Origin of the sequence: Deminuibacter soli (genome assembly GCF_003412455.1) — a bacterium.
In the GTDB taxonomy this organism is placed as follows: Bacteria; Bacteroidota; Bacteroidia; order Chitinophagales; family Chitinophagaceae; genus Deminuibacter; species Deminuibacter soli.
Genome location: NZ_QTJU01000011.1, coordinates 57672 through 115342, shown reverse-complemented (window position 1 = coordinate 115342; position 57671 = coordinate 57672). Strand labels below are relative to the sequence as shown.

The 57671-nt window shown below is 45.8% G+C and carries 50 protein-coding genes and 1 tRNA gene (1 of these 51 only partly in view); 28 read left to right on the top strand and 23 right to left on the bottom strand.

The window, feature by feature from the left end; all coding sequences use genetic code 11:
* The 5 genes from DXN05_RS21525 to DXN05_RS21505 form a co-directional block, all read right to left on the bottom strand.
* Positions 1-2176 carry the 5' portion of a carbohydrate-binding protein gene (locus DXN05_RS21525; RefSeq protein ID WP_116849361.1) on the bottom strand. Its footprint begins 1889 nt before the window's first position, so 2176 of the gene's 4065 nt are visible here — the first part of the coding sequence; the start codon lies at positions 2174-2176; its stop codon lies beyond the left edge, outside the window.
* Between the two features lie 369 nt (positions 2177-2545).
* Positions 2546-2926, bottom strand: a complete 381-nt coding sequence (locus DXN05_RS21520) for a winged helix-turn-helix transcriptional regulator (RefSeq protein WP_245975270.1) — start codon at positions 2924-2926, stop codon at positions 2546-2548.
* Between the two features lie 81 nt (positions 2927-3007).
* Entirely contained in the window at positions 3008-3790 is a 783-nt protein-coding gene (locus DXN05_RS21515) for a helix-turn-helix transcriptional regulator (RefSeq protein WP_211330119.1), read from the bottom strand.
* Positions 3791-3969: 179 nt separating this feature from the next.
* The gene (locus DXN05_RS21510) at positions 3970-4452 is read right to left on the bottom strand and encodes an antibiotic biosynthesis monooxygenase family protein (protein WP_147314028.1); all 483 of its coding nucleotides are present in this window, start codon (positions 4450-4452) and stop codon (positions 3970-3972) included.
* Between the two features lie 254 nt (positions 4453-4706).
* Entirely contained in the window at positions 4707-5345 is a 639-nt protein-coding gene (locus DXN05_RS21505) for an NAD(P)-dependent oxidoreductase (protein WP_116849359.1), read from the bottom strand.
* A gap of 115 nt (positions 5346-5460) precedes the next feature.
* Between DXN05_RS21505 and DXN05_RS21500 the strand changes: the two genes are divergently transcribed.
* The gene (locus tag DXN05_RS21500; RefSeq protein WP_116849358.1) at positions 5461-6120 is read left to right on the top strand and encodes a MarR family winged helix-turn-helix transcriptional regulator; all 660 of its coding nucleotides are present in this window, start codon (positions 5461-5463) and stop codon (positions 6118-6120) included.
* 178 nt (positions 6121-6298) lie between these two features.
* Here the strand turns inward: DXN05_RS21500 and DXN05_RS21495 are convergent, their stop codons facing one another.
* Both DXN05_RS21495 and DXN05_RS21490 read right to left on the bottom strand, forming a co-directional pair.
* Positions 6299-6859: an ester cyclase gene (locus DXN05_RS21495; protein ID WP_116849357.1), complete on the bottom strand. Its 561-nt coding sequence runs from the start codon at positions 6857-6859 to the stop codon at positions 6299-6301.
* A gap of 108 nt (positions 6860-6967) precedes the next feature.
* Positions 6968-7738 (bottom strand): helix-turn-helix domain-containing protein, encoded by a 771-nt coding sequence (locus DXN05_RS21490; RefSeq protein ID WP_116849356.1) that lies wholly within the window; start codon positions 7736-7738, stop codon positions 6968-6970.
* 273 nt (positions 7739-8011) lie between these two features.
* Here DXN05_RS21490 and DXN05_RS21485 point away from each other — a divergent pair, with 273 nt between their 5' ends.
* The 15 genes from DXN05_RS21485 to DXN05_RS21415 all read left to right on the top strand — a co-directional run bounded on the left by DXN05_RS21485 (position 8012) and on the right by DXN05_RS21415 (position 28559).
* A complete protein-coding gene (locus tag DXN05_RS21485; RefSeq protein WP_116849355.1) occupies positions 8012-8575 on the top strand; it encodes an RNA polymerase sigma-70 factor in 564 nt (187 codons plus the stop codon).
* Between the two features lie 7 nt (positions 8576-8582).
* Positions 8583-9581 carry a FecR family protein gene (locus DXN05_RS21480; RefSeq protein WP_116849354.1) on the top strand — a complete coding sequence of 333 codons (999 nt, stop codon included), beginning with the start codon at positions 8583-8585 and terminating at the stop codon, positions 9579-9581.
* Between the two features lie 3 nt (positions 9582-9584).
* Positions 9585-11492 (top strand): LA_2272 family surface repeat-containing protein, encoded by a 1908-nt coding sequence (locus tag DXN05_RS21475; RefSeq protein ID WP_116849353.1) that lies wholly within the window; start codon positions 9585-9587, stop codon positions 11490-11492.
* Positions 11493-11689: 197 nt separating this feature from the next.
* Positions 11690-13117 carry an alkaline phosphatase family protein gene (locus tag DXN05_RS21470; RefSeq protein WP_116849352.1) on the top strand — a complete coding sequence of 476 codons (1428 nt, stop codon included), beginning with the start codon at positions 11690-11692 and terminating at the stop codon, positions 13115-13117.
* 10 nt (positions 13118-13127) lie between these two features.
* The gene (locus DXN05_RS21465) at positions 13128-14249 is read left to right on the top strand and encodes a lysylphosphatidylglycerol synthase transmembrane domain-containing protein (RefSeq protein WP_116849351.1); all 1122 of its coding nucleotides are present in this window, start codon (positions 13128-13130) and stop codon (positions 14247-14249) included.
* A 104-nt stretch (positions 14250-14353) separates the two neighbouring features.
* Positions 14354-15547, top strand: coding sequence for an epoxide hydrolase family protein (locus tag DXN05_RS21460; RefSeq protein WP_116849350.1), 1194 nt, complete (start codon positions 14354-14356; stop codon positions 15545-15547).
* A 263-nt stretch (positions 15548-15810) separates the two neighbouring features.
* Positions 15811-16359 carry an RNA polymerase sigma-70 factor gene (locus DXN05_RS21455; RefSeq protein WP_116849349.1) on the top strand — a complete coding sequence of 183 codons (549 nt, stop codon included), beginning with the start codon at positions 15811-15813 and terminating at the stop codon, positions 16357-16359.
* 57 nt (positions 16360-16416) lie between these two features.
* Complete coding sequence (locus DXN05_RS21450; RefSeq protein WP_116849348.1) at positions 16417-17460, top strand: FecR family protein; 1044 nt, start codon at positions 16417-16419, stop codon at positions 17458-17460.
* Between the two features lie 89 nt (positions 17461-17549).
* Positions 17550-20645, top strand: coding sequence for a SusC/RagA family TonB-linked outer membrane protein (locus DXN05_RS21445; RefSeq protein ID WP_116849347.1), 3096 nt, complete (start codon positions 17550-17552; stop codon positions 20643-20645).
* Positions 20646-20662: 17 nt separating this feature from the next.
* Complete coding sequence (locus DXN05_RS21440) at positions 20663-22183, top strand: RagB/SusD family nutrient uptake outer membrane protein (protein ID WP_116849346.1); 1521 nt, start codon at positions 20663-20665, stop codon at positions 22181-22183.
* Positions 22184-22196: 13 nt separating this feature from the next.
* Positions 22197-23978: an amylo-alpha-1,6-glucosidase gene (locus tag DXN05_RS21435; RefSeq protein ID WP_158559390.1), complete on the top strand. Its 1782-nt coding sequence runs from the start codon at positions 22197-22199 to the stop codon at positions 23976-23978.
* A gap of 97 nt (positions 23979-24075) precedes the next feature.
* Complete coding sequence (locus tag DXN05_RS21430) at positions 24076-24672, top strand: SGNH/GDSL hydrolase family protein (RefSeq protein ID WP_158559388.1); 597 nt, start codon at positions 24076-24078, stop codon at positions 24670-24672.
* Between the two features lie 35 nt (positions 24673-24707).
* A complete protein-coding gene (locus DXN05_RS21425; RefSeq protein ID WP_116849343.1) occupies positions 24708-26075 on the top strand; it encodes a glycoside hydrolase family 27 protein in 1368 nt (455 codons plus the stop codon).
* 10 nt (positions 26076-26085) lie between these two features.
* Entirely contained in the window at positions 26086-27996 is a 1911-nt protein-coding gene (locus DXN05_RS21420) for an MGH1-like glycoside hydrolase domain-containing protein (RefSeq protein ID WP_158559386.1), read from the top strand.
* Positions 27997-28109: 113 nt separating this feature from the next.
* A complete protein-coding gene (locus tag DXN05_RS21415; protein WP_116849341.1) occupies positions 28110-28559 on the top strand; it encodes a cupin domain-containing protein in 450 nt (149 codons plus the stop codon).
* Between the two features lie 46 nt (positions 28560-28605).
* Here the strand turns inward: DXN05_RS21415 and DXN05_RS21410 are convergent, their stop codons facing one another.
* The 3 genes from DXN05_RS21410 to DXN05_RS24780 form a co-directional block, all read right to left on the bottom strand.
* Positions 28606-29181, bottom strand: a complete 576-nt coding sequence (locus tag DXN05_RS21410) for a Crp/Fnr family transcriptional regulator (RefSeq protein ID WP_147314026.1) — start codon at positions 29179-29181, stop codon at positions 28606-28608.
* Between the two features lie 255 nt (positions 29182-29436).
* Positions 29437-30312: a cupin-like domain-containing protein gene (locus DXN05_RS21405; protein WP_116849339.1), complete on the bottom strand. Its 876-nt coding sequence runs from the start codon at positions 30310-30312 to the stop codon at positions 29437-29439.
* A 156-nt stretch (positions 30313-30468) separates the two neighbouring features.
* Positions 30469-30642, bottom strand: coding sequence for a hypothetical protein (locus DXN05_RS24780; RefSeq protein WP_158559384.1), 174 nt, complete (start codon positions 30640-30642; stop codon positions 30469-30471).
* 104 nt (positions 30643-30746) lie between these two features.
* On the opposite strand from DXN05_RS24780, the gene DXN05_RS21400 reads away from it, so the two are divergent.
* Positions 30747-31028 (top strand): DUF427 domain-containing protein, encoded by a 282-nt coding sequence (locus DXN05_RS21400; protein WP_116849408.1) that lies wholly within the window; start codon positions 30747-30749, stop codon positions 31026-31028.
* Here DXN05_RS21400 and ygiD read toward each other — a convergent pair.
* Complete coding sequence (ygiD, locus tag DXN05_RS21395) at positions 31025-31861, bottom strand: 4,5-DOPA-extradiol-dioxygenase (protein WP_116849407.1); 837 nt, start codon at positions 31859-31861, stop codon at positions 31025-31027. The genes DXN05_RS21400 and ygiD overlap by 4 nt on opposite strands.
* Before the next feature lie 98 nt (positions 31862-31959).
* On the opposite strand from ygiD, the gene DXN05_RS21390 reads away from it, so the two are divergent.
* Positions 31960-32841, top strand: coding sequence for a DMT family transporter (locus DXN05_RS21390; protein ID WP_116849338.1), 882 nt, complete (start codon positions 31960-31962; stop codon positions 32839-32841).
* An 84-nt stretch (positions 32842-32925) separates the two neighbouring features.
* A tRNA-Pro gene (locus tag DXN05_RS21385) sits at positions 32926-32999 on the top strand.
* Between the two features lie 85 nt (positions 33000-33084).
* On the opposite strand, the gene DXN05_RS21380 is transcribed toward DXN05_RS21385, so the two are convergent.
* The 7 genes from DXN05_RS21380 to DXN05_RS21350 form a co-directional block, all read right to left on the bottom strand.
* Positions 33085-33783, bottom strand: a complete 699-nt coding sequence (locus DXN05_RS21380) for a hypothetical protein (RefSeq protein WP_116849337.1) — start codon at positions 33781-33783, stop codon at positions 33085-33087.
* Between the two features lie 210 nt (positions 33784-33993).
* Positions 33994-36399, bottom strand: coding sequence for a TonB-dependent siderophore receptor (locus DXN05_RS21375; protein WP_116849336.1), 2406 nt, complete (start codon positions 36397-36399; stop codon positions 33994-33996).
* A gap of 202 nt (positions 36400-36601) precedes the next feature.
* A complete protein-coding gene (gene abc-f, locus DXN05_RS21370) occupies positions 36602-38200 on the bottom strand; it encodes a ribosomal protection-like ABC-F family protein (RefSeq protein WP_116849335.1) in 1599 nt (532 codons plus the stop codon).
* 168 nt (positions 38201-38368) lie between these two features.
* Positions 38369-38896, bottom strand: a complete 528-nt coding sequence (locus tag DXN05_RS21365) for a DinB family protein (RefSeq protein WP_147314025.1) — start codon at positions 38894-38896, stop codon at positions 38369-38371.
* Between the two features lie 83 nt (positions 38897-38979).
* Positions 38980-39645, bottom strand: coding sequence for a DUF1579 domain-containing protein (locus tag DXN05_RS21360; protein WP_116849333.1), 666 nt, complete (start codon positions 39643-39645; stop codon positions 38980-38982).
* A 149-nt stretch (positions 39646-39794) separates the two neighbouring features.
* Positions 39795-40349, bottom strand: coding sequence for a sugar O-acetyltransferase (locus DXN05_RS21355; RefSeq protein WP_116849332.1), 555 nt, complete (start codon positions 40347-40349; stop codon positions 39795-39797).
* 138 nt (positions 40350-40487) lie between these two features.
* Complete coding sequence (locus DXN05_RS21350) at positions 40488-40976, bottom strand: SRPBCC family protein (protein ID WP_116849331.1); 489 nt, start codon at positions 40974-40976, stop codon at positions 40488-40490.
* A 214-nt stretch (positions 40977-41190) separates the two neighbouring features.
* On the opposite strand from DXN05_RS21350, the gene DXN05_RS21345 reads away from it, so the two are divergent.
* The 3 genes from DXN05_RS21345 (at position 41191) to DXN05_RS21335 (ending at position 46399) form a co-directional block, all read left to right on the top strand.
* Positions 41191-42456, top strand: a complete 1266-nt coding sequence (locus tag DXN05_RS21345; protein ID WP_116849330.1) for a helix-turn-helix domain-containing protein — start codon at positions 41191-41193, stop codon at positions 42454-42456.
* A gap of 143 nt (positions 42457-42599) precedes the next feature.
* Positions 42600-45470, top strand: coding sequence for a TonB-dependent receptor (locus tag DXN05_RS21340; protein ID WP_116849329.1), 2871 nt, complete (start codon positions 42600-42602; stop codon positions 45468-45470).
* A 119-nt stretch (positions 45471-45589) separates the two neighbouring features.
* Positions 45590-46399: a tyrosine-protein phosphatase gene (locus DXN05_RS21335; RefSeq protein WP_116849328.1), complete on the top strand. Its 810-nt coding sequence runs from the start codon at positions 45590-45592 to the stop codon at positions 46397-46399.
* 90 nt (positions 46400-46489) lie between these two features.
* Here DXN05_RS21335 and DXN05_RS21330 read toward each other — a convergent pair whose 3' ends face one another.
* Together DXN05_RS21330 and DXN05_RS21325 are read right to left on the bottom strand one after the other, a co-directional pair.
* Complete coding sequence (locus DXN05_RS21330; RefSeq protein ID WP_116849327.1) at positions 46490-47098, bottom strand: hypothetical protein; 609 nt, start codon at positions 47096-47098, stop codon at positions 46490-46492.
* Positions 47095-48030, bottom strand: a complete 936-nt coding sequence (locus DXN05_RS21325; protein WP_116849326.1) for a hypothetical protein — start codon at positions 48028-48030, stop codon at positions 47095-47097. Before DXN05_RS21325 ends, DXN05_RS21330 begins: the two co-directional genes overlap by 4 nt.
* A 77-nt stretch (positions 48031-48107) precedes the next feature.
* Between DXN05_RS21325 and DXN05_RS25095 the strand changes: the two genes are divergently transcribed.
* Together DXN05_RS25095 and DXN05_RS21315 are read left to right on the top strand one after the other, a co-directional pair.
* The gene (locus DXN05_RS25095; RefSeq protein ID WP_245975269.1) at positions 48108-48365 is read left to right on the top strand and encodes a hypothetical protein; all 258 of its coding nucleotides are present in this window, start codon (positions 48108-48110) and stop codon (positions 48363-48365) included.
* A 224-nt stretch (positions 48366-48589) separates the two neighbouring features.
* Positions 48590-49066: a hypothetical protein gene (locus tag DXN05_RS21315; protein ID WP_116849325.1), complete on the top strand. Its 477-nt coding sequence runs from the start codon at positions 48590-48592 to the stop codon at positions 49064-49066.
* A 60-nt stretch (positions 49067-49126) separates the two neighbouring features.
* Here the strand turns inward: DXN05_RS21315 and DXN05_RS21310 are convergent, their stop codons facing one another.
* Both DXN05_RS21310 and dusB read right to left on the bottom strand, forming a co-directional pair.
* Positions 49127-49771: a DsbA family protein gene (locus tag DXN05_RS21310; RefSeq protein WP_116849324.1), complete on the bottom strand. Its 645-nt coding sequence runs from the start codon at positions 49769-49771 to the stop codon at positions 49127-49129.
* A gap of 50 nt (positions 49772-49821) precedes the next feature.
* Positions 49822-50859: a tRNA dihydrouridine synthase DusB gene (gene dusB / locus DXN05_RS21305; protein WP_116849406.1), complete on the bottom strand. Its 1038-nt coding sequence runs from the start codon at positions 50857-50859 to the stop codon at positions 49822-49824.
* Between the two features lie 80 nt (positions 50860-50939).
* On the opposite strand from dusB, the gene DXN05_RS21300 reads away from it, so the two are divergent.
* From DXN05_RS21300 to DXN05_RS21290, 3 genes are all read left to right on the top strand, one after another.
* On the top strand, positions 50940-51296 hold the full coding sequence (locus DXN05_RS21300; RefSeq protein WP_116849323.1) for a cupin domain-containing protein: 357 nt from the start codon (positions 50940-50942) through the stop codon (positions 51294-51296).
* 307 nt (positions 51297-51603) lie between these two features.
* Positions 51604-52737 carry an acyltransferase family protein gene (locus DXN05_RS21295; RefSeq protein WP_116849322.1) on the top strand — a complete coding sequence of 378 codons (1134 nt, stop codon included), beginning with the start codon at positions 51604-51606 and terminating at the stop codon, positions 52735-52737.
* 91 nt (positions 52738-52828) lie between these two features.
* Positions 52829-55393, top strand: a complete 2565-nt coding sequence (locus DXN05_RS21290; RefSeq protein WP_116849321.1) for a family 20 glycosylhydrolase — start codon at positions 52829-52831, stop codon at positions 55391-55393.
* Between the two features lies 1 nt (position 55394).
* Here DXN05_RS21290 and DXN05_RS21285 read toward each other — a convergent pair whose 3' ends face one another.
* Positions 55395-56996, bottom strand: a complete 1602-nt coding sequence (locus DXN05_RS21285) for a PQQ-dependent sugar dehydrogenase (protein WP_116849320.1) — start codon at positions 56994-56996, stop codon at positions 55395-55397.
* Positions 56997-57027: 31 nt separating this feature from the next.
* On the opposite strand from DXN05_RS21285, the gene DXN05_RS21280 reads away from it, so the two are divergent.
* Positions 57028-57669, top strand: a complete 642-nt coding sequence (locus DXN05_RS21280; protein ID WP_116849319.1) for a hypothetical protein — start codon at positions 57028-57030, stop codon at positions 57667-57669.
* Positions 57670-57671: the final 2 nt, after the last annotated feature.

The window sequence follows — 57671 nt, the reverse complement described above, 5'->3', positions numbered from 1 at the left end:
CTGCTCCTTCACTTAAAAACAGCACACCATTTGCCGGACCAAACACGAAGTTGTTAAACAGCACTTCGTTAGAACAATTACCCAGCGTCAGGAAGTCCTGGCTGGAGTGGTTATAGGTGTACACGGGACCATTGTTATTGCTGGGCGCCGAGTTAGGCCAATTGCCCCATTCGTCGTCACCGCCTACAGCAAAAGCAATCGGGTTTACCTGTGCATTGGAAATCTGCCCGCCGGCTGATCCGCCGCCAACACGTATTACGCTTTTAAAGAACTGGCCTGTGATAAAATCGACATAGTGGTTATCACATTTATTGGTAAACAGGTCAATACCCTGGTATACGGCGCGCATGGCAATGTTTACGATATACACGTTAGCGCCGCTTGCGCGTATGGCATAGGGATAGGAGATGATATTGGCCGGGTAATTGGCTGCATAGGTTTGCTCAGGGTAGTTAATGGTTAGCCCGCGGATGCCGCTATTGGCTGCCAGCGTAATAAAGGGTGTACCGGTTGGTACGTTTTTATCTGCATGCGGCTCCAGTATGGCGCCCTGGCTCATGGGCAAAGCACTAATGTCGGAAGCACCTTTCAGCTCAACACCTGCAGGCACACTGAGATGCCCGTTGAATTCGTATTTGCCTGGTGGTAAAAACACAATGCCACCACCATCTGCCGCCGCTTTGTTTAGCGCAGCCTGTACAGCACTGGTGTTATCGGTTACCCCATCGTGGCGCGCATTGAAGGGTGCATCGGTAACCACATACAATGCCTTGCGGGCGGGCTGGTGTGTACCCTGTACAATGGAGGGAAATGCAGGCATGTGCGGTAAAGTTACCGGCACACTGTCAATGATACCCACAAAATCGGAATTGTTTTGTATAGACTTCGCATTCTTAAAGCGGTTGGCGGTAACCAATCCCCTTGATTTAGATTGCAACACGATCTGCGGTGCGGCATTGTTGAAATCACAATCAGAAGGCATAAACGTGCCGCCGCCTATATCCACTTTACCCGTGCCAATGGTACACTGTTGCATGATAATGCGCGCCAGGCAGGTGGAATCGGCCTTTACTGCGTTTTGTGAGCCGCTAATGGTACAGGTATGCAGTTGCAGTGTGCCATCGCTGTTACTGCCGCCGCCAATGGCCAAACCGTTGGTACAGCCGCTGGTTATTACACGGGAGAACAGCACACCAATGCCGCTGATACCTTCTGCATAAATGCCTGTTTCGCAGTTGGTGAGGTTAATGGCATAGTTCTGTGCATTGGGTACGGTGCCCGGACTTAAAACAGAGGGCGCAGCATGGTAACCGATATGGTAACCTTCGATGTCCATAAAGCTCGTATATGTCCAGTCGTTGCGGCGCATCACAAAACCAGTACCGTGCTGTTTGATCCATGATTCAAAACTGCTGCCTGCAGCCGGTGCATTGGGCAGGCCTGAACCAGACCAGTAGCCTGGCGCAAAATGGATGCTTTCAATATGACCTACATCAGCTATACCGTCTATTTCCACGCCACGTGACAACGGTGTGCCATAAAGCCCATTGATATTAGGCACCGATCCGCCAACAATACAAACCACACCGCTGTAAGCATTTACCAGTGTCACATTCCTGGTGGTATTGCCATTACTGGTATAGCTGAGCGCTGCGTTGCCATACCCGATAGCAGGTGGGTAGGGTGTAATGTTGTCCGGTGTTTGCTCCGGGTACCAGATTGCCAGGTCCATTACGGCTGCGGCGGAAGCAACGGAAATAAATGCTTCACTGGTTTCATTGCCCCTGCCGGCATAGGCCATCAGGATGGTGCCTTTCACCGGCTGGCCTTTTACAGGCTGCTGCCATTCGCCACGCAGGGTAACTCCTTTGGGAATACGCAGCCTGCCCTTGATTACATACTTGCCGGTGGGTACAAACAGGGTACCGCCCCCGATAAGCCCCAGCGAATCGAGGCGTTGCTGGAAAATGCCGGTAACATCGGTTGCCCCATCGCCGGTTGCACCATAATCGGCCACGGAATAGCCAATAACCGGTGCATCGCTGGTAGCAAAAGCAGGTTGAATCAGTCGCCATTTTTGTGCAATGGCGCAGGAAGTATGCGCCCCGAACAGTAACAGGATAAACAGAACTCGGTAAAAACGCCCGAAAGAGGGGGAGCGTAGCACTCGATTCATTTGAAAGGGGTTTTAGCTTGGTTAATTAAAATTGTAGTTTCCGGGGTGATCTTGTAAATCGTTGGTACGTTTTTAATGCGGTTTTTACATGGGGCGGGTTGAGTGATGTGCATATAAAACCGGGCATGCAAATTTGTGCGGGAATGATGTGTAAAAGCGATATATATCAACTAAAAAGTTGTATGAATTACCGAAAGCGGGCTACAAGCGCTGCGCACTTTGTGCAGCAAGTTTTAAGCGTGAAGCTTATTGGAAGGCGTTTATTGGGTGGAATAGAAGGAATTCTTTGGTATTAACACAGGGTTAATAGCCAACTTAAATATGCCAGGTGAGTTTTGAATAAGTATCGGGAATATTCCGGCAGCATAGTTAACTGCCTTTTAGATGGAAGAACTGTCCTTGAATTTTGGCCCATTTCTGCATTTTGTTTAGCACTGGTTGCAAATTGGTACCTGCTGGTGTCAGGCTGTATTCTACTGCGGGTAATGCTGTCTTAAGGACTTCCCGATTTACTATGCCCGTTTTTTCAAGATCTTTTAATTCTCTTATCAGCACTTTGGGCGTAATTCCGCTGGTTGCCCTTTCAAGTTCATTAAACCGCTTTTTCCCTTTCATCAATTCCAAAATTATCTGGATTTTCCATTTGCCAGCTATAACCCGCATTGTAAGTTGCAGCGATTCCAAGTTGTATTTTTCGACCATCGTACCCTTGTTGTAAGCCTGTTTTATGAATCGCTCTTTTTTTGCCATTATATTATCTCGGATGTGATGCTAATGGGCAACAAAATGCATAGACACGCTGAATACATAGCAGTGCAAGCTGCAGGGCGGCTACCAGTAAGCGGTTGACTTGTTTCGGAAAAAATCGCGCGGTGTTTGACCGGTAAAAAGCTTAAAATCCCTATTGAAATGCGGCTGGTCATAATACCCGTTATCCAGGGCAAGATCATAAAACGATACTGGCTCAACATACTGCTTAATAACCGCCTTTATTCTCACGATTGAAGAAAACTGTTTGGGTGTTGTACCCGCGAGCTTTCTGAATCTTTTCTCAAATGCGTCCTGACTGATATAAAGCTCATTGGAGAGTTCGCGTATATTAAGCCTGCCTCCGGCGGCATTTATTCTTTCAATAGCATTGTATATTAATTTGTCCACCTGGTAGCCCTGTAATCTTTCGATTAAATACTGTTCTATTAAACGAACTGCCTGGGCATTGTTGTGCGCATGCCATAATTGATCCTGAAGAGTTGATAATCTGCCTGCGCTATCGAAGTTTTCCATCGACAGGCTTAACTCAAAGTATTCATCCAACGGTTCTTTGAAAAAAGCTGCCGCCCCGGTCTCTTTAAATAAAACGATGATTGCCGTGGTGTTTTTTTGGTAATGAATAAATCGGACTGATTTCTGTATTCCCGAAAATGTCGTTGCGGGTAGTTGAGCCAGATAATTGTCGTGGACACTGCCAAATTCACCGCGTATGCGAAAAGCCAAAGAAAGCGCTGTGTCTGGCAGAATCTTATTTATCCTTTCTTCTTCACATTCAACCAAACGGTATCCCTTTATAAAAGGTCTTAAAGAAACAGCTGGTAAAAAGGTTTCTATTTTCATCATCTTTTTGGTTTTGCTGTGACCATGCCTCAAAGTACTTGTTACGGATACTCGTGTGTTATTGTTTTGAGTGCTGACATTTTCAACTACTGAACCCAGTCAAAGTGCCGGGACGGCATACTTCTAATTATCTTTTGATTTGTGCTGTTGTAAAAGTCGCGTCGCTGAAAACTACATTTCACTTAGTTGTCCAGTGTGTTGTATATGGATCTTTCCATTTTTATATTTAGTCTTTTAATAAATTCCTGCGGCTGGATATTCAAACGCTGAAATTCTCCCTGAACAGCATCTTTTGCCTTGCTTAATGCTTCCTTGTTTTCCCATATAGCAATAGTTATCAGTGTCATATTGCCTTGTTCATCCCTGGATTCAAATGCCTGCTGACTAATTAAGCCAGGCAATGTTTTGATGAACTTACCTACCGTCTTTGTTTGGCTGAGTAACTCATCGATAGAACCGGCAGGGATAAATAGTTTATCTATTAGCGCTACATTGCCGGCATCTTCTGAATGAATTTCTTTTGCTTCAATAGATTCCTTTTCGTCTTTCATTTTCGTCTCAGTTTTTGATTTTGATAAATGATTTGGATTAGCCTTTAAAACGGAAAGAGCCACCATAAACAGTGCGGTGAATAATATCCATTTCTTTGACATTTTTGATTTCATGTGTTGCATTTTTATAAATGCAAGTTGAAAATAATTCTAACCTAAACATTGTATAAAATCATTAGTTTTCAATAGCGCGATATAGGGACGAAGGAGGTTGCTGTTTGAGGCGCTCCACTATAGTTAACGCCAGGCTGTTGAGTTGTAACCTGGCTGGCATGTGAAGCCGGCCTCAGATCGAAACCGGGTTTCTTTTTTGCTTACGTAACAAAGAAAAGACAACAAGCAATTCAATTTGTAAACGTTACCGGATGTCAATATGCAATGTTTACGATGGAACCAAAAGTTTCCGGTGCATCAATTATTGTCAGCATAAAGTTTGCCAGGTCGGCTCTTGCGATACTGAATGGTTTTCGTAAAGGAGTGTTTACAGCCGTTCTGTATTTACCTGTTGCTGTTTTGTTGGTCAATCTTGCAGGTCGTACGACTGTCCACTCGACAGGACTTGCAGTGACGAACTTTTCCATCAGCCGCATATCAGTATACGGACCTTTTAATATTGGTTGCAACACCAGTTTGACTAATAGCCTGGTAAAAACTCCCATTTCTTTATTGGTTTCTAATCCGCCTGCAGATACGCAAATCAAACGTGGCGTTCCTGCCTTAACCATTGCTTCTACAATATTTTTAATTCCTTCAGAATAGATTTTGGTTGGCTTCGTACTACGACCAGAACCCAGGCAGGAAATGACTGCCCTTGTTCCAAGCAGTTTTTCTTCGAAGGTTGCAGCAACCAGTACATCTCCCATGGTAATAGTTAAATTTTTATGCACCAGGTTAAAAGCACTTATGTCTCTGACTACAACGGTTACCAGGTAGCCTTTTTCCAGGGCCTGTTTTACTACTTCGTAGCCTGTACCGCCTGTGGCTCCGAAAACTATAATTGCATTCATGTTTGTATATATTTCGTTTACGTTATTTTATTGTATAAAATGATACGTTTACGATATAAATATACTAATAACGTATTACTTATTTTATTTTTACTTCGAAATCACAATAAATGTTATGAATAAAGCTGTGGCATTGATCACTGCATGGGGTGACTTTGATGCACGTTACCCGGAAAGTAGCCTTGAAGACTTTTGCAGGTATTATCTTAATACGAATGATACAAAATCGACCGCTGTCGCAAAATCGCCCTGGCAAATGCCTGTATCAACTGATTTTGTTTTGATGAGGCTCGTCGGAAGGATTTACAAACTTCATTCCTTTTACGCTGCAATTGCGATGGATGGCACGGGAATAAATACTTCGGAAGAATTTTCATTGTTGAACGCCATCGACGGTCTCAATGAACCACGTAAGACAGAGGCTATCTCCAAGGCATTGTTCGAGCTTTCAACAGGCAGCGACATGCTAAGTCGTTTAAAGAAGATCGGTTATATTTCCGAGTATGCGGATGCGGAAGATGGCAGATCCAAACGCCTAAAGATGACTGCCAAGGGAAGTAAAGCTTTGGCAACATGTCGTAAAAGGATGAACCTGCTTGCCGAAATGGAGTTTCATGATCTTACAACAGATGAGAAGAAACTTTGCATTCACCTCCTCAATACGGTTGACAACAAATTCTCTGCGGCATGGCTGTTACATAAGGGGAAACGATTTGAGGATATTTACAAAGAAGTAACAGCTGAGCCGGTTTTGTCTGCAAAAAATAATCGTTAAACAAGTTCAATGCCAGGAGACTTGGTCATCCGGCAATCATGAATCATTACAATGATGGAACGACTTGGAGACCATACTATAGTTGTTTGGTGGAGTGGTTTCTTTTTGTGCCAGTGAATCCAATAAAAAGTAAATAACTTTCATTGACGTAGATCAAAGATTTTTCAAGGAAACATTGTTAGTTTTTTGGGCTTTGTGGGGGCGATGGAATCAGATTCGCGGGTATAGCGCCAATCTGTAATAATACACCAAGTCTGTCGCCCTGCATCCAGGCGTGAACAATTTTGCCACCTTCATTGAATTGGTATATCACTATTGCATTATCGGTAACCGGTTTATTACTTGCCGGAATTCCACGGAATGGCTGGGTATTGTTTCCCTTCCAAGACCATCTCACTATTACCTTATCATTGTCTGCGAGTAAATCCTCGATGGTCCATTTCATATCCGGAAATCCTGCCACAATGGTTGTCACCGCTTCTGAAAACCCTTTTACTCCTTTTTCACCGCGTATGCCGACGTATTCTTCAGACACAACGCTTGCAAGTTGATCAAATTGTCTTTCGTTCAGAAGATCTTCATATAAATGACGGATCGTTTCCTTATTTCTTTCGAGTGTTTCACTTGTTTTCATTTTTGTACTGTAAACGTTTTTGTGTGTATCCTGCTGCTGTGCTTTGGTAGAGGACAATGTGAATATCAAAACAACGATGATAAATAGTTTTGTAGTCAATGACATAGGTGATGGTTTTAAGTGGTTAATTTATTAATGCCTTGCAGCCCCAAAAATAGACGACCGCAATAGCCCTGAATTGTAAATAATCAATTTTGTAAACTGGGCTTACGTTTACCAGTAAAATCCCTGCTTAAAAAAATGGGAAGGACTTTCACCTGTGAAAGTTTTAAACCCTTTGATAAAATGCGATTGATCAAAAAAGCCAGCAGCATAAGATAATTTGGTGAGATCAGCTCCGTTCTTATAATTTTGAATGGCCGATCTTAGCCTGATTATTGATGAAAAATGTTTGGGGCCAGTGCCTACCTGACTTCTGAATTGCTTCTCGAATGAATTGACGTTTGTATTTAATAGCTTTACCAGCTCGGAAATTTTGAAATTACCGCTTGTTGATTTAATCAGTTTTACTGCTTCAGTTACTAAGTCGTAAGTGGCCCTGTATTTTAGATTAGTATTAAGCAATTCCTCTACCAGCCTGATGCGCTGATCATGAGTGGGAGCTTCAGATAGCTGTTCTTCAATCTTCTGGATTTGCCAGGCTGGCAACAACTGGTCAAGTGGCGTACTGTATCCGGCCGTTTCGTGCAAAGGGGCATTGAAAAAAGCTGCTGCTGCGCCCTCCCGGAAATGTACAAGCAGCACACCAGTATTGCAGGTATACCGGATAAGACGGGAACTTGTACTTATCCCAGTAAGGCAAAACGCCGGCAGCGGCGCGTGAGGTGAATTGTCTGAAAATGTAGTTCCCCGGAATCGAAAAGCCATCACAAGGGAGGTGCCAGGTAAAATCCTGTTTACCGTTTCTGTGTCGCTTTCGACGATCATGAAACTATTTACAAAAGGTTTCAACAATTGGGATGGTTCGAACTTTTGAATCTTCATGCTTGTCACTTTAAATTCATAATGATTCACGCATCAAGGATGGGATAAACCGCATATTTTGTAAATCTACACAAATTAATATTTACTTCGCAATCGTACTTAATTTTGTTAATTTGTGACGTATTCGATATAATTTTATTTTTGGATGATCCGTGGTCTTTACCTGGGGTAAAAAAAAATTTGGATAACCGGTAGGGTAAAGCCAATGTTAACTGTTATATCAGGTAAAACGGCCGGAGAATGTAGTTTTTTAAACATTGCGGAATATTTATAATGACTGGCGATAGGCAGGGTAACCTTAAAAATGATGAGGCGGAACGTATGTTTGAAGCAGTTTTTAAAGAGAATTTTAAAAACCTGTATGCGTTTGCCTATACTATTGTGAAGGATGATAGCACCGCCAAGGAGATCGTTCAGCAATCATTTACCAACCTTTGGCAAAAAAGAGAAAAACTTCAATCAACGGAATCATTAATCCGCTACCTCTATAAATCGGTGTACCATACAGGCCTCAACCACTTAAAGCATCTGAAAGTAAAAGCGGTCTACAAACAACGTTATTTGCAAAATTCTGAAAGATTAACAACAGCTTCAGAGCGATTGCAGCAAAAGGAAGTGGAGCAAAAGATAGCAGAAGTGTATAATGAATTACCTGAGAAAAGCCGCTTGATCTTTCAGTTAAGCAGGTATGAGGGATTGAAATACGCTGAAATAGCAAGAAGATTGCATGTTTCTGAAAAAGCAGTGGAGAAGCATATAACCAAAGTTTTGAAAATATTCCGGCAAGAGCTGAAAGACTACTTGCCATTTATTTTTATATTATGGATTATACAGTAAATGTCTAATGGCAAAAAAAAATAAAAATAGAGTAATAAATGACGAAGTTTTAGCACGGTATATCACTGGTGAATCAGGGGAAGCCGAATCTGAAACAGTTAGACACTGGTTAGACAGCGATGAGAAAAACAGGCGTTATTACGAAATATTTTTGCAAGTGTCATCTTATGCGCAATCCGGAATTTACACTGATCACATTGATGAGGAAGCTGAATGGCGAACTTTCCGGGCCAACATTGCAGGGGCCGGCGTTTCTCTTCCAGTGCGAAAGGTTTGGTTCCACCAAAAATTAGTACGCATCGCAGCTATATTTGTCCTGGTGAGCGGCCTGATTGCTTTTTATCTTTTGGAAAGCCAAATGTCCGGCCCAAAAAAGGAATTGTTATCCGGCCAAGCAGTACTGACAGAAATAATGCCTGATGGCTCCCGCATAACGCTTAATAAAGGGTCTGTCCTGTATTATACACCGTCTTCTTATAATAAAAAACGCCATGTTCAGCTAACGGGAGAAGCTTTTTTTTCTGTAGCTCCAAATAGGGAAATACCTTTTGTCATAGATTTACCCGGTACAGTAGTAGAGGTGGTAGGTACGTCGTTTAATATTAAAATGACAGATAATAAAACAGAAATTATCGTAGAAACAGGAGCAGTACAGGTTAAAAAAGGTAACATGGTTTTTCACCTGCTTGCCAAAGAAAAGGTTACACTTTATAAAGATGATATGACGGCCGTTAAACAGGTCAACGCCGACTCTTTATATAGTTATTACCGCACGAAAAAATTTGTATGTAAAGGGACGCCTGTTCGCGAGTTGATTGTGGCGCTAAACAATACTTATGATACACATATTTCCCTCCAGGATGATAAAGACGGCGATATGCCCATCACAGTGACTTTTATGGGAAAGACAATAACCGAAATATTACCTGTGATATGCAGTACGCTGCAACTTACAATGGTCGAGCATGGTAATACAGTCATTCTTAAAAAAAGAAGCGGGCTATAATACATGAATCAACCTGCACTTATTAAGCGACTGATAATTTTGCTATGCCTGGCCTTTCCTGCAGTGGCAGGAGCGCAGCATTTGTTGGATAAAAAGCTTGCCTTTTTTTCAGTTAACAAGGCTTCTTCCGAGGAAGCACTTCTACAGCTTGGTGAACTTGGGAATGTGCATTTTTCTTATAAAACAGATATCCTTGAGCCGGGACAGACCGTAAGCCTGTCTGCTGAAAACAAGACTGTTTCCCAATTGCTTCGCCTGCTGTTTAAAGAGAAATATGAATACGCGGAGCACCAGGATTTTATTATTATAACGAAACGGAATTCTTACTACATCATAACAGGCCAAATATCAGATAAGGAAACGGGCAAACCACTGGACAGTGTAATGGTATCTTCTTCATTAAATGGGCTTTTTGCCCTTAGCAATAAGGATGGTATATTCCAGCTGAAAATTCCTGTTGGTTACCCGATGGGTTATATAGTTTTAAAAAAGGAACTCTATCTGGATGTTTTCATAGATATAACAAAAGCTTCAGATCATGAGCTGGCTGTACAAATGCAGGCAGTTAAACCCTTCGAACTTATGCCGGTTACTACGCTTGCCCGGGAGGCTGGCAAACATGGGCATATACTTGCGAATCCATTTTATAATACATCAAAAAGGTCGTCTGGCTTCGAAGCGGCTGGCATATTTAATTCCAACACAGGTAATGCTTATAATTTCCAAATAGCAGGGGCCGTAAATATTGTGGGGAAGTCGCTAAAGGGGGTGCAGGTGGCAGGTTTACATAACCTCGTAATAGATTCAACCAGCGGTATACAGGTTTCTGCGTTAGTAAACAAAACCGAAGGACCGGTAAACGGGATGCAGATTGCGGCAGTCAATCACGCGGGTAAATTAAGGGGGGTGCAGATTGGCTTAATCAATATTACAGACAGTTCCGATGGCTATAGCATAGGCCTGCTGAATTTTGTACGTAATGCGGGTGGGTATCATTCACTGTCATTATTCGCTAGTGACCTCATGAATACAAACCTGGCAGTAAAGCTTGGCAATGCCAAATTATATACCGTATTTATGGCAGGCATGAACATCGTGAGAGGTAAAAGACTATACGCCGCAGGAATCGGCTTAGGGCACGATATATTGCTGACAGATAAACTCGCCATTTTAACAGAAGCCAATTATCAGGCCGTTAATGCCGGCAGCTGGGATAATCGCCTGTTGCAGCTAAAATCATCACTGAATTTAAGGCTCAGAAAGGGTGTTAGTTTTTTTGCTGGGCCGGTTTTTTACCATTATACCAATGGTCAGGGTAATACAGTTGAGGGATACAAAAATATGCAGGCAGCCGGATATAAGGCAGTAAGGTCATGGACCGGATGGCAGGCTGGTATTACCTCAACAAATTTATTGTGGTCACCTGGCAAACAATATGTGTGTGCTGACGACAACTGGTCGATACAAGCAGGGGCAGGGGGCGGTATTTCCTTTGATGTTTTTGATGCAGCAGAATGGGCGTCTGTTGATCTGCGTGTGCAAAAAGGAATTAAAGATTATGATATGGTGTTAATGTTTACTGCAGGGCTTAATCATCGTTTTAACCGGTCTTCAGCCATTAATGATATCACCGCCTTATATACGCCCGGCACCACAGATTATATTGCCAAACTTGGACTTAAAGTGTTTGTAATACGCAGATTTTATGTTGCGGCTGAACTTGGAAGTACCTTGAATAAAGTTGCCAGGAAAATATATAACGAGGATAAAATTACCAACCGGAGACGTTTTTTATGGTCGCCTTCTATAGGATGGATGGTGGGGCGAAAGTGGGATATAAGCGCTCGCATAGAAAGTGTTCATACACCTTTGCTGTTACGCTGTGCATACACGCTATGGAAAAGCAGGTAACAACCATTCTGAGACCGTTTGTTTATTTATTTTGAATTAACTCTCCAATCATTATCATCTGCTGTATTTCTGCAGGGAAATGGCAAACGCCAATCTGAAACGAACACCCGATGTGATTGCGCATCAAAACTTCTTGACATGATATTATTTAACAGTGCTCGTGGTAGGGTTTAGCTGCTCACTCCTGTTTTTTATATATGGTAACAAAAAGAAGAGTGGTCTATTACCTGGTAGACGGTGCACATATAAATGTGATGCAGGAATTATTGCAGCAGGGTCATTTACCTAATATAAAAAGAATAGTGGATGAAGGCACATTCAGAACAGCAACAACGTGTTTTCCTTCAACAACAGGGCCGGCTTATCTTCCCTTTTTAACAGGCCATTTTCCCGGCTCCATGCATATAACAGGTATCCGTTGGTTTGACAAAGAGGAGTTCAAACGCAAACGCTGGAGAAATAAAGAAGCCATACGCTCTTACTGTGGCCCGGAGGCAAATCTGTTTAATTCTGATATGCCCGGTGATAAGCCTACATTATTGGAGCTGCTCGGGCAGAGTTATAATGTGTATAACATGATCACGCGCGGAGTGCCCGATAAATTCGACCTTGGAAAAAAAGGCAAAAGCCTTTTGTATTTGCGAGCGCATTTTTTTGGCAGAAATCACCCTGTTGATGAATTGGGGCATAAAAGGATAATGGAGATGCTTCGGAAAGGAAATGATTTTGATTTTCTTTTTGCTGTATTCCCGAGTGTTGACTGGGATTCGCACTATTATGACATCAGGGATCAACGAACCATCCAGGCGTATAAAATAGCGGATCAGAGCCTGGGCGAACTTCGCGAATTTTTAGAAAAAAAGGGTTGGTGGCAGCAAACGCTCTTTGTGCTCAGTTCTGATCATGGCCTAACGGCAACTCATACACATTTCGATATAGCCGACTGGCTGACTGAGGCGGGCCTGCCTTCAATCAGTCACCCTTTTATCTGGAAAAAAAATCCTGCTGCATCAGTCTCGGTGTCGGGCAATTCATTTGCAAGTCTTCATTTGCTGCATCATGAAGGTAGTGGACCACTCGGGGAATCATCGCTGGTAAACAGTTTTGGAGAAAGCCGCTTACAGCAGCTGATACAAAAAGAGGCAGTTGATTTTATTATCTACCGTGGCAATGAACCCGGCGTATTATGTGTCCATAATAATGCGGGCAAAGCCCTGATTAAAAAAACCGGAAACCGGTATAGCTACTTACCCGAAACGTCCGACCCGCTTAGCCTCGGATCAGCAGTTTTTGCAGATGACCACCGGGAAGCGCTTGTGAAAACATTTGACAGTTTATATCCTGACAGCCTGGTGCAGGCAGAGCAGCTGTTCAGGAGCAAGCGCGCGGGGGACATGGTGATCTGCGCAAAAAAGGGATATGATTTGCGGGACGCCTGGGAGATACCGGAGCACAAGGGTTCGCATGGTTCATTGCACCGCGAGCATATGCTTGTACCGCTTATCTATAATCAACAGCATTGGGCCCAACATCCGGCAAGAACTGCGGATTTATTCAGTACCCTCCTGGACTGGATGCATAAGCCGATACCACCTTCTGAAGGAACTTCTTTAATCGTGCAATAATTACAATTTTATGATGGCATCAAATACGCAAACTGACAATAGGAAAATTCTGTCACAAGATCAAAAGAACAATGCCCAGGCCAGTTTAACGGAAAACAAAATACCCATAATAAAATCGCAGCAAATTGTAAGAGGCGCCATTGTGTTCTCGCTCATCACAATTGCCGGCATTGCGGCCGTTTTCTTTTACAATAATACAGGTAAAACCTTTGAGGTACTTACATTTATTAAACCCGGGTACCTTGCAATATGTCTTTGTATGTTATTTATAGACCTGTTGCTGGGCGGATGGCGCAATCATATTTTTGTCAGGAAGATTGCACCTGGTATTTCTGCGTGGACAAGTTTTAAAGCCAATACAGCTAATATGTTCATGGGGGCCATTACACCCGGACATAGTGGCGCCGGTCCTGCTCAAATATACATCTACATGCGCAATGGGCTCAACTTTATTAGTGCCTTTGCCATTGCTCTTATCAGCATGGCTTCCACTTTGATCTTCATGCCACTGGCAGCGCTGACGGCCTTAATGCTCGGGAACCAGCACCTGGAAAGCGGCATAGTTTTTTCCCTGCTTAAGTATGGATTTAGTTTTTTTTCCATTTTTCTATTTGTGTTTTTGCTTGCGTTTAAAAAACCTTTGTTGGTAGGAAATGGAATAAAAAAGATGGCCATTTTTGTGTCATGGATTTTGCCAAAAAGAAAATTAAAATTGCAGGCATGGTCACAAAAGGCTTACGACAATATTTCCAGGTACCAGCAAACATGCCGTTTACTGCTTAGTGAGCATCCCGGCCTGTTCCTGTTAAGTGTACTTATTACTATCGCATTGTACCTTAATAAATATTGCATGCAGTGGATGATACTGAAAGGGCTTGGCATTCATGCTGACCTATTGCAGGTAATGGCCGTTCAGGTACTGATACAATTTATGATCTACTTTGCTCCAAGCCCCGGCGGCAGTGGATTTGCCGAAATCAGTATCGCGGTTCTGTTTCAACGTATAGTACCGGTTTCAATAATGCCTGTTTTTACCTTGCTTCAAAGAGCCTTTTTACTATTTTTTCCTGCTATCATCGGTGCTTTCGTGGTGATCGGAAGGTTGAGAAAGGATGTAAATGATGCCACTTAGCCGCACAAAATATAGAGTGGTCTTCCGAAGAAATTGTAAAAAATCAGTGATTTGATTAACGGAATTATTCTGGATTGATTGTTGCTTTTTCACATAAAAAAGCAATGAAACATCCTTTTCAAATAACGATCCCATCTTCTGTTATCGATGATTTAAAAAATAGACTTGCCGCAACCCGCTGGACAGATGAAATAGAAAATGAGAAATGGGACTACGGCACAAATAAAACCTATTTAAAAGAACTATGTCTTTATTGGGAGAAAACTTTTAACTGGCAAAAACAAGAGGAGTATCTTAATTCTTTTCCACAGTTTAAAACAACAATCAATAAGACGGAAATACATTTCCTGTATCAAAAAGGGGAAGGACAAAATGCTATTCCTTTACTTCTCACACACGGATACCCTGATTCATTTGTGCGTTTTTTAAAGCTCATTCCACTTCTTACAAAGGCGGACGAAAGCGGATTGTCTTTTGATGTGATCGTTCCATCCATCCCGGGCTACGGGTTTTCGGAGATCCCTACCCAAAAAGGAATGAACACAAAAAAAATTGCAGGCCTTTTCGCGGATTTGATGAGAAAAGAACTGGCTTATGAGAAATTCGCCGCACATGGTGGTGATTGGGGCAGTAGCATTACTGAGCAGCTGGCATTATACCATGAAAGTTCCCTGCTATGTATACATTTAACCGATGTACCTTTCGGACATGGCATAATGCCATTGGAAGATCCCAGCAAATCAGAAGAGAAATTTCAGAAAAAAACGCAAAGGTGGGTGCAAACAGAAGGAGCATATTCCGCTATTCAAAGCACTAAGCCACAATCTTTATCATATGGGCTGAACGATTCACCAGCCGGACTGGCAGGATGGATTATTGAAAAGTTCTATACCTGGAGCGACAATCACAGGGCGCTGGAATCCGTATTTACCAAAGATGAGTTGCTTACCAATCTTACCATTTATTGGGCAACGCAAACGATCAATTCATCCTTCAGGATTTACCACGAGGAAATCCAGGAAATTATGCAGGCGATTTATAATCCGCTGGTAAAGTTTAATCCCTTGAATAAAGCGGGAGATAAAACAAAAATACCGACGGCGTTTGCATTGTTTCCAAAGGACATCTCAATACCCCCGCGTGCGTATGCAGAAAGATTTTTTAACGTTCAAAGATGGACAGAGATGGCTGCAGGTGGGCATTTTGCCGCGATGGAACAGCCTGCATTACTGGCGGAGGATATCAGGAAATTCATAGCAGCGGTAAAGTATTCTATTTCTACGGCCATGAGTGAATAAGTTTCAATATCTCAGCAATCGGGAAAAATGCTGCGGTAACTGCCAACAACGGCCTGCCGGTAGTCAACACTTTTAACAGCAGCAACTTTTGATAAATAAAGCGATGGCATAGCGCAGCGGTGATATTACGGTTTTTTGGTATGGGTATGCAATATACTTTATGGCCTTCCGCTACATTTTGTTTTGACGATGTTATATTGGTCTGCACTTAATGAAAAATAATGTAGTTTAGTGGCATTGCTTGCTTTCACAAATTTTGTTAGTTGGATACGATTGCCGAACTGAAACAGAATAATAAACTTGCATTTGACGAGTTGTATTACCGCTACCATGAGCGTATCTATTTTTATTTCCTTGGTAAGTCCAAATCAATCTTTATAGCGGAAGAGGTTACCCAGATAACATTTATTAAACTTTGGCAATACAGGCACAACTTATCAGAAGAATTTTCTATATATACGCAACTATTCAGGATCGCAAAAACAAGCTTTGTTGACGTAATAAGAAGGGAAAAGAATATGCATCAACACAGTCATCTCACTGAAGACAGCGACGCCCAAATTAATGATGTGTGGGAAAAGATAAAAGAAAGAGAACTGCGTGAAACTGCTGACAATATCATCAAACAAATGCCTGAAATGCGCCGGAAGGTTTTTGAAATGAGCCGGGTGGAAGGAATGACTTATAAGGAAATCGCAGATGAACTGTCGCTTTCCGTTAAAACAATTGAAGCGCATATGTCTCAGGCGCTGAAACAGCTCAGGAATTTAATTGTACTGCTGTTATTTCTTTTATGCAAATATTTTTTTTAATGCACTAAGGGTATTTGCCTTTTCTGACGTATACTTTCATAATAACATCATTGGCCAATGATTGACCAGGTATTAATGGAACGTTTTTTCAGGAATGAGTGTACAGCAGAAGAAAAGGCTGCTGTCATAAAATTTCTGGATGAAAATCCAGACGCAATAGACCTGTTTTTATCCGAAAGTGAATCTTATGAAATCGCTGGCAAGCTTATGCCCGGAATATCACAGCAATGGCTCGGAAAAATTCACCGGGAAGCTTTTGAAAAAGCGTCTGTTGTAAGACTATTCAGAAGGCTTTCAGTGGCAGCGGCAGTGGTGATCATTGCCGGATTTGCAATCTTTAAATGGCAGCAGGAACGGATAAAAAGCATCAATCCTCCGGTAATTGCGGTAAAAGAAAGCTCGCAGCCCGGGATGGTTACTTATAATAACAGCACGTCAAAAGAGGAAAATATTATTCTTCCGGATGGATCTTCTATCAGGTTGGCTGCATACAGTTCTGTAAAGTATAGCAGCCAGTTCAAGCAGGATAGGGAGCGTATTGTTTATTTGGATGGCCAGGCTTTTTTTGATGTAAAACACGATAAGGCAAGGGCTTTTATTGTTAATGCCGGTGACATTGCTACGATAGATATAGGGACTACCTTCCGGATAAGTAACAGGAAAGGCGAAGATAATATCAGGGTGAGGCTTTTTACCGGGGAAGTGCAGGTGAAATTAAACGGGAACAATAAAGTGGTTATACCAAATAAAGGGCTGCTTTCTCCAGGTGATGAATTCGTTTACTCCAAAAAGCTTTTGACTGCATATATCAACCGGCCATCCAATAAATTGCTCGTAAAAGCAGGCTCATCAAAACTATCCGGTCCGCCAGCGAGGCCAGACTGGTTTAAGTTTAACGGACAGCCGCTTTCAGAGGTCATTGAACAACTGGCAAATTATTACCAGGCAGAGATTTATTACAATCCGGCGGATCTTAAAGACAAATACTTTACCGGTAAGTTTGATCGGACGGATTCACTGGAGAGGATGCTTGATGATATTGCTTCTTTAAATGACCTGTCGGTCATTAAAACGAAGAATAAGATCATTATCCGCAAATAAGTTGCATCCGTTTCTGTTCCCTTAAGCCGGCGGCATGCCGCTGCCGGAGCAATTAATTATTTCAACATTTTTAAACGAACTACTTGCTTATGAAATCTTCTCTCATTGGCCGGTGGGTATATTGTTATGCCCTTACCGGACTGATTTTATTATTTATCCCCGCATTATGCGATGCCATGCCGGACGGTTCGAGCGTAAAAGGTATTGTGCGAAACGAAAAGAACGAAAATATCGCCGGCGTTTCAGTAACGGTCACTAATGCTAAAACGCAGTTCAACGCAGGCGTGCAAACAGACAGTAGTGGTGTATTCTCTTTTTCAAATCTTCCACCCGGAAATGGCTATAGTTTTACGATTTCTTCTGTCGGTTATGAATCTCAGACCTTATCAGGCTACCAGTTGAAACCCGGCGCTACACTTTCCGTCATTGTTAAATTAAAAGAGGTAACAGCTGCGCTCAACGACGTTGTAGTGGTGGGTTACGGAACCAGCAGGAGGAAAGACCTGACAGGTGCTGTAGCTTCGGTGAAAGGTAAGGACCTGGTAACGCAGGGTGTAAACAGTGTTGAAAAAAGCCTGCAGGGCCGTTTGCCCGGTGTGGCAGTTGAATCCGCCGGCGGAGACCCTGGCTCAGGAACAAGGATACTTATCCGCGGCGTGGGAACGCTTGGCAATGCAACTCCGCTGTATATCGTAGATGGTATTCCCGTTGCTTCCATCAGTAACCTGCTTCCCGGTGATATTGAATCCATCGATGTTTTGAAAGACGCTTCAGCCGCCGCCATCTATGGTTCAAGGGCAGCAAATGGTGTAGTGCTTATATCTACCAAAACCGGGAAGACCGGTAAAACCCAGATCAATTTCGCTGGCAATTACGGCCTTCAGAAGATTGCCCGCACGCTCGATGTATTGGATGCACAGCAATGGGCAGAAGTCAGTAACCAGGCGCATGATGCTGCAGGGTTACCCAGATTGGACATTGCCAAAAATCCCGAACAATTAGGCAAAGGGACAGACTGGCAAAAAGAGATATTCAGAACAGCACCCGTGCAGAGTTATGAAATGAACATCAGCGGCGGCAGCGATCAGACAAAGTATAGTATTTCGGGCGGCTATCTTGACCAGCAAGGTATTGTGAAGGTCACGGGGTATTCAAGATATAATTTGCGCATCAGGTCAGAAACAACAAAGGGAAAATTTAAGATTGGTGAAACGGTGTTGTTAAGTAAAGAGAACTGGAACAGGATTCCCTCCAGTGGCGGCAACCCTGTTGGCGGTGCTGCCAAGTCCATCCCGGTATTTGAGGTATATGATCCAACAGCGTTGGGAGGTTTTTCCGGCGCCTACGGACCGGTAGTGAACATCATCAACCCGGTGGCCCAGCTCAACCTTATCAAAACCAAAAACGAAACAAACTCCGTATTGCTTAACCTTTATGCAGAGTACGGCATTACAAAGGATTTAAAATATAAATTTAATGTAGGCCATACACTGGCTTCAGGAACCGGCTACAACTATACGCAGCGCTACCAGGTGGGCGCGCTGTTTTCCAATCCCACCAATGTGCTCAATGAAAGCCAGGATCAAAGCAAAATGCTGCTTTTAGAAAATACACTGAACTATGACAAAACTTTTGGCAGGCATAAGCTACAGGTGCTGGTAGGCTACACCATGCAGAAAAACAGCTACCGTTTCTGGTCAGAATCAAACAATAATCTGCCCGATGGGCTGGATGTACAGGATGCGGGTTCAGGTACGGCAAGTGTTGGTGGCAACAGGATAGAGAGCGCATTGCTGTCGCAATTGGGCAGGATTGTTTATGGATATGACAACCGCTTCCTGTTCACCGGCAGTTTCCGCCGGGACGGATCTTCAAGATTTGGTAAAAATAACCGCTATGGGAATTTCCCTTCCCTGGCAGCAGGCTGGAATCTTTCGGAAGAAAAATTTTTTACTCCTCTATCCAAAGTCTTCGATGCGTTTAAACTAAGGGTAAGCTACGGCGAATTAGGCAACCAGGAAATTGCTGACTACGCATATATCCCTACGATTGCCTCCAATGCCAACTACGCTATCGGCACAGATCAACACAAATGGTTTGGTGCCATACAACAGGCCTTCGCTGATCCGAACATTAAATGGGAAAACACAAAAACTGTTGATATTGGTATTGATGCCGCGTTATTCAATAACAAACTGAATATTACCGCCGATTATTTTAAAAAGAAATCAACCGATGTATTGTTAAATGTACCCATTCCAGGCTCTGTTGGCTCTGTATCTAACCCAGTGACCAATGCCGGGTCTATTGAAAATCACGGCGTGGAAGTCGGTGCCTCTTATACCGACAGGATCAATAAATTTAAATATACCATCGGCGCTACTGCGTCGGTTATCAGGAATAAAGTGTTGAGCCTGGGCGAAGGCAACCAGCCTATTTATGGCGGTCAACCAACACAAAACGGCGCTTCAACAACTGTGACCGGTGTTGGCGGCCCAGTGACTGCTTTTAAGCTGATTCAAACCAATGGCATTTTTAACAGCCAGGAGGAAGTAGATAATTATCTCGGAAAAAACGGCCAGAAAATTCAGCCCAATGCAGCTCCCGGTGATATTCGTTTCGTTGATGCCAACGGTGACGGTAAAATTGATGACAATGACCGCGTCTATTGCGGAAGCCCCTTTCCCAAGCTTGAATATGGCGTAAACTTTGCCGCATCATGGAACAATTTTGATGCTGCTGTTGTGGTGCAGGGAATGTACGGTAACAGCATTTACAATGCTTTCCGCCAGGAACTGGAAAGCATGAGCTATGAGTTTAATTATTCTACAGCAACACTCAACGCCTGGACCAGCAATAACCACTCTAACATTCCGAGGGCTATTATCAGTGACCCGAATGTAAATGACCGAACCTCTGCACGTTTCCTGGAAAGTGGCGCCTATGTTCGATTGAAGTCATTACAGCTCGGATATAATTTCTCACCGGCCTTGCTCCAGCGTGCGCATATCAGCTCACTCAGGGCTTATATCAGTTGTGATAATCTGTTCACCATTACCAGCTATAAAGGGTATAACCCTGATATCGGCAGAACCGGTTCCATTTTTGACCGTGGAGTAGATTTTGTTTTCGTGAGCTATCCTCTTCCAAGAGTGGTAAGCTTTGGTATTCAAATGTCCTTTTAGCCTTTCAAACTTTTCATATGAAAAAAATATTTTTTTATATCACTTTAATAGCCGGTATAGCGTCCTGTTCAAAGGATACACTTGATAAAGTAAACCCGAATGTACTGACGTCTGACACTTACTGGAAAAATGAAACCGATGTGTTGCAGGCAATGGCAGCTACCTATTACCTGCTGCCTGCATATAATTCAGGATATTGGAGTACGCGTGGCGTAGAAGTAACCAATGCAAGGGGGGATGATTTTTTTATCCGTAACGATGTGACAGACCTGTATAAAATTTCTACTTTTATCAACACTGCAGATAATGCTATCGTTACCAATATTTTTAATAATCAATACCAGGGAATATTTAAGGCCAACCAGGTGCTTGCCAATATTGACAGGGCGGCATTGACGGATGATAAAAAGAAAGTGTACCTGGCCGAAGCGAAGTTCTTACGGGGCCTTTTTTTCTTTAACCTGGTCATCAACTTTGGAGACGTTCCTCTCCGCATTTCTATTCCTTCATCCAGTAGTGATTACAACCTGGCTAAATCGCCGGAGGCAGATGTTTGGGCGCAGATATACAAGGACTTTACAGAGGCTGCGGCCGATCTGCCTGTTGCATGGTCGGGTGAATGGTTGGGGCGCGCTACGAAAGGTGCGGCGCTTGGATATTTGGGTAAAGCTTACCTGTACAGTAAAGATTATGCGAATGCAGCAACAACCCTTCATCAATTAACTGCATCCCCGTTTGCCTATGCCTTGCGGAAAAATTATGAAGACAATTTTACTGATGCCTTTGAAAATAATGAGGAATCACTTTTTGAGGTGCAGATACAGGATGCGGGGGGCCCTTATTTCTGGGCTGGTAACAGCTCGCAACTTGCACTCGGCACCTTCACGGCCCAGGAATTTGCGCCTTCTGAAGTTGCCGGCTGGTTTGAAGCCGCCCCTACCGACAAGCTACTTCATGAGTTTGAAAAAGAAAAGACGCAGAGTGGAGATTATGATCCAAGGATGTATGCAACGCTGGTATGGGATTATCCTGGTGCAACTTATTATAATAAGCCTTTCAAATCATTTGCGCTCTGGTCAGGTTTTCATTCCATGTTCAGAAAATATCAAAACTGGAAAAAAGACAATGAGCTGACAGGCTCTAACGGCAGCTCGTTTGTAACAAGCATCAATGAAAGGGTGTTAAGGTATGCCGACGTATTGCTGATGCTCGCCGAAGCGCTTACCATGGATGGCAAGGTAGGTGAAGCATATCCTTACTTAAACCAGGTACGAAACCGGGCAAACCTTGCACCGTTCCCGGCCGGTACAGATAAGGATAAAATGATGGCAGAAATACGGCATCAGCGGATGATTGAATTTGCTCGGGAAGGTACCCGTTTCTACGACCTGAAAAGATGGGGACTGCTGCAACAGGAATTAACGAACAGCGATAAAGTAGGACGAGAGTTCTTTATACCCAAAAAGTATGATTATTTCCCGGTTCCACAGGCCGAGATCAATACCAATCACCTGGCAGAGCAAAATCCTAATTGGTAACCTACACAGAAAAATGATGAAAAGAATATGGGTAATCATGGCATTTGTACTTATAGCGGCAGGTGCCTGTTCACAGGAATTAAGTTTTGATATCAGCAGGGTTCCCTTTAGTTACCGTGGATCATACCTTGCCATTCACCGGTTGACGAATTTGCTTAATGCTTCTGCCAAAAACGAACCGGATGGAATCATACTGAGAAATCTTTCCCGGCGCAAATTGTTTGACCAGTTTATCCGGCTCGAGGTTGTAGAAGATGGTAAAACTGTTACCCCTGAAATCATCGCCACACCCGGCCTGCTGACGCTGAAAACAGCGCGGGGAAGCGTGCAGTTTTGCTTTGAAAACGGGAATACCATTCGTGTCAGGGGCACGGCCCTGGGCCTTCGCATGAAGCCGCTGAATGAATGCTATGCCGTGGAAATTAATAAAAGGATCAGGCTGACCACCGGTGGTGCGAACGGTTTTTTTTGGATGATATCTCCTTTAGCAGGAACAATCGAACAAAGCGGGGACATCCCGGACAGCACAAAGCCGAATGATTATAGCCGGTATCTTGCAGAAGCGCAGCCTGGTAAGGATGGCACCTTTGAACTGGCGATAGAAAATTTTGTGAGCGAGTGGCAGCCCAGGGAATATACAAAGAACTTTGACCTATGTGCGGTGCAGGCTACCGGTGCTTTTACTGCCTGGATGAATAAAATGCCCCGGTTTAAAACTGGTTATCAGCAGGCAGCAAAGCTGGCGGCATATATTAATTGGTCATGCCTGGTAGCCGCCAGGGGGCAAATGAAAAGGGAAGGCATGCTGATGAGTAAAAACTGGATGAACCAGATATGGTCCTGGGACCACTGCTTCAATGCCATTGCAATGGCCCCGGTTGATGCTGCGGTTGCATGGGACCAGTTTGCCTGTGTATTTGATCACCAGAGTGAGATTGGTTCACTGCCCGACAGCTTTGACGATGAGAAGGAATTATGGGGTATTCTTAAAACGCCTGTCCATGGTTGGGCTTTGCGAAAAATGATGGAAAATAGCAAGATGGTAACGCCCGAAAGAATGAGAGCGATTTACCCGGCGCTGGTGAAATGGACCAATTTCTGGTTTGATTTCAGGGATCCTGATAAAAATGGACTGCCCCAGTATAACCATAGTTATGAATCTTTCGACGATACGCCGCCTTTTGACGTAGGATTACCTGCCGAAGCCCCTGAACTGGCGACTTTTCTTATTGTTCAAATGGACGTGCTGGCAGAGATAGCTGCCAGGCTGCAAAAACCAGCTGAGGCAGCGAAATGGACCTTAAGGGCAGACGCATTAACTGCTACACTCATCGGGCAATTATGGAAGGGCAATAAGTTTGTCGCACGCAATGTAAATACAGGTAAATGGAATGAAGAAGGGGACAGTTTTCTTTCTTATGTACCGTTGTTGCTTGGCAAACGGCTGCCACAAAATATTAAAGAGCGTTTGATCAGGGATCTGAAGCAAGCCGGTGGTTTGATGACACCCTTCGGTATGGCAACAGAAAGCTTAAGCAGTCCCTATTTTAATACGAACTCCTACACGCGTGGTTCGATATGGGCGCCGGTGAATTATATATTGGTTGATGGGTTGAAAAGTTGTGGCGAAAAGGTATTTGCTGAGCAAATCGCCAAAACCTATTGTGCACATCTGGCAGCAAAGGAATTTCCTGAAAGGCATGATGCCCGTACCGGGGAACAGAAATCTGACCCGGAATATACCTGGACCTCCAGCATTTTTTTGATTCTCGCATCACAATACCTCAACAAATAAATTTGAATAAATGAACCTGTTTGTAAAGCGTTTTTCTTTGTTACTCTTCCTGCCAGCATTGGCGGTGCTCTTAGGCATGGCACCCCCAAAAAAGAAAGTGATTTTCTTAGGAGATTCCATTACCTATGCCGGCGACCTGGAGGGCGGGTACATCCGGATGATGCGTGATACGCTGCAACACAACGGCAGTGATGATCGCTATGAACTGGTGGGCAAGGGTGTAGGCGGCAACAAAATACGTGACCTGCTCGCCAGGATTGAAACCGATGTCATCCAGCAACAGCCGGATATTGTTTTTTTGATGATAGGTATTAATGATGTGGGATTTTTCACCTGGCAGCCGACTGTTGGCGGCACCTTTCCTGATCAGTATGAGCTTGGATTATCCTATATCGTAAAGCGCTTACAGGAAAAACATATCAGCGTTATCCTGTGTACGCCCACCATTATCGGCGAAAAAAAACACGGCAGTAACCCGATGGATAAACAGCTGGATCAGTATGCAGCTATCATGCAAAAGGTGGCGAAAAAAAATGGCACGCTTTTCTGCAACATCCGCAAAGTATTTATTGATACACTCAAAACAATTAACCCGAATAATCAACAAAAGGGTATTCTTACGGTAGACAATGTGCACATGAATGAGAAAGGCAATAAGCTGATCGCTGAGACCTTCCTGCCCTTTTTGAAATAACCACTGACTTCTTCAGAATTTAATTTGTATTTGAAATGAAAATAATTGCTTTTTTGCTATTGTCATGCATATGGCTAACGGCAGTAAACGCCCAGGATAAGATGCATGTTGCCGAGCGGCCGCCTATGGGCTGGAATAGTTACAACTGTTATGGATCGGCCGTTCATGAAGATGAAATAAAGGCCAATGCCGATTACATGGCTGATAAACTTAAGCCTTTTGGATGGGAATATATTGTAGTAGATTTTCTATGGTCATATGATAACCCGCCTGGCTCCAATCTGGGGAATGTATCTCAAAAAAATCTCGAGGACGGCTCATTCATTCCCTGGCTATCTATGGACCAATATGGGCGGCTGCTTCCTCACCCTAATAAATTTCAGTCTGCTTTTAATGGTCACGGGTTTGGTCCGTTGGCGGATTATGTGCATGGTAAAGGACTGAAATTTGGCATTCATGTCATGCGTGGTATCCCAAAGCAGGCGGTGTGGGCCAGGTGCCCGGTGCTGGGAACGAATGGCATTACGGCCGATATGATTGCAGACACGACATCCACGTGTGGCTGGAACAACCATATGTACGGCCTGGATATGAATAAGAAAGGTGCGCAGGAGTATCTCAATTCGCTTCTTAATCTGTATGCTGACTGGCAGGTAGACTTTGTAAAAGTAGATGATCTGTCACGTCCTTATAGTGCTGCGGAAGTGGAAGGTTATAACAAGGCGATTGCTGCGTGCAGGCGTTCCGTAGTATTCAGCCTTTCGCCAGGTGAAACGCCGCTTGCACAAGCCGCTCACGTGGCAAGGTATGGCAATATGTGGCGCATGGCAGAAGACTTTTGGGATAACTGGAATGAGGTGCTTAATATGTTTCAGCTTGCAAAAAAATGGGAAGGCAAAGGAGGACCGGGACATTGGCCCGATGCCGATATGCTGCAAATCGGAAAACTTTCTAAAAGAGGGCCTGTTGGGGCAGAAAGGTACAGCAGGTTCACTGACGCGGAGCTTTACAGTCACATGACCTTTTGGTGTATCTATCGCTCTCCGCTCATGCTTGGTGGAAACCTGCCCGAAAACAGGGCAATTGAAGAAACATTATTTACCAATAGCGAAGTATTGAAAGTGAATCAACATGGAACTAATCCGCGGGAGTTGTCAAACCAAAATAATCAAATGATCTGGGTCAGCGATGCGGAAGATGGTAAAGCGGTTTATGCCGCAATATTCAATTTGGCGGATACTACCCGTCAGTTAACACTGGACTTCAAAATGCTAAATATGAAAGGGAAGGTGAGCCTGCGTGATCTGTGGGCCGGGAAAGATTTGGGAACATTCAGTAAGACGTATCAGACTTCTTACCCGGCACATGGTTGTATGCTGCTTAAACTTTCTGTTAACCAATAAACCGATTGTTGTGAAATACTATGCCGTCGCCTTCTTCATATGGGGCTGTTTAAACCTGTCAATACAGGCATGGGCGCAGCAGATGCCGTCTGCGATAAAACAGTATCAGCAGGTTCAAACAAAGCTTGCCAGGGGTTGGAACACCTGGAACACAGGCAGTGTTTTATCACAGGTGCATCTTCCGGAAGGCCTGGCGATTGACTTACTGTTAAAGGATACGCAGACAGGCGAATATTTAAAAACAGCGCTGGCCGGTTCACCAGGCGTAAAACTGAGTTTGGCAAAACACAGCAATACCGGGGATTATACCTGCCTGGTGCTGGAATGGCATAAGATCCGCTTGAAAATACAGTCCGCTACCACCGGTGATGATTTAGTGATGCAAATTGAACCCCTCGGTCCAAATTCAAACGGGGCACTTATCATCGAGCCTCACATGCTTTGGGGAAAGGGCGGCGTGCTGCTGCGGAAAGAAAACTTATATCTGAAAGAAGAAGAGCCATCCACTGCTTATGCATTTATCAGAAGCAGGCGTACAGGTATCTATACAACAGGAATAACAACGCCTGACAGCTATCAGCAACAGGCCGCAGCAAGTCTTGGCAAACGGGCTGATTCACCCGTTACTATTTCTACGGGTGTTGCAAGAACCAAAGAAGAAATTAATACAATATTGCAACGCGCTGAACAACGGTTACAGGTAGAACATGACAGGTACGGCGCTGATAGCGCTATATATGAAGCAATGCAAACAGTTCTTAATTGGAACCTGGTCTACGATCCTTCGAATAACCGGGTAATAAGTCCGGTAAGCCGTTACTGGAGCGTGAGCAGGGGCGGTTATGTGCTGTTTTGCTGGGACAATTATTTTGCTGCCTGGATGTTAAGCGAAGTAGACAAAGCCCAGGCTTATGCCAACGTGGTAGAAACAACTGCTATCATCGATGAAGCGGGTTTTGTTCCGAACCATAACGGCGCAAACGATATTAGTTACGACCGTTCCCAACCACCTATTGGGTCAATGGTTGTTAAAAGATTATATGAAAAATTCCATGATAAATGGTTAGTCGAGTTATTGTTTGACCGGTTATTAAAGTGGAATCGCTGGTGGCCAAAGCACCGGCAAAATGGTACTTACCTGAGTTGGGGATCTTCGCCGTTTGCAGGAATGGATTCCTCCATTTACAAAGAATCACCCATGCAACGGGCGATGTGGGAATCTGGACTTGATAATTCTCCGATGTATGATCATGTGCCTTTTGACAGTATAAAGAAACATACCATGGAACTTGCGGATGTCGGGCTTTTGAGTTTGTACATTGCGGATTGCCGGGCACTTGCATCGCTTGCACGAACTATCGGCAGGCAAAAGGAAATGCATGAGCTCACTCAAAGAGCGCAGCAGTACAATAAGGCATTGGAGACATTATGGAGTGAGAAAGATGGTATATACCTGAATAAACGAACAGACAACAACACGTTTTCCCACCGGCTCTCTCCAACGAATTTTTATCCATTGTTAACGGGCCTAACAGATAAGGCCAGGGCTGAAAGAATGATTAAGGAACACCTGATGAATACGACGGAATTCTGGGGAGACTATATTATACCCTCTATTGCGAAAAGCGATAACGCTTATAAGGACAATAACTATTGGCGCGGCCGTATCTGGGCACCTATGAATTTTTTGGTTTATCTGGGCTTGTGTAACTACCATGTCAAAAACGTCAGGAAGGAGTTTATCAGCAAATCAGAAAGACTGTTACTTCAAAGCTGGATACAGGAAAGGCATATTTTTGAAAATTATAATGCGCAGACCGGCGTTGGCGGTGACGTTACTAATAGTGATCCGTTTTATCATTGGGGAGCGCTGCTTGGTTTTATGGCTATTATTGAAAAAGATACAAAAACAATAAATTAACACGTTGCTGCCTGTTATCATAAGTCAATAAATACTCCTCCATTTTTTACCAATTGTTCATTGCGCAGCTCCCTGATGCCCTGTAGCTTTGACGCTTCAAAAAAGGAGATAGGATGAGCAGAACTTATTGGATTTTCGGCTGTAAACTTGAGATACTTGCCGATGAGCAGGACACAGCCGCTTCGTATGATTTGATTTTGGGTACATTGGCGCCGGGTGTAGAAATTCCTTTGCACAAGCACCACCGGTACACCGAATCACTAGTTGTAATGGAAGGCGAGATCACTGTTTTCCTGGAAGATAGTACCCACATAGTAAAACCCGGGGAGCATGTATTTATTCCAAAATTAACACCACATGCTGTATTAAGCACTGGTGCTACAGCAGCTAAAGTGTTAACGGTTGCCAGTCCCAGCAGTTTTGCCAGGCTGATACGTGAAACAGGCATTCCAGGCAGGCAAGATGGTGCAGCCCCCGATCTCGATAACGACCTGGGCAGCTTTGTGCGTATTTCTGCTGAACTGGGCGATGAACTACTGGGGCCTCCCGGTACCAGACCATAAGCATTATTCATAGCGCGGCTTTTGTATAACAAAGGCCGCGTTCTTGTTATCTGCTTAACTGCCGCCGTATTCTGCTAAGCGACTGCGGGGTAATATCAAGGTAAGAGGCAATATCACCTAAGGCCGCAGCCATGGCCACTTCGGGCTGTAGCTCCAGTAGCAGTTGGTATTTTTGTATGGCTGTTAACCCCAGGTAGGCATTTTTGCAATTGATCATATCTGCCATGGTAACATGGGTCATTTTATTGATGGCATCCTTCAGATAAGGGAATGATATGTAAAGCGTATGAAGATCAGCTATGGCGATGGACAATAGCTCGGTATCCACTATTGCCTTTAAGCCCTGCAATGCTGGTACATCATCGTAATAGCTGTACAAAAAGCCCATAAACTGGTGCTCCCGCATAAAATAGTAAATCGCATCGCGTTGCCCGGCACGCGGCAGCGTTATCTCCAATAAGCCTTTGTTGATAAAGTAAAGAACGGTGGCTTTTTCCCCGGCTTTGGAAAGTATATGGCCGGCCTTGTACATAATGGGAGTAAAAGCCTGGCGGATAAGCAGCTGGTCTGCTTTGGGGATAGTAGTAAAGCGTTGTAAATGGTGCATTAGCCGACTGTTCATACCTGCATTATTTGTTACAGCCATTGCATTAAAACAATAAGCCATCCTGCAAATTAACACTGCAATGCGCGCAATGTTGTGGTTGTTTCCCTCAATATCATGGTTGTTTCACAAGGTTGTATACGCTTAAGGATCACCTGCCGGCAGCCGGGCCTGTCGTCTTTGTTCCAAAGCCACCTGCCCGTAACCAATACAAAAACGCCTGCAGGTTTAACCTGCAGGCGTTTTTGATCGTGTATTGTATGTTAAGGCGAATCAGATTGCCTTATTCGCGGCGTTATAAATTTTGCGTTGTTTCCAGTTGTACCAGGTGCCGGGCATTGTTTTTTTCATCAGGCTGTCTATGTTGCGCATGCCTATTACATTCCAGCCGCCGTTGATTTTGCCTTTGATGGTTTTGTTCCATGCGCGCAGGCTCATAGCAAAGCCGCTTTCGAGGTACTCCATATGGTGCCAGTAACCACTGGGCATAAACAGGGTATCACCATGTTCCAGTATCACATCGAGGCCGTGGGTAAATGCCAGTGCCGGGAATTTATTTATGTCGATTTTGCTTTTCTCTGCATCATAATAATTGCTGAAGTCGGCAAGGCTTAGCACTTCAAAGGGTTTGCGGTAAAGTTTGTATTGTTCTTCTTTCGGAAAAAGCAATACCCTTTTACGGCCGATAAATTGCGTATGCATAATGTTGGGCAGGTCTATATCGAAGTGCATGTGTGTAATAGAACCCTTACCGCCTGCAAACATGGAAGGCATGCTTTTTAAAAAGCCTTTTACATAATCAGATGGCCATATGAAATCATCTTTTAACTGCGGTGCATGGGAGAAAATATTAAAGAAGAAAATACGCCATTCAGCAGGCCCGTTGCTGATCATGTCAATGTATTCACCAAATGTAGTATAACCATCTGCCTTGTTAATCGGGGTAAAAGCATCGCTTTTTATGTTGTTGTAGATGGGAATTTTTTTGTCGCCTGCAACTTCTTTCAGGTAGTTCCATGTCCATTTTTCATAAGCCAGCCATTGCTTCGACAGGTTGCGCAGCACCACCGGCTTATTCTGGTTGTAGTATTCCTGTATGAATGCTTCCGGAGTAATATCGTTTACAACCTCTACGGACTGAAGATACATTTGCTTACTTTTTGTAAATGTACCTCCAGTTCATCTAAATAAGCCGTATATTTTGATCAAATGCTGCAAACGCGTTCAGACTGGTCTTTTTTAACATTTCTATGCCTGTGCAAACGGTAATTGGTTGCCTTATATATGCTTTCGTTGTACAATATGTTACGCAGCTTTCAGATTTTTTACAGGGTTGGCAATGGCTGCAACAAACCCCCACCAGCTGATGCTGACGCGGTAAGCAAAACCCTGCGCCACTGGTGCATAGCCCACCATGCCTTGCCTTGTGCCGGATTGTTCGCTGGCGATACACCGGGCGTGCGGGTTGGAACGCAGCATACAGCAGCAGGGAAGTGCCGCAATGCGGCCATTACATTGTAAATTGCAGTACAATAAAGGCTGTGCAGGCAGCCCCGGAATATGTTACAATAAAAGCATTATTTATGAAAGCGATTTGGCAGGGTGCAGTGATTGCAGAGAGCAATGATACCATTGTGGTAGAAAACAACCATTACTTCCCGGAAAAAGATGTACAGCTTGCTTATCTTGAAAGCAGCGAGAAACACAGCATTTGCCCATGGAAAGGAGAGGCTTCTTATTACCACGTAAATGTGGATGGACATAAAAACAGCAATGCGGCCTGGTATTATCCCAAACCCCGTGCAGCAGCACAGGAGATTGCGGGTTATATCGCTTTTTACAAAGGTGTTGAAATAGTGCCTTAAACAGGTTCGCCTATTTGCACGGAGGTCATGGTTAAAGAGCCTCCGACTGCTTCATCATTAAAGAAGCTTATTTCATCCCTTGCAGATTGCAGTCCGAGTGTATACAACAGGGGCAGGTAATGCTCCGGTGTTGGTATGGCCAGCTTACCGGGTGTGCCCAGCCGGCTGTAATGAATCAGGTCTGCATGATTGTGGGTGCTGATGTGTTGTTTAAATACCTCGTTTATTTCTATCGCCCAATCGTAACCGCCGCCGTTGATCATCTCCCATGAAAGCATGCGCAGGTTATGCACCATATTACCGCTGCCAATGATGAGCACGCCTTTGCTGCGCAGGTGGTATAATTCACGCGCCAGTTCATAATGCCGGGCAGCATCTTTTGTATAATCAATACTTAGCTGCAATACGGGGATATTAGCCTGCGGGTACATATGCCGTACAACTGTCCAGGTGCCATGATCCAGGCCCCAGTCGTGCGAGAGTTCTACTTTGGCAGATGCAATACCTGCCGCCGTATCTGCTGCCAGCTGCGGGTTGCCGGGTGCAGGATACTGCACATCAAACAATGCTTTCGGGAAACCGCCAAAGTCGTGAATAGTAGGCGGCTGCTCCATAGCCGTTATTTTAGTACCCTGTGTAAACCAGTGTGCAGAAATTACCAGCACTGCAGCAGGCACAGGAATAGTTTGCGCAAGCGTAGCCCATTTATCGCTGAACATATTGTGTTCAATACCATTCATGGGTGAGCCATGGCCTACAAACAATACAGGCATTGCCTTTGGATAATAAGGCAGATCCCGGGTAAACTTCCTGAAATCGGATAAGGTATTCATAACGCCTGTAAAGTTACGCCGCATATATTGCCCCGCACTTGAGGTATGATAAGAAACAGTGTACGTATATTTGCCGGTTTTTAAAGAAATGTTAAGGAATGGAACTGGCAGAAGGCATTTTGTTCGCATTGTTATGGGCATCGGCAACAGCGGCAACTAAATTGGGCATACGATCGGCAGATCCTTATTTGCTAAGCTGCCTGCGTTTTACTGCGGTAGGCATTTTACAGTTGTTGTATGTATACGGCATTCGCCGCGGGCGTTACACTGTACCGGCCGGCAAACAGTTTAAACAGGTGCTGATACTCGCACTGCTGAATATCTTCCTGTACATTGGCGGTTTTGTGACTGCAGTAAAAATGGTGTCAGCCGGTTTAATCAGCCTGTTTTCGGCAACCAATCCCCTGCTTATCACTTTGTTTTCTGCCATATGGCTGCACCGCAAATTAACCCGCGCAGAATGTATTGGTATGGCGATCGCTTTTACGGGTTTGGGATTGGCAGCTTATCCTAATTTGCGGGAGAGCCATGCAACGGCTGCCGGTATCGCAATATTGATTGCAGGTATCAGTGCAATATCTGCGGGCAGTGTGTATTATGCAAAAATTCAGCTGCCGGTTCACCGTTTGGTGGTGAATGCCTGGCAGACTTTTCTCGGTGGACTTATGTTTATCCCCCTGGTGTTGCTGAACCACAACAACACTTACCTGCATGCAGATGCGAATTTTTATCTTTCTATCGGCTGGCTGATTGTGCCGGTATCAATTATTTCCTATGGCTTATGGCTGAACCTGCTCTCTAAAGACACGGTGAAGGCGGGCATGTGGCTGTTTATAACGCCAATGCTGGGATATGGCATGGCAGCCGTGGTATTGCACGAGAAAATAACTGCCTGGGCTATAGCGGGAACCTTGTTGGTAATTACGGGACTGTGGCTGTCGCGCAAAAGAAAAGAGGTGGTGGTAAAAATGAATGGATAGAAGTTTAAAAAAAGAATGCAACTTATTTTGTTGTGAAATGTAAATCCTTACCTTTGCACCCCGCGATTGAATAAATCACGGCCTCGGGAGGTAGTTCAGGCCGGTAGAATGCCTGGTTTGGGACCAGGAGGTCGCAGGTTCGAATCCTGTCCTCCCGACTAACAAGAAACCCGCAGCGAATAGCTGCGGGTTTTGTTTTTTACGGTAGGCCGCAGGTTCCAATCCTGTTCTCCGGGTGCTTAACTAGCAGATCAGCAATAACCTGCTTTGTCCGGATGTTTCCTCCGGTGCACGGTGAACACAGGGCAGGGCCTGGCTTCCAGGATAATCAACCGCCAGCTTCCACAGGTTACCAGGGCCTAAGTTTATTGGACGTGCACCCGGTTTGGCCTGGTAATGCAGATCAAAGAAATGTTCACTTAAGAATGATTCAAAATCTTCCTCCGCTCCGTGATATAGTTTTTTGAGTTCATCACGTATTTCAGGGATGAGTACTTTTTTTATACCCTGTGCATTGGGCAATATTTCACTCGATTCACCATGATAAGTACATAAAAAAGTATCGGTTGGTACAGGAGAGCGGTCTACATGAAAAGAATAAACATCGGTTGAAAAAAAAGGGTAGGCATCATCCCGGTCATAACAGCTGATCACATTAAGGCTTGGTGATGCGCCATGCGTTTTCAATGCTTCCCAATCATGCAAGAGTATTTCGCGGGCAAGTTGCCCTTGTTCACTCAACTGAAGTTCACGAAGTTCCGCTGGTTCAATTACTGTTATATTCCCGCTTAACGCTACCTTTTCAACAATTTCAGAAAAATCACCCGTCAGATTACGCGTCCAGCAAATTGCATTCATCTCTCCACTAAATGGCGTGGAAACAAGGTCCTGAAAATTCGTGACACTACGAATTTGATGCGCATCGTAAGATGAATCTGTCATAAGGATAAATGTATAGTCAGGCGAAGGCAAATACTGATTGAAAAACTTTCGATGAGAATAAGTGCAAAGCTAACAGAAAATGTGCAGCCGCGATCTCATATGCACAGGCTATCCAGGTCTATGATAAAGAGGGGCTAATTAAAAAAATCCGCCGGTTGCATTCATTCAGTGAAGCTCCGGCGGATTGTTGTTGAATAAGCTCTGTACTTACTAAAAGCGGTAGTTGATACCCAGGCGCCAGTTGCGGCCTGCTTCAGCCTGGGTGTAGTAGTAAGCTCCGTAAGCTGCGCCGGAGTAAAGATATTTATCGGCCAGGTTGTATACGTTGCAGCTGATGCGCAGCCTGTCTTTTTCCCAGAAAATGCCGCCATCAAATTTGGTGTAATCCGGCAAAGCCTGTTCACCTGTTGCGCCGGTCCAGGTCCAGGTGCTGCGTTCGCCGAGGAAGGTAAAGCCGCCTGATACACCAAAGCCTTTCAGGATGCCGCTTTGTATTTTGTAGTTCAGCCAGGCATTGGCAGTGTGTTTGGCGTAGCCCGGCACTTTGTTGTGCAGGGTAGCTTTGCCTGCTGCGCTGGTATCGGTTTTGGTGATCTGGTTATCGGTTAACGCATAGTTGGCAGTAAGGGTTAAGCCGGGAATGATTTCGCCATGCAGGTCAAATTCAATACCCTGTGCCCTTGTTTGTCCCAGCTGTACAACGTACCGGCCTGTAGGATCGCTGGGGTCGGTTGAGTTTTCGTTATTGCGTATAATGCGGTAAACAGACAGGCTGCTACCCCATTTGCCACCAGCCCAGTCGCGTTTAACACCTACTTCCATATTGTTGCCGGTAAGCGGTTTAACAGATTTGCCGTCTTTACGGAAGCCTGTTTGCGGAACAAATGCCTGATCCAGCAATGCGTACACAGAAGTATTGTCGTTAATTGAATAGCTGAGGCCAATGCGTGGTGTTACCCTGTTGGCTTTTGAATCTGCAGCGTATTCGCTTGCTTTAACATGCGTGTACCTGCCTGCCAGTGTCAGGCGCAGTTTGTTATTAAGGAAGCCCAATTCATCCTGTACATACAGGCCTACCAGGCTTTGCTTAACAGTACCGTAAACACCTGCACGTTGTGCAAGGGGAGTGGTTCTGTCCCATACAGGATAACCGTTAGAAGGGAAACCGTAAGAAGGGTTGGCATAATTGAACTGTGCATCCGCTTTATCCAGGTCGTGGTTCTGGTTCCAGTCTGCCATGTAGTCTTTTTCATTGGCATCAATACCTGCAAGAATGCGGTGGTGAACAGCACCTGTTTGCACATCGCCATTCAGGTAAGCCTGTGCAAATTTTGCCGTGCTCACCGCATCCCAGATGCTTACATTGCGGATCATGCTATCGGCACTAACCGAGGTAGCCCACATAGAAGAGCCAACGCCACGATAATCGTAGTAAGAAGCCTGTGCAAATAATTTCCAGTTATCATCGAGCTTGTGTGCCAGGCTTAACGTGGCAATCTGTTCGGTGATGTTGGTTGGTTCCAGTCCCGGGTCAAGAATACTGAAATCGCGGGGCAGGGTAGCATAACCTTTTGTAGAGAATACATAGTAACTGCCCACGTTAGATGATTTTACGTGCTGGCGGATGTATTCTGCAGTAAGCGTAGTGTTATCATCCAATTTAAAGCTGAGCACAGGTGCAATACTGTAGCGATCATTGAACTCATAGGCACGGAAAGAATTTTTGTTCTGGTCCATCAGGTTCAGCCGGTACAGCACTTTTCCTTCTTTATCGAGTTTGCCGTCAAAATCCAGTGAGGCACGGTATAAATCATAGCTGCCCAGGGTAATGCTGGCTTCACCTTTTGTAACACCTGTTGGTTTTTTAGTAACCACGTTGTAGATACCGGCCGGGTCACCAACCGACATCATAAAGCCGGCAGGTCCTTTCACAAACTCCACATGATCTACAAAGCTCATATCTTCTGTTAATGGCGACCAGTAAGAAGTAATGGTATTCATGCCATTGCGGAAAGCAGAGAGGCGGCTGCCGCGTGCGCTGATATTGGTGTACAGGTCGCCCCAGTGTTCGAGGCGCATTAAGCCGCTCACGTTGCGGATCAATCCGTCGCTCATGCTGGTGATTTGCTGATCGGTCATCACTTTGCTGTTCACGATCTGTATGTTCTGCGAAACATCAATGAGTGGTTCGTTAAGGCGCAGGGTAGGTGATACCTGCCTTGCGTTGTAACCATTCCTGCCAGATTTTACTGTAACGTCCTGCAGCTGCTGGCCGGATACTTTCAGCATAATAGATACTGAAGCCGTTTTGCCTTCGGTTACCGTTACAGGCACAATACTGCTTTCGTACCCTACCAGGCTCACTTCCAGCTGGTAATCGCCGGGTTTCACATTGTCGATGCTGAAGCTGCCATCTTCTTCGGTGAGTGTAGCTTTTTTGCTGCCCTGTATATTTACAGATACTGCTGCTGCAGGTTTGTCATCAGCAGTAAGCACTTTACCTTTGATATGCCCGTTTTTATTTTCATTATCTCCTTCACCGCCGTTTGCGATGGCATGTACAGCCAACAGCTGAAAACACAGCAGGAACAAAGCAAATCCCCGTAGCCAATTCATCTTATTCATATTTTGCATAAGCCTTTGTTAAAAATGCAAAAGTGCACCCTGCACGTCCAGATGGCTGACGCTATCGGGAATTTGATTTACGCAAAACGAAAAAAGGAAATTAACAACGATAATATGTTTTCATTAGTATTACAGGTTGTTTCAATGTGTTGGAATGACACAATTGTTAAAATATCAGTCATATCTGAAAGGCTTATGTGGCAGCTTCCAGCTCCAATGATTGCGTTACATTAATCTGCTGCAGAAAATACGCATCGTGCGATACTACCAATAGTGTTCCTTCGTATTCGTTGATGGCCCCTGTTAAAATCTCCATGTTCTGAATATCGAGGTTATTGGTGGGTTCGTCGAGTATAATGATGTCCGGGGCATTAGTATCGATGGTTAGGCAGCAGAGCATCAGCCGCATTTTTTCTCCGCCGCTAAGTGCTGCACAGCATTTATTCCAGTGTTCCCGGGTAAATAAAAAACGGCTGAGGCGGTTTTTTATTTCATGTTCCTGCAGGGCACCTGTGTTGTATTGCTGTGCCTGTTCATATACACTGCGTGTGTTATCAACCAGGGAATATTCCTGGTCAACATAAATGGCTTTTACTGCTGCCCTTTCCAGGGTGCCTGATGTGGGTTGTAATGTGCCGAGCAATAGTTGAATGAGCGTTGTTTTGCCGGAGCCATTCTGTCCTTTAATAGCCAGCCTGTTGCCGCTTACCAGCTGAAAGTCAAGCGGGGTGCTCCACAGCGGTTGGCCGTTGTAACTGAAATTGATATTGGTTGCAGTGGCCAGTATCTTGCCTTTGTGCAGGGACGTGTTGTTGAAGCCTATGCGCATTTTACCGGCATCGGGCAAGGTTTGCCGCAGGTGGGTGAGTTCCTGTGCAATGGCGTCAATTTTATCTGCGTGCACTTCCTTCATACGGGCCGTGCTTTTCTCTGCATTGTTTTTAAACGTCTTCATCGAAATGGTGGGCAGGCCTGCCTTCTCCTGCCTGCGTTTGCCGCGGGCATCCAGTTTCTGCTGCCGCTCCATTGATTCACGTTCTATCTCTTTAGCCTTACGCAATGCTTTTTCTTTGCTGCGCACGTCTTCGTTCAGTGCATCCTGTTCCAGTGTTTTCTGCTCACGGTAAAAATCGTAATTGCCGCCATATACGGTAATGCCGCGTTTGCTTAGTTCGCACACGGTGTTCATCAGGTTTAGCAATGTACGGTCGTGGCTTACCACTACCAGTGTTTGATTGGTGTGTTGTATATAGCTGTACAGTTTATTCCTGCCTGCGGCATCGAGGTGGTTGCTGGGCTCGTCGAGCAATACGATAGCCGGTTGATGTATCATCATGCCTGCGAGAAATACTTTTGTTTTCTGTCCGCCGCTGAGTGTGTCAATCGGTGCGGCTAAACTAAGTCCGTGCAGCTGCCAGTAAGCCAGCGCTTCATTGCAGCGCTCTTCAATACCCCAGTCGTCGTTCAGCAACGTATAGTTTTGTTCGCTTGTATCGCCGCTGAGTATTGCCTGCAGGGCCTGCAGCTGCTGATCAATATGCAGGGCCTGTGCAATAGTGAGGCCATTGAACTGGCCAAACAGCTGCGGCAGGTAATACGGTACAGCTGATGCATTTACCGTTCCGGAGGCAGGCTGCAGTTCGCCTGCCATTATTTTTAACAGTGTAGACTTGCCGGCGCCGTTGTTGCCGGTTAGCGCAATTTTATCGTGTTTATTAACAGTAAGCTGGATGTCGCTGAATAACAGATCCCTGTTAGGGTGTGTATAGGTTACACCTTGCAGTATAAGCATAATTTCTTTCTTTAAAACGGGTAAGAATGTGCAGTGTACCCTGATAGGGCACTGCCGTTTTATGTGTTGAAAGAAATTATTTTTTCATCTAAGGGATGTTCGTGAGAAAATCTTGTGCTTTGCTGCTGCAAATATAGCAAAAAATGCACATGCTTCAAAAACAGGGTGTTAAAATGCAGGTTTGGTATAAGGGAACAGCTGTGCATCTATACGTTGCTTTTGCCTGAAATGGTGCCGCATATGTATTTCTGCAAAGTGCAGCCATTCTGCTGCGTTAAAATATCCCAATCCGGGGTGGCGGCTTTTACCGGTTGATGCTTCAACAGGATAGCGGGCACATAAATCGTTTACCTGTTGCTGAACAGCGTGCAGCTGCTGTAACAGGGCTTCTTTGCTGGCAGGCTGCGGTACGCTTGATACGGTGGCAGGGCCTTGGATAAGGGTATCGGGAAAGGCATTGTTGCGGAGCATTGTGCTGGCATGCGGATGCATTACCTCATTGCTGTTGGCAGTGCTTTGCAAACAGGCAGCCATTTCATTGATAAAATAAGCAGTATCAGCTGCAATGTGTACATATACCTGCCCCAGCGACCATGCTGCTGCTGCGGGCTTTGTGCAAAGCATTTCGAGTGTGTAGCTATCAAGGCTATCAATCCACTGGCTGATGGTTTGGTTAAACTGTTGTAACAGGTGCATGTAGTATTGTTTGGCAGCAGTAAAGTTAAAAAGCCCAGGCAAAGTTTAAACCATATGCCGGGGCTTTTATATAAGCGGTGATTTTATTTGGCGCGGGTGAATTTCATTTCCATCGATTTAAACTGCTGGCCTGTTTTAGGATCTGGTCCCCACATCTCCATTACCTGGTTGTTATCATCAACCAGGGTGAGCACTTCTTTTAAATCGCATTCGATATTGTTGGCCGGATTTAACATGGTGCCGGTATAGGTAATGGTTTTGGCAGTTGAATCCCAGGTACCTTCCATTTTAGTAAGGCCGGTACCCATATTGTCTATCCATGTATTAATGAATTTCTTTTTGGCATTGTCGTATGCAGTAACAGACACGCCTTCAAAAGGCATACCCATGAAGTTGCCACTGAAGTTAGACATCTGGTAGCGGCCACCCAGCATCATTTTGTTGACCATTTTGGCCTTGGCGGTGCTGGGCGGCGCGCCTATGGCAGCCCAGGTAGTGGTTTGCACGTTCCAGTTGCCATCGGCCCTGGCCAGTGCCTTGTGTATATCGCCAGGTGTGGCATAGGTCATCCAGGCTTTCATTTCGGTGGCAGAATCTACTGCAATCCATTTCTTTTCACTATTGGTTTTGGCGGGTGCTGCAGCAGTGGTATCGGCTGTTTGTGCAGCAGTTGTGGTAGCTGTGCCGGCATTGTTGCAGGCAGTAAAAGCAGCTGCCGTTACCAGCAGCGCGAGTAATGATTGTTTCATACAGCAAGTTTTTAACAAAGTACAAAAAACTGTACCCGGTTGCAAGCTTTTTCGATTAATGGAATAGCCTGCTGTACTATACCTGCAGGTTTTTACGCAGCCGGCAAAACAACTGCTGCCGGTACCGGATAAATGTTGCAGCTCCCTCGCTATTGAATGGTTTTAATTACCCGGCAGGGATTGCCTGCTGCAAATACATTAGCCGGTATATCACGTGTTACTACGCTGCCCGCACCGATGGTGGTGTTGCTGCCGATGGTTACATTCGGACAAATAATTGCACCGCCGCCAATCCATACATTATCGCCGATAGTGATGGGGCCTGCCAGTTCAGGGCCTTTAATGCGTTCTGCTGCAACAAGCGGATGAAAGGCTGCATAGATTTGTACCGCCGGACCCATTTGCACGTTGTTGCCAATAGTTACCAGTGCGCAATCGAGCACCACACAATTGAAATTCATAAAAAGGTTATCACCGGCTTTTATATGTACACCGTAATCGCAATAAAACGGCGGCTGAATATCTGCATTGCTTGCGGTTCCCAGCAGTTGGTACAGTACTGCTGCACGCGCTTCTTTGGGTGCTGCGATTAACTGGTTGTATTCATGCAGCAGCTGTCTTGCCTTCACGCGCATGGTTGTTAATTCGGTATCCCAGGCTTCGTAGCTTTCGCCTGCCAGCATTTTCTGTAATTCGGTTCTCATGAGATGGCTGTTTGTTGATAAAACAGCTGTGAGGAGTGATTGTTTGGCAATAATGAGTGATTGAAGCGAGCCTGATGACCGGAGCGGATTTTTTAACCGCAGAGAACACGAAGTAATACACGGCGGGTACAAAGGATATTAGCGGAGGTTTTTTTGTTGCAGCAGGGCTTTTCCTTTGGCAGATTCTGCATATTCTTTTATGATCCTGTTTCGTTCGGTTAGTAGTTTGGTCATGTAGCGGGTGAGTATAAGCCGTTCAAACAAGCGGCCTGCAAAGCCAAAGGGCGACTGAAAGATGAATACGTCTTTCATCTGCACCATGCCATCTTTCCATTCAAAATAATGATCGTGCACAATGCTTTTAAATGCACCTTTTAACTGCTCATCCCTGAAATGACCGGGTCGGTTGTATGCGGTAATTTTTGACGATAACCGTTGCCTGATGCCAAAGTGTACGGCCTGCCAGGTTACAAATTCGCCTGCCCCGATTAATCCACTGGTAACGCCATCAACCGCTGTTTCATTGGTTGCGGCAGTGGAAACCTTGTGCAGGTCTATGCTGCGCGATAAATCGAAACAGGTTTCCAGGTCGCTGTGTATGTAGGTAATGAGTTCTATTGCCGGCATGTTGTCACGGGGTTGAAATTGTGCAAGGCAAAGTTACGGAGAACAGGGTGTTAACCTGCAGCTTCCACAAATGAATAGTGCTGGCATCAAACTGCTTTTATATAAGTAATGGAATATATTTTATTTATTGCTGATGCATGATGGTGCGCTGTGCGGGTTTATTAACCATAAGGTAATATTGCAACAGTAGCTTTACCGGGTTATCCTGTGTACTATGAATTATATAATCCTACTGGGCGTTTTTCAATCACTGATCGCGTTACTGTTGTTACCTGCAAGCCAGCAAAAGCGGCCTGCCAATGAATTGCTGCGCTGGCTGCTGGCGTGCATTTGTGTGCATCTTACGCTTAAGTTCCTGATATTTACTACCGGTCATTATACAGAAATGCGCAGGGGCTTTAATACGTTTATCGGTTTGGCCTATGGCCCGCTGCTGTGGATGTTTGCACAAAAGCTGCGTGACGACAGGTATCGTCCTGCCAAACACTGGTACTGCTTTTTACCGGCCATTGCCAGTTCGGTGGTATACCTGTTTATTGCCACATACACGGTGATTAACCACGGCGAGCCGCTGGTGGTGATGCACTGGTACAACACCTTCACCCTGTATGCAAGTATTGCCAGCATTATTTACCCCATCATGTCATTGCCCATAGCGCGGTCACTTGCATCGTTCTGGAACATAGAGCGCCGTTTGCTCACACAGCTCTCGGCAGGATTACTGTTGCTGTGCTGTTTGGCCATATTCGGTTTGCTGTTACCGATGATGCCGGGGATTGATATGGACAAAGCAGGTATTACCATTCGCGTGATTGCCTACGCCGGTTTGTTGCTTGGGTGCGTGCTGATTATACAGTACGAGGTAAGTCTGTACCGCATACTCGGCAAAACCATTGACGCAGCAGAACCTGTTGCGTCTGTGACTGAACCCCTTATTGTAGCGAATGAAACCTTAACTACTGCAGTGCCTATTGTACCGGCAGTAGCAGAAGTAATACCATCTGCAGAAGAAATATGCGAAGAAGTCAATCTAACCCCAACGCGCAAGCTATTACTGGCTGAAGATCAGCAGCAGGCATTGATGAACCGCCTTACCGGTATTATGGAACAGCAGAAACCCTATACCGATGCCGCCCTCTCGCTCGAAAAACTGGCTGCCTTGCTGAAGATACCCCGCAACCAGGCATCTGAACTGATTAACCATTGCACCGGCAAATCCTTTTATCAATACATCAATGAGTACAGGATTAAAGAAGTGATCCTGTTGCTGGACAAATGCAGCCGGCAGCAAATTGTGCCGAATATACTTTCCCTGGCATTTGATGCGGGATTTCATTCCAAATCGTCCTTCAACCTGTACTTTAAAAAAGTAACAGGGCATACGCCTTCTGCCTGGTTAAAGAAAGACAAACCGGCCTTGCATGCGGCAGAAGCGTTTACCGTGATTACACAAAAAACAGGTGCGGCGCAGTATTGTTAACCTTGGCTTAATATGATGCAAATTGTTGACAATGAATAGCCGTGAGTATTTTTAGATACCTGTTTGGGCAATAAAGTGCGGTGGTATCCAGAAAGTCGACTGCGTTTTTTTTGAAGTGCAGCTTTGCGAAAATTTTAGTTTGTATGTTTCACTGCTTATTCAACAAGCGCTATCGCAACATGCTGCTGGCCTGCCTGCTGGCGCCCGTGCTTTCTGTAAAGGCACAGGTTATTAAAGGCATTATTACGGGGAAAGATGGTCAGCTTCCCGGTGCAACCATTACGGTTAAAAATACCGGCCGCACTGCTGCTTCCGATCTCGCGGGCAGCTTTACACTCAACGCACAGGCAACGGGCAAAATAACCATACTGGTTAATTATGTGGGGTACGATACCCGCCAGCTGGAACTGGATGTGCAGAAAGGCACCAACGATGCAGGCACTATTGAACTGCAGCCTGCACAGGGCCGCCTGGCCAATGTAATGATCAAAGGCACCATGGCGCCCTCACAGGCGAAGGCATACAGCATTAAAAAGAACTCCGTAGCCATCATGGAAGTGATTGCCGCAGATGCTATCGGTAAACTGCCGGATCGCAATGCCGCTGAAGCTGTACAACGTGTGCAGGGTGTGGCGGTATCACGCTATCATGGCGAGGCCGACCAGGCTACGGTACGTGGTACACCATTCGCGTGGACTTCCACTCTGTTCAACGGCACACACCTGCCGGCAGGCAACCCCCAGGGTACAAGGGCTTCCCTGCTTGATGTGGTGCCTTCTGAAATGATACAGTACGTACAGGTAACCAAAGCCATTACACCCGATATGGAAGGCGATGCCATTGGTGGCGCCATCAACTTTATCACCCGCACCGCGCCAACAAAACGGATGCTGAATGTGAGTGCAGCAGGCGGGTACAACAATTTCTCTAAAGACGGCACTTATAACGCATCGATTGTATACGGTGACCGTTTCTTTCACAATAAACTGGGTATTATCATCGCAGGTGCTTTGTGGGACAGGAAGTGGGGCACCGATTCTTACGAGGTGGCTTACAATACCGGTCTCAGCAATCCTGTGCAGCAGAAATCGATCAGCACGCTGGACTTGAAACGCTATATGGGTACGCGCCAAACGTACGGCAGCAATATTGGGTTGGAGTACAGGTTCAATGCATCGAACAAGGTATTCGCGCGTGGCATGATCAATAAGTTTAACGACATACGCCCGGTATATGAATCATGGTACGATTTCAACAACAGCCGTTACCAGTATACCTACCGTTATTCTTATTATCAAACCAAACTCAATGGCGGTGAAGTGGGTGGTGAGCACCAGCTGGGCAGCCAGCTGAAACTGGATTGGGCAGTATCTGAACATACCTCTTCTTATTACCTGCGTACGCCGCCTACCAATGGCAATAAAGGTTTGCCGATTGCGTACTTCAGGCAGAAACTCACCAGCGGATTCGGTGGTTTGGCCAGCGACGGCAAGAAGTACCTGGCAATGGATTCACCTGACGGCAAGGGCGATGATGCCATGAGCATACAGGCGCATCCGAACAACCCGGCTGAACTGATGGACCCAACCAAGCTTACTTTGCAGCAGCTGGTTATTGCCGCCCTGGATAACAGCGACAAAGACAAGGTGGTGCAGGTAAACCTGAAGCATACAGTAAACAGCCGCTTTTCGTTGAAGTATGGCGCCAAGTATCGCAACAAACAAAGAGATGGCATTAACCAGGCATCGTATGTATACCTGCCGGGTGCAGCGCTGGGCATTCCCAACTCACCTGCGCTGCTACAGCTGAGCTCTTTACAACGCACCAGCTTTCCCAACAGGGGCAGCTTCTTCAGCGAGCTGGGGAATGCATACAACAGTGCTATTGTAGACCCGCTTACCAAGCAGCAGTTGTTTGATTTGTACGATACTGCCTTCCTGCGTAAGAATGGATTTGGCAACTACTCACCTGCCAGCAATGCTACGCTTATTTATCATGGTCATGAAAACGTAACTGCCGGGTATGTAATGGCCGATTATGATGTTACCGATAAACTGCATATAACAGGTGGCGTGCGCAATGAGTACACTGCATTTGAATTAAACAGTTCTACACTTACCACCAGCGGTGCAGGTACCAGGGTGTCGCCCATTTCGGTGAACAAACAGTACAATTCACTGCTGCCGATGTTGCATGCTAAATACAGCCTGAACGATCAGCTGAATATCCGTGCGGCTTTTACACGTACGTTTATACGTCCCAACTTTACTGATCTTAATCCCGGTGAATCAAGCGATTTAACAAAGAGCCCCATTACTATTACCAAGGGCAACCCTGATCTTAAACCCACATACTCGAACAACTACGATTTAATGGGTGAGTACTACTTCACTAATATCGGTTTGCTGAGCGGCGGTGTGTTTTATAAAGACCTGAGCAATGTAATCTTCACCGATCAGTCTGCCGCTGTGGATAACACCGGCGCCACTGTGCTTACTTCACAACCCAAAAACCTGCAAAAGGCATCCCTGCTGGGCTTTGAAGCTGGTATTAACAAGCGCTTCGATTTCCTGAAGGGCTTCTGGAGCGGGTTCGGTATCGAGTTTAACTACACGCACATTCATTCCAGCACGCATGTGCCGCGTGTGGTTGGTGGCAAAACGGTGATTGATGAAACCAGCTTACCCAACCAGAGCAAGCACCTGTTTAACGCCATCCTGTTTTATGAAAGAAAAGGCGTGATGGTTCGTTTGGCGGGTAACTACCGCGGTAAGTCTGTTGAAACATTAAGCCAGCAGCTTGGTCCGCAACTGTACACCTGGGCCGACAATTACTTCACCATTGATGCCTCTGCCTCTGTAGCTGTAGGCAAACGCATCAAGTTATTTGCAGAATTAAACAACCTTAACAATGCCCCGCTGAAGTACTACCTGGGCGATCCGCACAGGCCTACACAGGTAGAGTGGTACAGCCAGCGCGGGCAGGCAGGTATTCGCTGGGATATCATCAAATAGTGAGTTGAAGGTTTAATGTTTGAAGTTTAACGTTTAACGTTTAACGTTGGAACAGCGCGAAGTATTTCGGGAAGAAAAAGCCCATCGGCATTTTACTTATTTAAAATAAAACTAGTAATATGAAAAAGTTATTATTCAGTATGGTGTGCTGTATGCCCTTGTTTGCCATGGCACAGCTGGCCGACAGTGCAACAAGATTAGTGCATGTAAAAGGCGCAGTTAATTTCCGCGATATTGGCGGATACAAAACAGCCGACGGCAAAACAGTTAAATGGAACAAACTGTACCGTTCTGCAGATATCGGTCATTTAACAGACAGTGATGTGGATACACTTACCAACCGTCACATTAAACAGGTAGTTGATTTTCGTGGTGTGAAAGAATCGCAGCAATCACCTGATCGTTTGCCCAAAGGAACGGCTTATATGCTGATGCCTGCCGGCAGTGACAGCCTGCCTGATGCGAAACAAATGATGGCGCTGATTAAAGCCGGTAGCTTTTTGCCTGAGTTTTATGGCAACCCCCAATACCTGGGCGCACGCTACAAAGGCTTTTTCAGCATGCTGCTGACTATGCCCAATGATGAGGCGTTGCTGTATCATTGCACCGGTGGCCGCGACAGAACAGGTATGGCTACAGCCCTGCTGCTGTATGTACTGGGTGTGCCGATGAAGACCATTGAAGCAGATTTTACCGCATCCAATGCTTACCTGGAATCCATGAACCAGAGCATGTACCAGGGAATGGTGCAGGCTACCGGTACAGACCTGGAAACAATCAAGAAGAGTTTTGAACTGCGTCCCGAATTGCTGCATGCAATGTTTGCCGGTATTGAAAAGAAATACGGCAGCGTAAGCAACTTTATGCAGACAGAACTGAATGTTGGCCCTAAACAAATAGCTGAGCTGAAGGCGATGTATCTGAATTAACACAGCAGGCAAAATCTATTGTACGCCGGGATGAAGTGAATGGCTGCAGCCCCCATTGCAGCTGTGCACACATCCCGGTTTTTTATACGCCTACCGGAAGCGGTCGCTCACCTTGTAAAACACGGCCGGCGCCAGCTGGCGAAGCCCGCTTTTCTGGATAATTGGCTGTGTAAGACTGTCGCGTGAAAACCCGGGCTGCATGTATACCAGCACATAATACCTGCTATTGGAGAAAGGCGCATGAAAGTCGGTTGGCTTGATGGATACAAAAGTATAGTTACCCCGCATATACGCGGTATCATGAAAAGGGATGTAGTAACTGTCTGTGCTGATCCAGTGGGAGTGGATGCGCTTCATCGTACTCAGCAGCCCGGCCACACGGGCAACAGGGTAGTGGTATTCGTGCAGTGTATTTACAATAGCAGCGGTATCAGCAATGTTGAATTCCTTGATAATACGGAGTTCGCCGGTAAACAATTCAAACGACAGGTGTGTGAGTTTGGGATCGGTAAAGCCGATAGACAATGGTTTACCTGCTGTTATTTCACGGTAGCTGCTGATGATGGAATCAAGTGTGCCCTTGTTGTGTTTGTAATAGCGGGTAGAATACGTTCTGGGCGATGTACAGGCAGCCAGCAAAAGCAGGCTGCACAGCAGGGTGTGCATTGCAATGGGCGCTATGTTTAACGTTCTCCTCATTTCTTTTCAAGTAGGGTAATGCCGTAAACAATGTTTCTGAATTTGAGCAGGGGCATGGTTTGTTCGGTTTCCCCGCCATAGTCCCAGTAGCGTATGGTGATATCGTTGCCATCGCCATCTGTATGCTCCAGTCGCTTCACTACAATAAAGTGTGTGGGCATGTGCAGCTGGGCAAACTTCAGGTTGCTTCTTTTATAGGCGCGTTCATGATCAAAGAACAACACCACTTCACCTTTCTTCTGCAGCTCCTGCACGGTTTCAACGATGTATTTATTGGAAGGGTGAATCAGGTCGCTGCCCATGGCTGTTACCTTATACGATAAAAAGTTGCGTGCCATGCCGTTGAACTTGGCAAAGTTGGTGGCTGCATATAGCGTGTTTTCGTTGCCGGGGTCGTACTTGAGGTCAACCAGGTTCAGGTAGCCTTTAAAGTTATCAATCATGGTCAGAAACCAGAGCTGATCGGCCGGGGCTATGTCCATACGTCCTTTCAGTTGCAAGGTGCCTGCGTATTTTTCTATGGGCATGCTGGCAACAAGCCGTAACCGGCCATAACGCGCATGCCCCTGTTTATACAACTGCACTATCAGGCGTGTGTATCCCAGGGGGTCGTTGCAAAGCATAACATAAGAAAGCGCAGCATAGCTGCAGAAATTGGTAGCAATGCCCTGGTACAACAGTTCGGGGTTGCCCACATTGCGGCGCACATTTTTAATAAACAGTACGGGATTAACATTGGGCCATACCTCGCTTTTGGGGAGGGTGCCCACACTATCCAGGTAAGCCAGGGCCTGTGCGGTGGTAGAGGTGGGCGTGTGCGCGTGCGGAACATCGTTGGTGGTATGTGTTTTACTGTAATAACACCCGGTGCTGCATAACAATAATGTGATGTACAGCAGATGTTTCAACAGTAAAAGCGTTCTATGCTCCATTCAACAGATTGATTTTTTGCCGGCAGCGTATATAAAGATAGCGAAACAGTGGTATCGGAAACTATTTAACACGTTCAGTGCCAGGTTTGTTGGGTATAATTCCGGGTGATAAATGCGTTCTTTACAATAACCTGTACGATCAGTATATACACCAGCAGCTGCCGGTTGATACCATTACGCCCAATACCGAATTTACCATTCACAACCTGGCCAATGCAGGTATTGAAATGGTAGAAGTGCCGGTAACCGATTTTACAGAAGAGCAGTTTGACCGCGTGTTTCCATCAATACCAAGGGTTCCTATTTTACCCTGCAGCAGGCAGCCAAACACGTAAGTGATAACGGACGTATTATATACATAGCCTCTGGTACTACTTCATTCCCGGTGCCGTCGTTTATATCAGGCCAGCATTTGCTGGTAAATGGAGCGGCGACTAATTAATTTGAAAATTTGTCCAAGGGACTCCTTCGGAGAAAGTGTGCAAATTTGATGGAAGAATTGATGGCTGAATGGTTTGATGTTGAACAATTGCACTAGTTTTAAGCCAAATTACTAAGTATGAAAAATCTGTTCAGGTACTTGCTGGGTGCGGCGGTTTGCATCAGCGCATCTTGCGGTAACAAGAGCAATAACACCACGGCTACAACAAGCGATTCGGCCATTGTTCCGCAGGCGCCTGCTGCGGCGGTATCGGGTAAGCATTGTTTTCTGCGTGTATCGGGTGGCGAAAACCGCGATACGGCCAGTGTACAGGTGAGCATCAGCAACAATGAAGTTTCCGGCACCTATTCCGAAGCCATTTATGGAAAAGACAGCCGCAAAGGCACACTGAAAGGCACGTTAAAAGACAGCGTGATCACTGCCAGCTGGTACTTTATGCAGGAAGGTATGAACGATACCCTGCCTGCTGTTTTTAAACTGGGCAACGGTTTGCTCACGCAAAAGACCTATAGTTATGATGCCAAAACAGGAAGGCAGTTTGTAGCAGATACCAACCGCTTTACGGTAGGTTATATTGAAGTGCCCTGTAAATAAAATCAGGTTGCGTGTGCTTTGCGTTTCTGTTGTCGGAAATGCAAAGCACACGAACCATAATTACTGCAATTCGTTCAGCACGGCCTGCAGGCGTTGCGCTAATGTTTCAAATGGTGTATAACCTCTTGCCAGCAGGTGCAGTTTGTTTTCTTCTACCTGTATAAATACACAGGGAAAGCCGGTCACCTGCAATTGTTTTACCAGTGCAAATTCCCCGGCAGCCAGTTTCTTGTATGTGGCACTTTCCAGTTTGGTATAAAAGTTATCTGCATTAATATCATATTTTTCCAGCAGGTGGCGGTAAGCTTCATTATCGGTTAAATCCCTTCCTTCATAGTTTAAGGCATATTGCAGATCAGCAGCAAAGGCAACCTGCTGCTCAGGATAAAACTCTTTGAAAATGCACAGCGCCACTGCCGATTTTTCTGAATTGGGATACCAGTCGCTTTGATCAGGATTGAAAATATGCCACAGGAAATCTTCCCCGAATTGCACACCTGTTGTTTCTTCCACCGTTTTATAGGCAGATTGTATATAACCCGCCGTGGCACTGATGTGTACCGGTTGCTCGGGTAATATCATACCGCCGGATAATACTTCTACCGTAAGCTCGGGATGCGCAGCTACCAGCTGTTTCATTACACTGCTGAAGCCATAACACCAGCCGCAATACGCATCGTAACAATAATAAAGAACAGGTTTCATCTTAAATAAATGGTTAGATGGTTGTATGGTTTAATGGCTGTTTGCCATGTTTATAACGCACAGTTTTCATGGTAATTGATGAGTTCAATAGGGGCTGCGGGTATTTCGTAATCATGATACCTTTCAAGAATACTGTTCAGCGCTGCTTCCGCCGCTTCACCTGTGCGCAGTTGCACCAGTTCACTGCGCAGTTCTTTGGGGTTGGGCAAACCTTTCAGGTATTTCATGTAATGACCGCGCATTTCATAAATGCCGTTTACCGGCCCCTTCCAGGCCAGTAGTCCGCGCAGGTGTTCCCTGCACACATCCACTCTTTCTGCAACCGTAGGTGGCGGCAGCAATTCGCCTGTTTGAATATGGTGTTTCACCTCGCGGAAAATCCAGGGGTAGCCAATGGCTGCGCGGCCAATCATAATACCATCCACACCGTACCGGTTTTTGTACTCCAGTGCTTTTTGCGGGGTATTGATATCGCCGTTGCCGAATATGGGTATATGTATGCGCGGGTTGTTTTTTACTTTGGCAATCAGGCTCCAGTCGGCCTCGCCCTTGTACAGCTGGCTGCGGGTGCGGCCATGAATGGTGAGGGCCTTGATACCGGCATCCTGCAGGCGCTCGGCCACTTCTTCAATATTCTTGGTCTGCTCATCCCATCCCAGCCTGGTTTTTACCGTTACCGGCAGGCGGGTGGCTTTCACGCAGGCTTCGGTTAAGCGGATCATCAGTTGCACATCCTTCAATACACCCGCACCTGCGCCGCGTGAAACGATGCCTTTTACCGGGCAGCCGAAATTGATATCGAGCAGGTCGGGACTGGTGGCATCGATAATTTTGGCGGCCAGGCTCATGCTTTCCTCATCCCCACCAAACAATTGTATGCCTACGGGCCGTTCCGATTCCAGTATATCGAGCTTTTGCCTGGCCGAAATGGCCTTGTGTATCAGCGCCTGGCTCGAAATAAACTCGGTAAACAGCAAATCGGCGCCGTTTTCCCTGCACACAGTGCGAAAAGGCGGGTCTGTCACGTCTTCCATGGGCGCCAGTAACAAGGGGAAATCGGGTAATTGAATCTGGTCTATCTGCATCACATCAATAAAATCGCAAAAATACACTAAATACGATAGATGGTGCGGCGGGCACATGGGGCTGCATTTGTATCTTTGGTTCTATGATCAAAGCGTATAAACTGTATACCGGTGAAGATGGTCATTCGCACGTGATTTCCGGTTATGTTGAGCAGCTTCATTTGTCAGAAGCCATTGGCATCCGTTTCCAGGAAACCGAAGCGCATTCGCACTACGACTGGCATACGGCGCCTGATTTGCAGTACGTGATCACCCTCACCGGCACGCTGGAGTTTACGTGCAAAAATGAATGCTTCACCATTCACCCCGGCGATGTATTGATTGCGCTGGACACCACCGGCTCCGGCCACAAATGGCAGCTGATAGACAATGCCCCCTGGAAGCGCGCCTATGTGCTGTTTGAGAATCCCGCGAAAATCAACTTCATACCGGGGGAATAACCGGAAAGCCATCGAGAATCCAGCGTCGACACATCGAGACTATCTAAGCGAGCCCCGATCGTAGCGAGCAGATCAGGGAAGAAGATATTGCCGCAGGCTTAGGCCCAACAAGCTAACAGCTAGTAGCTTGCAGCTTATTGGCTGTGCGGACACAGCCTGCGGCAGGCTTTCAACCATAAAGCCATAAAACCATCTATCCATCCTGAAAAAGATTTACCTTAAATCATCGTTACGCCGCGGGCATTGCTTGCACTGAATAGAGGCAGTTCGGCGCGGCCGGATAGAACTGACTAAACAAACTACTGCAATGGCACAACCAAACAACCGGTTTCTGGCACTGGATGTATTTCGCGGCATGACTGTTTGCTTTATGATTATCGTAAACACACCGGGCAGCGAACTGTATACTTTTGCCCCCTTAAAACATGCGGCCTGGCATGGTTTTACTCCTACCGATCTCGTTTTCCCTTCCTTTCTCTTTGCCGTGGGCAATGCCATGAGCTTTGCCATGAAAAAATACACTGGGGCAGGACGTGCAACTGCGCTGAAGAAAATACTCAAACGCAGTGTACTGATCTTCCTGCTGGGTTACCTGATGTACTGGTTCCCGTTTGTACACCAGTTGCCTGATGGCAGCTGGGCAGGCAACCCCATTGGCAACACGCGTATTATGGGTGTGCTGCAACGCATAGCCCTGGCTTACCTGTTTGCTTCACTGCTGATATTGTATTGCAAACGCAAAACGGTGATGATTGTATCGGCCGTGCTGTTGCTGGGTTATTGGGTGGTATTGCTGCTGTTCCCGGTGACAGGCGCCGACCCGCTGAGCATGACGGGCAATGCAGGCATGCGGCTGGATGAATGGATACTGGGTGATGCACATTTGTATCATGGGGAGGGTATCCCGTTTGATCCCGAGGGGTTGCTGAGTACACTCCCTGCTATTGTAAACGTGGTGCTGGGTTATTTTACCGGTTTGTTTATTCAACAGAAGGGCAAAACCTACGAGGGACTTACCAAACTGCTGCTCTGCGGCTGCCTGCTTATTTTTACGGCCCTGGTATGGAACATGGTGTTTCCCATCAATAAAAAATTATGGACCAGTTCATTTGTGCTGAACACCGTGGGTATTGACCTGGTGCTGATTGCTGCGCTGATATACCTCATAGAGTTTTTAAACGTGCGACGTGGCACGGGTTTCTTTACCGTGTTCGGTAAAAACCCGCTGTTTATTTACCTGCTCAGCGAACTGCTGGCCATTGTACTGTTTACCATTCACATGGAGCCCAAACTGCATTTATACGGCTGGCTCAACAAGTATATTTTCCAGGCTGCAATACCTGGCCCGGTTGGCTCATTGCTGTTTGCCGTATTGTATATGCTATTGTGCTGGTGCGTGGGAAAAATACTGGATATGAAAAAAATTTATGTACGCGTATAACTGCGGTTGCAGTGAGGCAGCTGTTGCAGCAATGATTGCAGTGGCTGCCCGCGTACCCTTTTTACTTACTACTCTGATAAAAAACGATTGAATGAAGAACCTTTTGCTGCTTGCTTTTATTGCGGTTTCCTTAACTGGTATTGCCCAGAAGAACAATTTTAATCCCCGGCAGCTGGCTGTTAGCTGGCAGGTGCTGGAAAACGGCTACCAGGGTGAGGCGCAAAGCGCTACTGCTTTCACTTTTGTAAACAAGAACAAAACACCCCTGCCTGCCACTGGCTGGAAGATCTATTTCAACTTTGGCCGCTCTGTGCTGAAAGCGATAGATGGCAATGTCACTGTGCAGCACGAAAACGGCGACCTGTATTCCATTGCACCGGCTGCCGGTTTTGCACCGCTCGCACCGGGCGATAGTGTGCGCATCGGCTTTACTTCTGAAGCATGGGTGGTGAATTTTACCGATGCACCCAATGGCCTGTTCCTGGTGTGGGACGGCGCTTCAACAGGTACCAGCCTGCCTGCGGTGAACATTATCCCATCTACACAGCCCAAACAATACTTACGTTTTAAAGGAGATAAAATTGGACTGGTAACTGCGCAGGATTTATTTGAGCAGAACAAAAACATTACTGATGTACCTGCACAGCAACTCACCAAAATACTGCCCACACCGGTGGCGTATGCAGAAACAGGCGAAGCATTCGCACTGCCTGCATCTGTAAACATTGCGTACACGGCAGGCTTTGAAAACGAAGCGGCTTACCTGCGCACACAGCTGAATGCCATTGCACCCAATGCAAAACCGGTACATGCCGAATTACTGAAAGACGCTGCTGATAAGGCTGTGATTCATTTGGAACAGGGAACCGAACCGGAAGGTGCTTATTCCCTGGAGGTAACGGGTAATGGTGTAACCATTAAAGCCGGCAGTGCTACGGGTATATTTTACGGCATACAATCCCTGCTGCAACTGGTACCGGTAAATGTATGGGCAGGTACCAGCAAAGCGATACAGCTGCCTGGTGTTAAAGTATACGATGCGCCGCGTTTCGGCTACCGTGCCTTTATGCTGGATGTGGGCCGCAACTTTAAACCAAAGTCAACAGTGAAGAAAGTGCTCGACCTGATGGCGCTGTATAAACTCAATACCTTTCATTTTCACATTACCGATGATGAAGGCTGGCGTATTGAAATTGCCGGGTTGCCTGAGTTAACGGCCATCGGCAGCCAGCGCGGTTACACTGCTACCAATACCGATCACCTGCAGCCGGCATACGGCTCTGGTCCGGATGTGAATAATACACAAGGCTCCGGTTATTATACCAAAGCAGATTTTATTGAACTGCTGCAATATGCCAACCAGCGTCATATACAGGTGATACCTGAAATAGAAGCGCCGGGCCATGCCCGTGCCGCCTCACGCGCCATGTTTGCACGGTACCAGCATTTTATGGCTGCAGGCGATACGGCAGCTGCTAAGGAATACCTGCTGCATGATGTGCAGGATGCATCAAAATACAGTTCTGTTCAAAACTGGAATGATAATGTAATTGATCCTGCCATGCCTTCTGTGTATCATTTTATGGAGAAGGTGGTTGATGAGCTGCGCAATATGTATGCGGCAGCAGGTGCGCCGTTAACCACCATACACATGGGTGGCGATGAAGTGCCCGCAGGTGTTTGGGAAAAATCTCCTGCTTTTGCTGCATTGAAGAACAGTAACAGCAATGTGAAAACCACAGAGGATGTATGGTACTATTTCTATGGCAAACTCAATAACATTTTACAACAGCGCAGGTTGTTCTTGTCCGGCTGGGAAGAAACGGCACTGCGCAAGACCAAACTCGACGGCAAGCCATTCCGTGTACCCAATCCTGATTTTATCGCCACACCTTTCCAGGTAGATGTATGGAACAATGTGCTGGGCGATGGCGATGAAGACCTGGCCTACAAACTGGCCAATGCAGGTTATAAGGTAGTGCTGAGCTGCGTTACCAATAACTACCTGGATATGGCGTATTACAAAGACTTTGATGAGCCGGGTTATTACTGGGGCGCCTTTATCGATATAGACAAACCGTATGGTTTTATCCCGTTCGATTACTTCAAAAACGCTGTTGTTGACAAAAACGGGAATGCGGTAGACCAGTCGCTGTTTGTCGGCAAACAGCGTTTAACCGATTATGGCAAGAGCAATATTGTTGGCGTAAAGGGATTGCTGTGGGCAGAAACCCTGGTAGACGAAAAGCGCCTGGAATACATGCTGCTGCCCAAACTGCTGGGTATTGCAGAGCGCGCATGGGCCAAAGACCCTGAATGGGCAACCGCTGATAAAGCTGCTATGCCACAGCTATACCGGCAAGCCTGGAACCAGTTTGTAAACCGCATAGGCAAGTTTGAACTGCCCAGGCTGGATTATTATGGTGGCGGCTATCAATACCGTATACCTGTGCCAGGTGCCGCTGTAATAAATGGTGCAGTAACAGCTAATATACAGTTGCCCGGTTTGGTGATCCGCTATACCACCAATGGCAAAACACCTGATACCAAAAGCGCACTGTATACAGGGCCTGTAACTACCAAGGGAACCATTACATTTAAAGCATTTGATACGCGTGGCAGAAGTGGCAGGGCTGCGGTAATTGTAAACCCGTAAATCAGGGTTTGCGCCTGGGCAGCACATCCAGGCGTTGAATGGGGATACTGTCTGCCGGTGTCTTGTTGCTGCTGCGTGTGTTGCCGATGTAAGTAAGCTCAATCACAGAGCCGCGTTTGGCAGTCTCCATAGGTTGTACGGTAGTGGGGCCGCTGGATACAATGGTGCTGTCGAGCGCGAGGTATATTTTATAGCCATCGTCTGAAATGGCGAGGTCGCGGTAACGCAAACGTCCTTTAAAATAGTTGATCGTATCACTGATCACGTGTTCGCCTGTAGCATCCAGCTGCAGGCGAATGAGTTTTCCCCCTTTCAGTGTGGTAACCAGCAGCGAGTTTTTCCAGCCGGGAATGGCAGTGGAGGTGTATACCGATACACTGCTGGGCGCTTCAGACGGCCAGGTGGGTTTTTCGGGGTCGTTGTTGCGGATGCGTGTCATCACGTTGTTTAAAAACGCATTGGTATTCGGGTATAGTGTTTTAATGGGATCGCGGTAGCTGTCGCCCATGGCTTTGGCATTGGCTGCTTCGCTGTTGATAAGCGGGTAGCTGGTATGCCAGGGGCCGGGCAAACTTGCTTCTGCGGTAACACCTGCCGCAAGGTGGTCGTAGTTGCCATCGTTGTAACCAATTACCAGCGGGTGGCCATAATTCTTTCCTGCATCAACCATATTAATCTCATCATCTGAAAAAGGGCCGTGTTCTGCTGCATACAGGCGGTAGTTGCCGCCAATGAAAGCGTACGCCAGTCCTTGTGCATTGCGGTGTCCGTAACTCCATACCGCACTCTGGTGGTCGGCTGTGCAGAAAGGATTGTCGTTCGGTATCCAGCTGTTGTAGCGGTTACTGTCAGCATCAGGATATACATTAAACCGCAATATCTTCCCTTCATACGAATCGATGTTCTGCGCATGGTTGGGGCGGCCTGCGTTGTCAAACTGCCCTGCACCCATATCGCCTACACTGTAAAAAAGATAGTATTCGTTGCTTACGGGAGCTATCAGCAGGCGACCTGCGTTGTGATCGCTGCTGCCGGGTATGCTGTCGCACAGCACCACTGGTGATTCCAGTTTTTGCCGGGTGCTATTGTAGGTGTACCGAACAATACGGGTGGTAAAATAACAGCCGCCGAAGTTTTCTGCGCAGCCATGTCCCTGTTCGTTAACACCTGCAAAGTGGTACAGGTAGGCGAGAAACACATAAGGCTGGCCTTTCAGTAACCGCGGGTGAAGGGCCATACCCATTAGTCCGCCCTGCGGCCAGGGTTTACCGCCGTCTGCTGAATCGGGTATTACATCGTAGCGGGGAAAATCGCGCTGGTTATTGAGATCGAGCAGCACAGTTTTAACGCCGGTAATGGGGTTAATACGCAATACACGGTATCCCTTGGCCTCGGTAACCCACAGGTACTGGTCGGGGCCGTACGTAACCTCCCAGGGATCGCTGAGCTTGTCGGCAATGAGGCGTATGTTGAACAGCTCACCCTGCGGACCTGTAATTGCCTGGGCACGCAGGGCAGTGCTGAACACAAAACTCAGTAAAAAGGGCAGTAAAAGCCGGTGCAGATATTCCATATCTTTGGAAATATGGTATTGCTTTGCCAAAACAATGCCTGAATTTTAAACCCGTTATTATATGATGCGTACACTGTTTTTAGTATTGTGTATCGGTTTGCAGTTATGCGTGCATGCGCAGGAACTCGATTTCCCTGATTTCAGAAGCAAGAAGGATATGTTCTCTAAAATGCAGGAGAAAGATATCCGTGCCGACCTGGCCACTTTTACCATGACCGGTATTGATGAGGGCGCAGGTAAAGAGCCCCTGCAATCTATCCCGGTTACTGACTACGGTAAGGATTTTATCACTTTCTCCGGCAACGATGTTACAGTTACGCTGCGTTCGGGTCCATTCCTGGCAGACAAACACAAACTTGCCTATTCTGAAGAACACCTCATTAAAATAGACAACAAGGGCTATTTCGGCAACTACGGCAGTGTGCCCAAAACAACGGTGAGTGCAGTTACGCTGACTATTGCCGGTGATACTATCGCCATACCCGCTGCAGCCTATACCGATTTCTGCAACCCGGTGTTTACCTACAACGATGCCGGCAATGGTAAGCTGAAGCCGTACGGTGGTGTGTATTTTTCAGGCGATGGCAAGAAGATATACATTTACCTGCTGAAGAAAGAAGAAGGCGGCAGTTATGAAATTACCTGGGTTATTTCCAATAAAACCTACCTGCGCAGGGTAGTGGATTATGGATTTCTGAAGTAACC

Bases quoted from the DNA above. Each gene is read 5' to 3' on its own strand.
- DXN05_RS21520 (WP_245975270.1), bottom strand. From the start codon at position 2,926: ATGGCAAAAAAAGAGCGATTCATAAAACAGGCTTACAACAAGGGTACG.
- DXN05_RS21515 (WP_211330119.1), bottom strand. From the start codon at position 3,790: ATGATGAAAATAGAAACCTTTTTACCAGCTGTTTCTTTAAGACCTTTT.
- DXN05_RS21510 (WP_147314028.1), bottom strand. From the start codon at position 4,452: ATGAAATCAAAAATGTCAAAGAAATGGATATTATTCACCGCACTGTTT.
- DXN05_RS21505 (WP_116849359.1), bottom strand. From the start codon at position 5,345: ATGAATGCAATTATAGTTTTCGGAGCCACAGGCGGTACAGGCTACGAA.
- DXN05_RS21500 (WP_116849358.1), top strand. From the start codon at position 5,461: ATGAATAAAGCTGTGGCATTGATCACTGCATGGGGTGACTTTGATGCA.
- DXN05_RS21495 (WP_116849357.1), bottom strand. From the start codon at position 6,859: ATGTCATTGACTACAAAACTATTTATCATCGTTGTTTTGATATTCACA.
- DXN05_RS21490 (WP_116849356.1), bottom strand. From the start codon at position 7,738: ATGAAGATTCAAAAGTTCGAACCATCCCAATTGTTGAAACCTTTTGTA.
- DXN05_RS21485 (WP_116849355.1), top strand. From the start codon at position 8,012: ATGACTGGCGATAGGCAGGGTAACCTTAAAAATGATGAGGCGGAACGT.
- DXN05_RS21480 (WP_116849354.1), top strand. From the start codon at position 8,583: ATGGCAAAAAAAAATAAAAATAGAGTAATAAATGACGAAGTTTTAGCA.
- DXN05_RS21475 (WP_116849353.1), top strand. From the start codon at position 9,585: ATGAATCAACCTGCACTTATTAAGCGACTGATAATTTTGCTATGCCTG.
- DXN05_RS21470 (WP_116849352.1), top strand. From the start codon at position 11,690: ATGGTAACAAAAAGAAGAGTGGTCTATTACCTGGTAGACGGTGCACAT.
- DXN05_RS21465 (WP_116849351.1), top strand. From the start codon at position 13,128: ATGATGGCATCAAATACGCAAACTGACAATAGGAAAATTCTGTCACAA.
- DXN05_RS21460 (WP_116849350.1), top strand. From the start codon at position 14,354: ATGAAACATCCTTTTCAAATAACGATCCCATCTTCTGTTATCGATGAT.
- DXN05_RS21450 (WP_116849348.1), top strand. From the start codon at position 16,417: ATGATTGACCAGGTATTAATGGAACGTTTTTTCAGGAATGAGTGTACA.
- DXN05_RS21445 (WP_116849347.1), top strand. From the start codon at position 17,550: ATGAAATCTTCTCTCATTGGCCGGTGGGTATATTGTTATGCCCTTACC.
- DXN05_RS21440 (WP_116849346.1), top strand. From the start codon at position 20,663: ATGAAAAAAATATTTTTTTATATCACTTTAATAGCCGGTATAGCGTCC.
- DXN05_RS21435 (WP_158559390.1), top strand. From the start codon at position 22,197: ATGATGAAAAGAATATGGGTAATCATGGCATTTGTACTTATAGCGGCA.
- DXN05_RS21425 (WP_116849343.1), top strand. From the start codon at position 24,708: ATGAAAATAATTGCTTTTTTGCTATTGTCATGCATATGGCTAACGGCA.
- DXN05_RS21415 (WP_116849341.1), top strand. From the start codon at position 28,110: ATGAGCAGAACTTATTGGATTTTCGGCTGTAAACTTGAGATACTTGCC.
- DXN05_RS21410 (WP_147314026.1), bottom strand. From the start codon at position 29,181: ATGAACAGTCGGCTAATGCACCATTTACAACGCTTTACTACTATCCCC.
- DXN05_RS21405 (WP_116849339.1), bottom strand. From the start codon at position 30,312: ATGTATCTTCAGTCCGTAGAGGTTGTAAACGATATTACTCCGGAAGCA.
- DXN05_RS24780 (WP_158559384.1), bottom strand. From the start codon at position 30,642: ATGCTGCGTTCCAACCCGCACGCCCGGTGTATCGCCAGCGAACAATCC.
- DXN05_RS21400 (WP_116849408.1), top strand. From the start codon at position 30,747: ATGAAAGCGATTTGGCAGGGTGCAGTGATTGCAGAGAGCAATGATACC.
- ygiD (WP_116849407.1), bottom strand. From the start codon at position 31,861: ATGAATACCTTATCCGATTTCAGGAAGTTTACCCGGGATCTGCCTTAT.
- DXN05_RS21390 (WP_116849338.1), top strand. From the start codon at position 31,960: ATGGAACTGGCAGAAGGCATTTTGTTCGCATTGTTATGGGCATCGGCA.
- DXN05_RS21380 (WP_116849337.1), bottom strand. From the start codon at position 33,783: ATGACAGATTCATCTTACGATGCGCATCAAATTCGTAGTGTCACGAAT.
- DXN05_RS21375 (WP_116849336.1), bottom strand. From the start codon at position 36,399: ATGAATTGGCTACGGGGATTTGCTTTGTTCCTGCTGTGTTTTCAGCTG.
- abc-f (WP_116849335.1), bottom strand. From the start codon at position 38,200: ATGCTTATACTGCAAGGTGTAACCTATACACACCCTAACAGGGATCTG.
- DXN05_RS21365 (WP_147314025.1), bottom strand. From the start codon at position 38,896: ATGCACCTGTTACAACAGTTTAACCAAACCATCAGCCAGTGGATTGAT.
- DXN05_RS21360 (WP_116849333.1), bottom strand. From the start codon at position 39,645: ATGAAACAATCATTACTCGCGCTGCTGGTAACGGCAGCTGCTTTTACT.
- DXN05_RS21355 (WP_116849332.1), bottom strand. From the start codon at position 40,349: ATGAGAACCGAATTACAGAAAATGCTGGCAGGCGAAAGCTACGAAGCC.
- DXN05_RS21350 (WP_116849331.1), bottom strand. From the start codon at position 40,976: ATGCCGGCAATAGAACTCATTACCTACATACACAGCGACCTGGAAACC.
- DXN05_RS21345 (WP_116849330.1), top strand. From the start codon at position 41,191: ATGAATTATATAATCCTACTGGGCGTTTTTCAATCACTGATCGCGTTA.
- DXN05_RS21340 (WP_116849329.1), top strand. From the start codon at position 42,600: ATGTTTCACTGCTTATTCAACAAGCGCTATCGCAACATGCTGCTGGCC.
- DXN05_RS21335 (WP_116849328.1), top strand. From the start codon at position 45,590: ATGAAAAAGTTATTATTCAGTATGGTGTGCTGTATGCCCTTGTTTGCC.
- DXN05_RS21330 (WP_116849327.1), bottom strand. From the start codon at position 47,098: ATGAGGAGAACGTTAAACATAGCGCCCATTGCAATGCACACCCTGCTG.
- DXN05_RS21325 (WP_116849326.1), bottom strand. From the start codon at position 48,030: ATGGAGCATAGAACGCTTTTACTGTTGAAACATCTGCTGTACATCACA.
- DXN05_RS21315 (WP_116849325.1), top strand. From the start codon at position 48,590: ATGAAAAATCTGTTCAGGTACTTGCTGGGTGCGGCGGTTTGCATCAGC.
- DXN05_RS21310 (WP_116849324.1), bottom strand. From the start codon at position 49,771: ATGAAACCTGTTCTTTATTATTGTTACGATGCGTATTGCGGCTGGTGT.
- DXN05_RS21300 (WP_116849323.1), top strand. From the start codon at position 50,940: ATGATCAAAGCGTATAAACTGTATACCGGTGAAGATGGTCATTCGCAC.
- DXN05_RS21295 (WP_116849322.1), top strand. From the start codon at position 51,604: ATGGCACAACCAAACAACCGGTTTCTGGCACTGGATGTATTTCGCGGC.
- DXN05_RS21290 (WP_116849321.1), top strand. From the start codon at position 52,829: ATGAAGAACCTTTTGCTGCTTGCTTTTATTGCGGTTTCCTTAACTGGT.
- DXN05_RS21280 (WP_116849319.1), top strand. From the start codon at position 57,028: ATGATGCGTACACTGTTTTTAGTATTGTGTATCGGTTTGCAGTTATGC.